This is a genomic window from Clostridium sp. SGI.024 (assembly GCF_050315195.1).
Classification (GTDB): Bacteria; Bacillota; Clostridia; order Clostridiales; family Clostridiaceae; genus Clostridium.
Window position 1 is genome coordinate 1 of record NZ_JBNPON010000020.1, and the last position, 49,528, is coordinate 49,528.

Annotated in this window: 39 protein-coding genes and 3 pseudogenes; 5 read left to right on the forward strand and 37 right to left on the reverse strand. The window is 25.7% G+C overall.

What is annotated here, in order from left to right; translation table 11 throughout:
• Positions 1-40: 40 nt before the first annotated feature.
• The 11 genes from ACQRD5_RS07670 to ACQRD5_RS07720 form a co-directional block, all read right to left on the reverse strand.
• Positions 41-586, reverse strand: coding sequence for a hypothetical protein (locus ACQRD5_RS07670; RefSeq protein WP_291627746.1), 546 nt, complete (start codon positions 584-586; stop codon positions 41-43).
• A 77-nt stretch (positions 587-663) separates the two neighbouring features.
• Positions 664-3,918: a sensor histidine kinase gene (locus tag ACQRD5_RS07675; RefSeq protein ID WP_291627748.1), complete on the reverse strand. Its 3,255-nt coding sequence runs from the start codon at positions 3,916-3,918 to the stop codon at positions 664-666.
• A 219-nt stretch (positions 3,919-4,137) separates the two neighbouring features.
• Positions 4,138-6,042, reverse strand: coding sequence for an FAD-dependent oxidoreductase (locus ACQRD5_RS07680; RefSeq protein ID WP_291627750.1), 1,905 nt, complete (start codon positions 6,040-6,042; stop codon positions 4,138-4,140).
• An 82-nt stretch (positions 6,043-6,124) separates the two neighbouring features.
• Positions 6,125-6,937 carry a MerR family transcriptional regulator gene (locus ACQRD5_RS07685; RefSeq protein ID WP_291627752.1) on the reverse strand — a complete coding sequence of 271 codons (813 nt, stop codon included), beginning with the start codon at positions 6,935-6,937 and terminating at the stop codon, positions 6,125-6,127.
• Between the two features lie 165 nt (positions 6,938-7,102).
• On the reverse strand, positions 7,103-7,873 hold the full coding sequence (locus ACQRD5_RS07690) for a CsxC family protein (RefSeq protein WP_291627754.1): 771 nt from the start codon (positions 7,871-7,873) through the stop codon (positions 7,103-7,105).
• A 186-nt stretch (positions 7,874-8,059) separates the two neighbouring features.
• Positions 8,060-8,851 carry a CsxC family protein gene (locus tag ACQRD5_RS07695; RefSeq protein ID WP_427746665.1) on the reverse strand — a complete coding sequence of 264 codons (792 nt, stop codon included), beginning with the start codon at positions 8,849-8,851 and terminating at the stop codon, positions 8,060-8,062.
• 251 nt (positions 8,852-9,102) lie between these two features.
• Entirely contained in the window at positions 9,103-10,245 is a 1,143-nt protein-coding gene (locus ACQRD5_RS07700) for a toxic anion resistance protein (protein WP_291627769.1), read from the reverse strand.
• 27 nt (positions 10,246-10,272) lie between these two features.
• Positions 10,273-11,430, reverse strand: coding sequence for a 5-bromo-4-chloroindolyl phosphate hydrolysis family protein (locus ACQRD5_RS07705; protein ID WP_320900966.1), 1,158 nt, complete (start codon positions 11,428-11,430; stop codon positions 10,273-10,275).
• Positions 11,431-11,681: 251 nt separating this feature from the next.
• Positions 11,682-14,978, reverse strand: a complete 3,297-nt coding sequence (locus tag ACQRD5_RS07710) for a ligand-binding sensor domain-containing protein (RefSeq protein ID WP_291627773.1) — start codon at positions 14,976-14,978, stop codon at positions 11,682-11,684.
• 226 nt (positions 14,979-15,204) lie between these two features.
• Positions 15,205-16,071 (reverse strand): sensor histidine kinase, encoded by an 867-nt coding sequence (locus ACQRD5_RS07715; protein WP_427746667.1) that lies wholly within the window; start codon positions 16,069-16,071, stop codon positions 15,205-15,207.
• Between the two features lie 468 nt (positions 16,072-16,539).
• Entirely contained in the window at positions 16,540-17,250 is a 711-nt protein-coding gene (locus ACQRD5_RS07720; protein WP_320900621.1) for a LytTR family DNA-binding domain-containing protein, read from the reverse strand.
• 368 nt (positions 17,251-17,618) lie between these two features.
• On the opposite strand from ACQRD5_RS07720, the gene ACQRD5_RS07725 reads away from it, so the two are divergent.
• Positions 17,619-18,329 (forward strand): hypothetical protein, encoded by a 711-nt coding sequence (locus tag ACQRD5_RS07725; RefSeq protein WP_320900623.1) that lies wholly within the window; start codon positions 17,619-17,621, stop codon positions 18,327-18,329.
• Between the two features lie 21 nt (positions 18,330-18,350).
• Complete coding sequence (locus ACQRD5_RS07730) at positions 18,351-19,106, forward strand: 3'-5' exonuclease (protein ID WP_320900625.1); 756 nt, start codon at positions 18,351-18,353, stop codon at positions 19,104-19,106.
• Positions 19,107-19,273: 167 nt separating this feature from the next.
• Here the strand turns inward: ACQRD5_RS07730 and mutT are convergent, their stop codons facing one another.
• On the reverse strand, positions 19,274-19,663 hold the full coding sequence (mutT, locus tag ACQRD5_RS07735; RefSeq protein WP_320900627.1) for an 8-oxo-dGTP diphosphatase MutT: 390 nt from the start codon (positions 19,661-19,663) through the stop codon (positions 19,274-19,276).
• A gap of 314 nt (positions 19,664-19,977) precedes the next feature.
• On the opposite strand from mutT, the gene arr reads away from it, so the two are divergent.
• Positions 19,978-20,424 carry an NAD(+)--rifampin ADP-ribosyltransferase gene (arr, locus tag ACQRD5_RS07740; protein ID WP_320900629.1) on the forward strand — a complete coding sequence of 149 codons (447 nt, stop codon included), beginning with the start codon at positions 19,978-19,980 and terminating at the stop codon, positions 20,422-20,424.
• A gap of 85 nt (positions 20,425-20,509) precedes the next feature.
• Here arr and ACQRD5_RS07745 read toward each other — a convergent pair whose 3' ends face one another.
• The 14 genes and pseudogenes from ACQRD5_RS07745 to ACQRD5_RS07810 all read right to left on the reverse strand — a co-directional run bounded on the left by ACQRD5_RS07745 (position 20,510) and on the right by ACQRD5_RS07810 (position 39,274).
• Positions 20,510-23,677 (reverse strand): DUF3427 domain-containing protein, encoded by a 3,168-nt coding sequence (locus tag ACQRD5_RS07745; protein ID WP_427746669.1) that lies wholly within the window; start codon positions 23,675-23,677, stop codon positions 20,510-20,512.
• A gap of 199 nt (positions 23,678-23,876) precedes the next feature.
• Positions 23,877-24,539 (reverse strand): hypothetical protein, encoded by a 663-nt coding sequence (locus tag ACQRD5_RS07750; RefSeq protein ID WP_320901948.1) that lies wholly within the window; start codon positions 24,537-24,539, stop codon positions 23,877-23,879.
• Positions 24,539-25,348: an ImmA/IrrE family metallo-endopeptidase gene (locus ACQRD5_RS07755; RefSeq protein ID WP_320901946.1), complete on the reverse strand. Its 810-nt coding sequence runs from the start codon at positions 25,346-25,348 to the stop codon at positions 24,539-24,541. The genes ACQRD5_RS07750 and ACQRD5_RS07755 overlap by 1 nt, the downstream gene beginning before the upstream one ends.
• On the reverse strand, positions 25,332-25,688 hold the full coding sequence (locus ACQRD5_RS07760; RefSeq protein ID WP_320901944.1) for a helix-turn-helix transcriptional regulator: 357 nt from the start codon (positions 25,686-25,688) through the stop codon (positions 25,332-25,334). Before ACQRD5_RS07760 ends, ACQRD5_RS07755 begins: the two co-directional genes overlap by 17 nt.
• Positions 25,689-25,912: 224 nt before the next feature.
• Positions 25,913-26,521: an NUMOD1 domain-containing DNA-binding protein gene (locus tag ACQRD5_RS07765; protein WP_320901942.1), complete on the reverse strand. Its 609-nt coding sequence runs from the start codon at positions 26,519-26,521 to the stop codon at positions 25,913-25,915.
• A pseudogene (locus ACQRD5_RS07770) lies at positions 26,522-26,728 on the reverse strand (ATP-binding domain-containing protein); the annotation flags it as partial.
• Positions 26,729-26,753: 25 nt separating this feature from the next.
• Positions 26,754-28,688 (reverse strand): annotated as a pseudogene (locus ACQRD5_RS07775) (UvrD-helicase domain-containing protein).
• Positions 28,689-28,812: 124 nt separating this feature from the next.
• Positions 28,813-29,532: a hypothetical protein gene (locus ACQRD5_RS07780; RefSeq protein ID WP_320901940.1), complete on the reverse strand. Its 720-nt coding sequence runs from the start codon at positions 29,530-29,532 to the stop codon at positions 28,813-28,815.
• 67 nt (positions 29,533-29,599) lie between these two features.
• Entirely contained in the window at positions 29,600-30,322 is a 723-nt protein-coding gene (locus tag ACQRD5_RS07785) for a SprT family zinc-dependent metalloprotease (RefSeq protein ID WP_320901938.1), read from the reverse strand.
• Between the two features lie 10 nt (positions 30,323-30,332).
• On the reverse strand, positions 30,333-33,431 hold the full coding sequence (locus ACQRD5_RS07790; RefSeq protein ID WP_320901936.1) for an HsdR family type I site-specific deoxyribonuclease: 3,099 nt from the start codon (positions 33,429-33,431) through the stop codon (positions 30,333-30,335).
• 164 nt (positions 33,432-33,595) lie between these two features.
• Positions 33,596-34,879, reverse strand: a complete 1,284-nt coding sequence (locus ACQRD5_RS07795; RefSeq protein ID WP_320901934.1) for a restriction endonuclease subunit S — start codon at positions 34,877-34,879, stop codon at positions 33,596-33,598.
• Positions 34,880-35,047: 168 nt separating this feature from the next.
• Positions 35,048-36,580 (reverse strand): type I restriction-modification system subunit M, encoded by a 1,533-nt coding sequence (locus ACQRD5_RS07800; protein ID WP_320901932.1) that lies wholly within the window; start codon positions 36,578-36,580, stop codon positions 35,048-35,050.
• A gap of 15 nt (positions 36,581-36,595) precedes the next feature.
• Complete coding sequence (locus ACQRD5_RS07805; protein WP_320901930.1) at positions 36,596-37,162, reverse strand: restriction endonuclease subunit S; 567 nt, start codon at positions 37,160-37,162, stop codon at positions 36,596-36,598.
• A 12-nt stretch (positions 37,163-37,174) separates the two neighbouring features.
• Entirely contained in the window at positions 37,175-39,274 is a 2,100-nt protein-coding gene (locus ACQRD5_RS07810) for a Z1 domain-containing protein (RefSeq protein ID WP_320901928.1), read from the reverse strand.
• A gap of 507 nt (positions 39,275-39,781) precedes the next feature.
• On the opposite strand from ACQRD5_RS07810, the gene ACQRD5_RS07815 reads away from it, so the two are divergent.
• Positions 39,782-40,342 (forward strand): helix-turn-helix transcriptional regulator, encoded by a 561-nt coding sequence (locus tag ACQRD5_RS07815; RefSeq protein WP_320901926.1) that lies wholly within the window; start codon positions 39,782-39,784, stop codon positions 40,340-40,342.
• Positions 40,343-40,634: 292 nt separating this feature from the next.
• On the opposite strand, the gene ACQRD5_RS07820 is transcribed toward ACQRD5_RS07815, so the two are convergent.
• The 10 genes and pseudogenes from ACQRD5_RS07820 to ACQRD5_RS07865 all read right to left on the reverse strand — a co-directional run bounded on the left by ACQRD5_RS07820 (position 40,635) and on the right by ACQRD5_RS07865 (position 47,663).
• Entirely contained in the window at positions 40,635-41,156 is a 522-nt protein-coding gene (locus ACQRD5_RS07820) for an HAD family hydrolase (RefSeq protein ID WP_320901924.1), read from the reverse strand.
• The gene (locus tag ACQRD5_RS07825) at positions 41,153-42,097 is read right to left on the reverse strand and encodes a DNA-processing protein DprA (RefSeq protein ID WP_320901922.1); all 945 of its coding nucleotides are present in this window, start codon (positions 42,095-42,097) and stop codon (positions 41,153-41,155) included. Before ACQRD5_RS07825 ends, ACQRD5_RS07820 begins: the two co-directional genes overlap by 4 nt.
• On the reverse strand, positions 42,097-42,726 hold the full coding sequence (locus ACQRD5_RS07830) for a hypothetical protein (RefSeq protein WP_320901920.1): 630 nt from the start codon (positions 42,724-42,726) through the stop codon (positions 42,097-42,099). The genes ACQRD5_RS07825 and ACQRD5_RS07830 overlap by 1 nt, the downstream gene beginning before the upstream one ends.
• A 242-nt stretch (positions 42,727-42,968) precedes the next feature.
• Positions 42,969-43,187 (reverse strand): annotated as a pseudogene (locus tag ACQRD5_RS07835) (pyridoxal-phosphate dependent enzyme); the annotation flags it as partial.
• 58 nt (positions 43,188-43,245) lie between these two features.
• Positions 43,246-43,620, reverse strand: coding sequence for a hypothetical protein (locus ACQRD5_RS07840; RefSeq protein ID WP_320899800.1), 375 nt, complete (start codon positions 43,618-43,620; stop codon positions 43,246-43,248).
• Between the two features lies 1 nt (position 43,621).
• Positions 43,622-44,542: a ParA family protein gene (locus ACQRD5_RS07845; RefSeq protein WP_320899798.1), complete on the reverse strand. Its 921-nt coding sequence runs from the start codon at positions 44,540-44,542 to the stop codon at positions 43,622-43,624.
• Between the two features lie 165 nt (positions 44,543-44,707).
• On the reverse strand, positions 44,708-45,022 hold the full coding sequence (locus tag ACQRD5_RS07850; RefSeq protein WP_320899796.1) for a nucleotide pyrophosphohydrolase: 315 nt from the start codon (positions 45,020-45,022) through the stop codon (positions 44,708-44,710).
• 91 nt (positions 45,023-45,113) lie between these two features.
• A complete protein-coding gene (locus tag ACQRD5_RS07855; RefSeq protein WP_320899794.1) occupies positions 45,114-45,659 on the reverse strand; it encodes a hypothetical protein in 546 nt (181 codons plus the stop codon).
• 43 nt (positions 45,660-45,702) lie between these two features.
• Positions 45,703-46,851 (reverse strand): flagellin lysine-N-methylase, encoded by a 1,149-nt coding sequence (gene fliB, locus ACQRD5_RS07860; protein WP_427746670.1) that lies wholly within the window; start codon positions 46,849-46,851, stop codon positions 45,703-45,705.
• 47 nt (positions 46,852-46,898) lie between these two features.
• Positions 46,899-47,663 (reverse strand): EFR1 family ferrodoxin, encoded by a 765-nt coding sequence (locus ACQRD5_RS07865; RefSeq protein WP_320902026.1) that lies wholly within the window; start codon positions 47,661-47,663, stop codon positions 46,899-46,901.
• A 227-nt stretch (positions 47,664-47,890) separates the two neighbouring features.
• On the opposite strand from ACQRD5_RS07865, the gene guaC reads away from it, so the two are divergent.
• Positions 47,891-48,874 carry a GMP reductase gene (gene guaC, locus ACQRD5_RS07870; protein ID WP_291631430.1) on the forward strand — a complete coding sequence of 328 codons (984 nt, stop codon included), beginning with the start codon at positions 47,891-47,893 and terminating at the stop codon, positions 48,872-48,874.
• An 82-nt stretch (positions 48,875-48,956) separates the two neighbouring features.
• Here guaC and ACQRD5_RS07875 read toward each other — a convergent pair whose 3' ends face one another.
• On the reverse strand, positions 48,957-49,379 hold the full coding sequence (locus ACQRD5_RS07875) for a YkvA family protein (protein ID WP_291631429.1): 423 nt from the start codon (positions 49,377-49,379) through the stop codon (positions 48,957-48,959).
• Positions 49,380-49,528: the final 149 nt, after the last annotated feature.

Below are 49,528 nucleotides of genomic sequence, written 5' to 3' on the forward strand. Positions count from 1 at the left end.
GAGGCTATTTAACAATAGCCTCCTTATTTTAATTTTCTTCTTAACAACTTAAATATCTGAACTCTATACTAGTTAAAAGTAGTGCACCAGCATAATCATTATTAGATGCTATACGAGCAACACTTAAAAGTGCAAAATCTTCTGCTCTAACAGCATCATTTAATTCAAACTCTATTACATAGTGATTATATTGAAAGTTTCCTGGTGAGTTTTCAATTGGAATATTTCTTTTATTAATAGTTCTTAGGTTAGCTATATTTACAACACCATTTGCTCTAGCAAATAATGATGAAAGCCTAATGGCAAACCTATTTCCCATTGGTGTATTTGAATTATCAGTTAATAAATGAACAAACACCTTAGTTCTTCTTGAGCTATTAGCAGCGTCTTTAGGAACATTAAAAGTAAGTGTATACTCTTCTGTATCTCCTTGAGGAAGAAGCCATCCCATTATCCTAAGAGCAGAATTAGCACTTCCAAGTGGCACTGTATCTGGTTCAGTCTCTTCAGCATCATTCATTGATCCACCATTGAATACTAATGATTTATATTCTAACTCATCTTCAAAGCAACAATCATTATACATATTAAATCATCTCCATATAAATTTCATCTTTCACTAATACATTATATGACAGACTAATAATTATGTTACTAAATGTTCTATTCTATTATATCAGGAAGTCCAACAGTAAATTTGCTACCCTTATTAGGTTCGCTTTCAAGCCTAACATATCCATTATGAAGTTCTACAATATATTTAACAAGAGTTAGCCCAATACCACTACTACTTGCCTTTTTACTGCCTGTTCCTTCAACTTGTGAAAATCTTTTAAATATAAATTCTTGATCTTCTTTTGATATTCCTATACCATTATCTTCTACAGTAATTTCAATATAATTATTAACTTCTTTAATAAAAACTATAATTTCTCCACCTTCTGGAGTAAATTTTACTGCATTGGCTAATAAATTAATAACAACTCTCTCTATTTCAGTACTATCAAAAGAAATAATTTTTTCTTCTATATAAGGATCAATTATAAGAGATATCCCTTTTTCTTCTATAAACTTCTTCATATTAAGTGCAGCTTCTTCTACTACATAAACTATATCATTATTTTCTTTATTTATTATATAATGGCCTGTCTCTATTTTTGAGGTATCTATAATATCATTTATTATTTTTAATAAGTTACCACAATTTCTATTTATAATATCCATATATTCATAAGCTTTTTCATAAGTCATAGTTTTATTATTCATCAAAGAACTTATTAATTGAACTGTTGCTGAAATAACGTTTATTGGTGTTCTTAGTTCATGAGATAAATTCACAAAAAAATTATTTTTAAATTTTTCTTTATCTATTATTTCTTTGCTTAGTCTTTTATTTTCTTCCAATTGATTATTAATTTTCTTTGTCTTTTGATCTACTAGTCTTTGTAATATCTTAACATAATTAAAAAAGTAAACAATTATTGCCGTAAGTAATATTATATATGTTAAATAAGCTAAAGGTGTTTTCCAGATAGGATTTTTAACTCTTATATTTATCCTTGTCTCTTTTGTTAAATCACCATCGGGATACCTTGCTCTTAACTTTAATATATATTTTCCTGGTTCTAATGATTTAAATGATAAACTACTTTTTGAATCTATATATATCCAATTTGAGTCAATACCCTCAAGAATATATTCATAACTTATATTATTTAACTCTTCGTAGTCTGGTAAAAAATAATCAATAGATAAGTCTTTATCATTATATTCTAAAACTAATTCCTCTCCATCATAAAGAACTTTATTTTGTCCAATAAAAATATCTCCAATTACAACTTCATTTTTATTTTTATTAAAGGTAACTATCTCATTAGGATAAAAAAATGTTACTCCATTTGTACTTCCAAATATCATAACCCCATTTTCAAGCTTCACACTTGAATTTAAATTAAACTGATATCCATATAATCCATCTGCTTTTTTGAAATTTGCAATTTTTTCCCCTTGAATATCAAACTTATTTAATCCTTTATTTGTACTTATCCAAAGGTTGTTACTATTATCAACTAAAATTGAATTAATAAAGTTATTACTTAATCCATGAACTGTAGTATAAACAGTAACCTTTTCTGTACTTAAATCAAATTTACTAAGGCCTACATTAGTTCCTATCCACAGATTTCCTAAGTCATCAAATGTCATACAATTTATATAGTTATCAATAAAAAAATTATTATTAAAAGAATCCTGTGTATATTGTTCTATAACACCATTTTCCTTATGATACTTTACTAATCCTGTGTTTACTCCACCTAACCAAATAATATTTTCGTCTTTATAATCTGGTAATATATATTTTATACCACCTGGTTTTATATTAAATTTAATTAAATCTTCATCATAATATGTTGTTTCTCCAGTATTAAAATTATAAGAATAAAAATTTGATGTTGATGCAAGCCAAATATTTTCTTCATCACTATATAAATAATTTATTTCTGAAGAATAACCATCTTCAATAAAATGATGGTCATATGTATAATCTTCTCTATCAATTGATATTATTCCCTTATTAGTTATAACTATAATCCACTTCTCATTTAACTTATATAGATTTTTAATATGTTGATTCTTTATATTTATTCCATTGTCATTATCATATATTATATATAGCAAATTACTTGTTTTTTTATCATATATATATATTCCATCATATTTTGTAGCTATCCATAAATAACTATCATCTTTTAAAATAGATACAATATTTTTGTTATTTAAATATATTTGTTCTTCTACAGAATTAAATTGATTATTCTTATTTAATATATTTATTCCTTTATCTGTTCCAATCCATATAGTCCCATTAAAATCCTCATAAAAACATGTTACAACATTACTGCTAAGAGAATTTTTAAATTTTTCATCCTTTTTTATTATATTAAGCTCAGTTTGTCCTTGATAATATTTTAATATACCCTCACTACTAGATATCCATAAATTTTTTTCACTATCTAGCAGAATAAAATTATTATTATAAAATTCGTGATCCTTTTTATTCTCATAGCTTTCTACTATTTTTTTTTCTTTAATATCATATTTTTTTATTCCATTATTATCAACCATCCATACATATACATTATCTAAATTTCTTAAATCATAAACGATAATTCCTTCCTTGGTTGATATCCATATATTCCCAGACTCATCTATCTCTAAATAATATATATATAACTTATCATTATCTATTTCTATTTGCCTATATACTATTTTAAAATCTTTATCTAAAACATTTATTCCATCTTTTGTTCCAACCCATAATTCACCATTCTTTCCTTCCTTTATACAAGTTATAGAGGAATTAGTTAATGAATTCATATCATTTTTATTACCATAAAAAGCTTCAATTTCTTGAGTTTCAATATCAATTTTTATTAATCCATTTTCAGTACCAACCCACATAATATTTTCATTATAACTACTTTTTAGTAATGAGGTGATTTTTAAATACCCTAAATTATAATTATCATTAGGAATATCCTTCATTCTTATAACATTATCTGTATCTCTGATTAAAATATTTAATCCATGATCAGTTGCTATCCATATATTACCACGAGAATCTTCTTCTATATCATAAATATATGTAGAACTTAATGAGTTTTTATCTTCAAATTTACAATTATATATTTTAATTTTTTCACCATCATATCTATTAAGACCATCTTTTGTACCTACCCACATATAACCTTTACTATCTTGAAATATGGTTGTCACATACTCATTTGAAAGGCCTTCATCAATAGATATCTTTACAAAATCTTCTTTTTTTACTATATCTGCACACACTTTTGTAGGAATTACAGTATTTATTAAAATACTTATTAATAATGTAAATATTAATAGTTTGTACCTCATATATTTCTACCTCACATTTAATATTATTTATCTTTTACATATGAATTTATATGCTAATAAATTAATAATCACTTTTAACATCTACATTATTTTACCACAAAATAAACCAAATTTATACAAAATAATACAAAAATATATTTTTTTTAAAAGAAAAAGATATATTAGTATGCAAAAACTATACTAATATATCTTCTAAATATAATAAATTTAAATAACTTATTATTTATTATTTTCCTTTATATACTTATACATATTTCTTCCTGCTAAAGTTCCTGATCCTAGTGAAAGACCAAAAGCTGAACCTTCATTATCATAATATGGTGCAGTAAACAAACTTCCAGCATCTACACCAGCAACATATAGACCTTTAATTGGTTCATTATTCTTATCTAATGCTCTTAATGAATCATCAACCTTAACTCCACCAATTGTACACCATGCACTTGGTTCATATTCAAATACATAATATGGTCCATTGTTAATTGGTGTTAAGAATGTTGGATCTTTTAAGAATTCGCTGTCATATTTTGCTTCACAATACTTATTATATTGTTCTACTGTTGAAACTAAATTATCAAGACCAAACTTTTCAGCTAATTCTTCAATTGTATCAGCTTTATAAGCCCAACCTTGGTCAATTGCTTCTTGTAATTGAGCTTTTGCTTCTGTTAATACCTTAACATGTGATTTTGATGTTGGTGCTTCATCAGATAAGTTTCTTACACCTGCAACCCAATTTTCAGGACTACCTAAAGTCTTGAATATACCTTGTTCACAAACTGAATTATAATATGCTTCATCCATTACAGCATAGTATTTTCCATATCTTAATGTAGCTTCTGCACCACTTAATGGTTCTGAAGCCATTATTTCTTCATTAAAGAATCTATTTCCTTCTGAATTAACAAGTAATCCTCCATAAATACCAAATCTTAAATTTTGATTTGAATTTACAGACCAAGTTCCTGCCTTTGAATTTGAAGCTGAAAACTCATTTGCAACTATACCCCAGTTTTTATCTTCTACTCCACCTGCTGCTAATGTCATGTTAATTCCATCACCAGTTGATAATGTGTTTCCAAGTGGGTTTATTGTAATATTACCAAATTTATTTTCAATTATTTCTTGGCCACCTAAGTATCCTCCAGTAGCTAATAATACTGCATCTGCATTTATTGTAACTTTTGTTCCATCTGCTTTTGTAGCCTTAATTCCTACTGCATTTCCATCTTTATCTAAAATAACTTCTTCTCCAGTAGTTTCTAACATTATAGTTCCACCATTAGCAGTTATTTTATCTGCTAAGAAGCCCATTCTGTCTAGGCCTTTTTCTTTTATTCCATGTCTTGCTCTAAATCCTACTCCATAAGCATCTTGTCTTAAGTATACACTTAAACCTAAATCTGCTAACATATCTATTGTTTCACCTGTAACTTCTAAAGTCTTACGAAGTAAAGCATCATTAATTGTACTATTACCAAATTCAGACATATGTTCAAATAATTCTTCCGTTGTAAGGTCCTCTCCTTCTTCTTTTTGAACCTTAGTTCCAGTAGCTATAGGACCACCTGCATTAGCTCCATTACTAACAGCAAGGCTTACCCCTTTCTCTATTACCATTACCTTAGCACCTAAGCCTGATGCACTAATTGCAGCTGTTAAACCTGCAGCACCACCACCAACTATAACTATATCTGTATCATAAGTTTCTTCCTTTTTAGAAGCTGTATCTTGTTTTTTATTATTCTTTAATGCTTCTACATCTCCATTAGCTTGTTTTACGCAATCTTCAACTGCAGAAACAATTGCATTAGTAGTTAAACTTGCACCTGATGTAGCATCTACATCTAATGTTTGTTCATCAACAATTGACTTTATAGTACGTTCAATAGCTTCATTTGAAATACCTTCTGTTTCATTACTTTCTAAAACTTCAACAGAGACTATTGAGTTTTCATCAAATATTGTTTTTATTTTCACATTACCATTTTTACCAGTACTTACTGCTGTGTATTCTCCAGGTGTAAAAGAAACCTTCTTCTTTCCTCCATCACATGATACTAATCCTAATATCATAACCATTGATAAAATAGCAGCTAGTAATTTTTTCATGCTTTTTTTCATTAAGTGTTCCCCCTAATTTGTCAAATTAATATCAATCCAAATCAGAGTATAAAGGTTGCACTAAGTGCAATGTCAATACTTTTTATTCTATTGGTATATATATAATAAATCCTTTGCTTCCATCTTCATATTTAAGTTTTACTCCATTAAAATAAATATCTCCCACAACTGTCATATTATTTTTTTCAATATATTTTAAAGCATCTTCTATAAATTCAATAAATTTATCATTTTTATTATGATTATTTGAATAGTAAACTAAGCATTTCCCCATTTTTAATACTTCTCCTTGATTACTTAAATCAATCCCCTTTTCTATTGCCACATCTAAATCCATAGATATTCCATAATCTTTTTGAATCATATCTCTATCATAAATATACGCATTTTTTATGCGACTACAATATTCTGAAATTGGTAGCATATCTACAAATTTTGAAAAAGTATCATACTCTGAAATAGTAAAATCTAGGCCTTTAGAGGCAGGTATAAACACCTTATCTTTAATATATTTAATTTCGTAATTATTTCCTCCTGATTTTACAATTTCTAAATTTTTTCTAGTATTATTTATACCTTCTAATTGCTCATTTAATTTTTTTATTTCTATTTCTATTTGATTTTTTCTTTCATTAAGCTTTTCTATAACTGAATCTACATCACTTTTTTCAATTAGTTCTAGAGAATCCTCTACACTAATACCTAAGGACCTAAAATGCTTAAATCTATTCAATACAAATGCATCAAAATGTGTAAAGCTTCTATAATTATTTGATTCTTTTTTTGGTTTCAATAATTCAATTCTTTCAAAATATCTAAGAGAACTATAGGGCAAGCCTACCATAGCACTAAATTCTTTTACTGAATATTTCCTAATATTTGACTCTTCTTTCATACTTTAGATAGCTCCTATTTTAATAAATATTTTTTAACAATTTATAAATTACCATATCTAAATTAAATATGTAAATAATTATAGTACAGTTCTAAAAGAATATTTTAAAAGCAGACCTAAAGCTCCTTTTATTAAGGCATAGGTCTGCTTTTATTATTTAATAATTTATAATGCTGTTATTCTTAATTGTTGTTTTTGCAATATCCTTATAGTTAAATTTAATACTACTTTCTCTGTAACTTTAGTAAATATTTGTTCAGTTTGTGCTGTACAATTTAAAGTTTCATTTATGTTAATATCAATTTCAATAATATCTGCTTTTACTAATTCAGCAAAAGGTTTTTCATTAAATATCTCTGTAAAAACAGAGCACTTCTCACAAAGACTATTTCCTATTACAGGATCTGTACATTCATCACACTCTTTCACTTTCTCTTTAAAAAATTCAATTTCACATGGAATTGAATTTCCAATAAAAATAGGTTCTCTAATAAAATTAATTCTTGTAGTAAAGTTAAATGGTACCTCAACTGTACAGTATCTTATATAGCCGCAATTATTTTCAGTACCATCTGATCTATAAGTTTTAGTTGCATATTCAATATTCTTTTTAATAAATCCTTCTACAAACAATATTGCATTTTCTCCACATTTATCCTCAGAAAATGGAATAATACGAGATTGAGATAAAAACACATTTTTTCTAATTCTCTTAATTTCTGATACTTCTCTATCTAATGTTATAGTTGCTTCAACAGGAATTGTAACATTTACTTCTGCAAGTACTACTGGCAACTTAACAACTACAGGCCCACATTTAATAGTATCATATGTTACAGCTGTTTGATTAGTTAATAACTGAACCTCTGAAGTAACTTTTGAAGAAGAAGTAGGCATATTCTTACAATCATTCACAATTATTTTATCGTCATTCATTATAAGGTTTCCTCCATTTTTATATAATTATAATCAATAAATCCATTACTGTATCTTATACAAATATTCCCTTTTTAGTACATCAACAACTAAAATATTAATCTTATATATTAAAAAATCCTCGATAAAACTTGTATAAAGTATTATCGAGGATATAATAATTTGATATTCTTTTTTAATTAATTCTTAGCACTCTAATTGTAATCCACCTAGTGCTGTAACATTTACTTGTTGTTTTTGTAGTACTTTTAATGTTAAATTAACTACAACTTTTTCTGTAAGTTCAGTGAAGAATTGTTCTATAGGAGCATTACAGTTTGAATATGGTCTTGTGTGAATATCAACTTCAGCAATTTCTGCTCTTACTAATTCTGTAAAAGGTTTTTCATTAAAGATTTCTATATTGAAAAAGCTTTGATCACAAACATTACGTCCAATTATTGGATCTGCGCAACTATCGCATCCTTTACGTTTATCTGTAAAGAATTGTAACTCACTTGGTCCAAAGTTTGGAGTGAAAATTGGTTGTCTAATAAAAGTAATTCTAGTTGAAAAACTAAAAGGTACTTCTACTGTACAATGTCTTATATATCCACATAAATTTGGAGTATTAGGTGTACTACAAGTTTTTGTAGCATACTCAATATTTTTTCTAATAAATCCTTCTATAAATAATATTCCAGTACCAAATTCACTATCTTGAGAAAATGGAATAATACGAGATTGAGTTAAAAATACATTTTTTCTTATTCTCTTAACTTCTATAACTTCCTTATCTAATTTTATAGCAGCTTCAACAGGAATTGTAACATTTACTTCTGCTAATACTACTGGAAGCTTAACAACTACAGGACCTGGTGCAATAACATCAGGTGTTACAGGAATTTGCTCAGTTAAAGTTTGATTTTTGCTTGTAACAGTTGCACAGCTATTTGTTCCACATAAATTATCTTTTGTACTTGTATTGTTATAATTCATAATAACATTTCCTCCATTTTATCTAATAAAGAACAATTAATTAAACCTTATATTACATAATATAAAAAATATGAATTTTTGTGCATGAATTAATAATTTTTTTCTAAAGTAATTAGCTTCCATAAAGAAATTTTTTACTCATAGATATAAGTTATAAGAGTTTGTGAATTAAAATGTTATTTTCTAAATACAAAAAACTCCTTCTATGATAAACAGTTGAATATCATAAAGGAGTAAATTTTATAACTATACTAATTCTTAAAATCTAAAAGTTTATTTTTTAATTGGTCTTCTATACTTCTTAATTCAACTTCAGCTTCTTTACGTTTTTGACGACCTTCTGTTTGTATGCGAAGTATTTCATCAAGAGTTGAAATTAATGATTCATTAGTTACCTTTAGTGTTTCTATATCAACAATTCCTCTTTCTGATTCTTTAGCAGTTTCTATAGTTGAAGTTTTTAATATTTCAGCATTTTTACGTAAAAGTTCATTTGTCATATTAGTTACTTCATTTTGAACCTTTGCTGCATTAGAAGAATGTGCAACACCTAAGGCTAAAACTATTTGACTTTTCCAAAGAGGAATAGTATTAACAATTGTTGATTGTATTTTTTCAGACATTAAAGAATCATTATTTTGAATTAAACGAATTTGAGGAGCCATTTGAAGAGAAATCATTTTCGTTAACTCTAAATCATGAATCTTCTTTTCAAATCTATTACAAAGAGCAAGGAAATCATTTACCTCTTGAGCATCTTGAGGAAGTCCACTTCTTTTCGCTTTTTCTTGTAATATAGGAAGCTCCTCTTTTTCTAATTTTTGAAGCTTCTTTTTCCCTGCTAAAATATACATAGAAAGCTCTTTAAAATAAGCTTTATTTATTTCGTACATCTTATCTAGCATTGCAATATCCTTTAAAAGCTGTATTTGATGCTTCTCAAGGTTATTACACATCTTATTAATATTATCTTCTACCTTATCATACTTTATCTTCATTTCAGAAATCTTATTTTTACCTTTTTTAAAAAATCCTAAGATACCTTTTTTATCTTCTGTATCTTCAAAATTCTTTAATTCCTGAACCACGCTAGAAAGCATATCTCCAATTTCACCCAAATCCTTAGTTCTTACATTATTTAAAGCAGTTTCTGAGAAATCTGAAATTTTCTTTTGAGCTCCTACTCCATATTGTAAAATAGAATTTGAATTTTTAATTTCTATCTTATCTACAAATTGATCTACCATTCTTTTTTCTTCTTCAGTTAAATTAATTTCATCAATTATTTCTTCGTTTTTCTCTTCTTTAACTTCTACCTTAACAACCTCTTCTTCAATTGGTTCAAAAACTAATTCAGGTTTTAAATCAATATTCTCTTTAAATTCATCACTCATTATTACTGCCTCCCTTTTACTTTAAGCTTATTTTTTAAAATCTTCTTCTGTTAATCCCTCTTGATGAAATAAAGTTTTTAAAACAGATATATCTGTTGAAATATCTAAAACAATATCTTCATATAAATCATCTAATAAATTCTCAAAAGCATTATTTATAATATCAATACTTTTTTCAATTTCAATTTTTGCATTCTTTATATTATCACCTTGAACTGTTTGTTTAGTTAATTCCTTATATGAATTAATAAGCTTTAAAGTAATCGGAAGATAATGATTTATAAATTTATTAACTTCTTGTAATTTTTTAGGATTCTTTTCAACATAATCAACTATTTGACTTGAAATTCCTTGTAGTTTATCAAGCTTAATAGCTATTTCTTCTTTATATAAATCATTTCTTACAACTTTTATTTGCTCAATATACTTTCTACCCATTTCAAGTATAGAATTTAACTCTTCTTGTTCTTCATTTATATCTTGATTAATATTTTCTTTTTTCTCTAATTCAGCTTTAGCCATTTGTTGTTTTTTTAGATTTAGATAATCATTATAAACATCATCATTTAACATAAAATAATTATTTTCATCGTCTATATGTCCTTCTATGAACATACCTAATTTAATCATTTTATTAAGGTCCTTAATTACAAAGTCTTCTTTTTCTTTAGAAAATCTAGCTAAGTCTTTAATTAAGCAATAACAATTATCATCAATGAATCTAACATACTTCTTAAAGCGTCTAACTCTTTTTCTTAAATTTATTCCTCTATATAATAGAACTAAACTTACTCCCAAAAGCAAAACCATAGTTACAAAAGCTACTAAAGTATCTGCAACCATTTTAGTAAAAAATGCCATAAATATTATAAATAGTAAGGTAAAGAATCCAAAAAATGTAGTACCTAATACTCCAAATATCATATAAACAATTCCTGATACAGTTCCTGCTGGTCTTTTATCAATATAAGTTGATATATTATTTTTAGCTTTCTTATTTATGGTACTGTAATTATTTTCCATTTTCGTATTAAATTCATTTAGTTTTGATTTAAATTCATTTATTGTATCTTCAGCTTTATAGCTAATATCTCTTTTTAAATTTACAAAATCTATAGCATTAAATGCATTTTTTACTGTAGACATAATTTGATCTTCTAAATCAGAGAAATCTTTTCTATCCATTATATTTCCTCCAGATAATTTTAATTTAGATATGTAACCACTCTATATTTATTATAATACTTCAAATTTATTATATCTTATTATTAAATCAATTACAATTTATAGAAACTATGCAAAGCTTTTTTTCTTAATTAATAATAATAAAGATATATTAATACTACTTGTACTAATATATCTTTATTCCAATTACTATAATCTATACTAAAATACACAATTTCTATATACATAATATTCTAATTATATATAACTTGTTAATCCATTAAAATATCTTTATCATTTAACGAATGAATTATCCCCTTATTAGAAAATTTCCTATCACATTCTTCTTCATATTTTTCTAATACATTAGGAAGTCCTATAGTAAAGCTACTACCTTTGTTAACTTCACTTTGAAGTTTAATATATCCACCATGAAGCTCAACTATATATTTAACAAGTGTAAGTCCAATACCACTACTAGTTGCCTTTATAGCTCCAGTACCTTCTACCTGTGAAAACCTCTTAAATATAAATTCTTGATCGCATTTTGATATTCCAATGCCTGTATCTTCTACAGTTATTTCAATATAATCTTTAACTTCCTTTATATATACTCTAATTTCTCCACCTTTTTTAGTGAACTTAACTGCATTTCCTAATAAGTTAATTATACATCTTTCTATTTCAGTTTCATCAAAGGATATTACCTTCTCTTCCATATCAGGATCAATTATAAGAGATAAACCTTTATCTTCTATATAATTACTCATATTAAGTGCAACTTCTTCAACTATATAAACAATATCATTATTCTTCTTATAAATTTTATATTTCCCAGTTTCTATCTTTGAACTATCTATAATATCATTAATTATCTTTAATAAATTTTTACAACTTTTATGCACAATCTCCATATACTCATTAATTTTTTCATGAGTAATATTTTTATTTTTATTAAGTAAATTTATTAATTGTACTGTAGATGCAATTACATTTATTGGTGTTCTAAGCTCATGAGATAAATTTACAAAATAATTATTTTTAAACTTTTCATTATTTATTAATTCTTTACTTAACTTTTTATTCTCTTCTAACTGTTTATTAAGTTTCATTGTTTTTTGATTTACTAAGTGTCGTAATATTTTAACATAATTAAATATATAAATAATAATTGCTAGTAATATTACAACATATATTATGTAAGCTAAAGGTGTTTTCCAAATAGGATTTTTTACCCTTATATTAATTTTTGTTTCTTTAGTTAATTCACCATGTCCATCTCTAGCTCTTATTTTTAAAGTATACCTTCCAGGTTCTAAAGATTTTAAATAGATTTCATTACTAGTATCAATATATATCCATCTTGAGTCAATTCCTTCAAGCATATATTCATAAGTTATATTATTTAAGCTTTCATAATTAGGTAGAAAATAATTAATGTATAAATTTTTATAATTGTAATCTAAAACAAGTTCTTTTCCATCATAGGAAACTCTATTATGCCCAACGAAAATATCTCCAATTACTACTTCATCTTTAAGCATCTTATAATCTACTATATCATTTGGATTAAAGTATGTAAGCCCTTCTGTACTACCAAATATCATTGTTCCATCTTTAAGCTTTAAACTTGAATTTAAATTAAATTGATATCCATATAAGCCATCCATTTTCGTATAGTTTACTATATTATCTTTTTTCACATCATACTTATTTAAGCCTTTATTAGTACTTATCCAAATATGATTGTTATCGTCAATTAATATTGAATTTATAAAATTATTAGTTAAACCTTCTGAAGTAGTGTAAGAAGTAAACTCTTCTGTATTTAAATTAAATTTACTAAGTCCTACATTTGTTCCTATCCATAAATTTCCTAAACCATCAAAGGTCATACAATTTATATAGTTGTTTATTAAAGAAGTTTCTTTTGAAGGATCATTTATATATCTTTCTATAACTCCTTTTTCTTTGTGAAATTTAATTAACCCAATTTCAATTCCACCTAACCAAAGAATATCTTTATCTTCATTATCTTGTAAAATGTAATTTATTACTCCTGGATTTATTCCAAGTTCCCTCAGACTTTCACTATAATAAGTTCTTTTATCTTTATCTATATTGTAAGAATAAAAATCATTTGTTGTTGCTAGCCATACTTCATTTTCATCGCTGTATAAATAATTTAGTTCTGAAGAATAATCCTCTCCGATAATTATTTTTGTATATGAATTATTTACTGTATCTAAAGCTATCATTTCTTTATTAGTTACTAAAACCATATATCTATTGTGTATTTTAAACATAGTTTTTATATATCTATCACTTAAACTAAAGCTATTTTCCTCGTATAGCCAAGTATTTAAATTACCACTATCTGCTTCATATATATATACTCCGTTGAATTTAGTAGCAATCCATATATTGTCATTATGCTGTAGTATAGATACTATATTCTGATTATCTTTACTAATATAATTAAATGTAGCTTTATCATTTAATATATTAGCTCCCTTATCTGTTCCAATCCAGATAGTTCCATTAGAATCTTCAAAAAAGCAGGTTATAACACTACTAGAAATTGAATTATTAATAGTTATATTCTTTCTATATACATTAAAGTTACCTTTATCTATTGAATACTTTATTGCACCACTACTTGTAGATAACCAAACATTATTTTTACTATCATTTAAAATAAAATTGTTATAAAAATTAACTTTATTATCTTTAAAATCATAAATAGTAGTTGCAGTATTTTCTTTTATATTATACTTTTTAACTACTTCACTATTAATTATATATAGATATTCCATTTTATCTTCTTTTATATTCGTTATAATGATACCTTGTTTAGTAGATATCCACATATTGCCTAATTCATCTTTTGATATATAGTTAATAAATAATTTATCATTTTTTTTATTATTAATTATTACAGAATTTTCATCTATTATATTTATTCCTAATTTAGTTCCCACCCACAGATTGTTATCTTCACCTTCTTCTAAACATGTTATTGCTGAACTAGTTAAGGTATTAGGATCACTTGGGTCGTTATAAAATGCTTCAATTGTTTCATCCTTTATATTAATCTTAATTAAACCATTTTCTGTACCTACCCACATAATATTTTCTTCAAAAGTACTCTTTAATAGTGATGTTATCTTTAAATTACCTAAGTTATATTTATCATCTATATCTTTCATTCTTATAATAGTATCTGTATCTCTAACTAAGAAATCTAATCCGTTATCAGTTCCTATCCAAAGGTTACCTTTGCAGTCTTCCTCTATAGCTGTTATATATGTTGAACTTAAAGTATTCTCATCTTCAACATTACAGTTATATATTTTTATTATTTCACCATCATATCTATTAAGGCCATCTTTTGTGCCTATCCACATATATCCCTTGCTATCTTGAAATATAGTTGTTACATATTCATTTGAAAGGCCATCACTAATAGATATACTTTCAAACTTAGAATCCTTTAGGATTTCTGCATATGGTTTTATAGGAATTAAAATAAATATTAAAATAAATATTATTAATCTTTTCAGTCTCATGTCATTAGCCCTCATAAAGTAAATTTACTTCGTATAAATACTTCTATATTTTTATTTTACTTTAATTATCTTAATGAAATTCATTTCTGTCGTAAAATGTATTTTTTTGTAGTCTAATTGTATTTTCAATTACTTTATTTAAAGTTTATTATAAAAAATTTTTCACAGGGTAATATTTTATAAATTTCTAGAAAATAAAAAAGATACTGCTATAAAAACAGTATCCTTAACTTATTTTCTTATCTTGTTGCATCATTACATATGTAGTAAATATATTATTTTTATGATGTCTATTAACATACCCTTTATATTTTTTTACTATGTTATCTACTTGAACTAAACCAATTCCATTCATATAACTATTCTTTGATGATATAAATTTACCATCTATTTTATTTACATAGCCACTACTAGTATTATTACTTATCTTAATAACTAATATATTTTTTTCTGATGCTATTTTTAAATTAATAAATCTATAGTCCTTAATGTTATCACAAGCTTCAATAGAATTATCAAGCAGATTACCAAGTATAGTACAGATATCTACACTAGAAACTTTTATATCTGAATTTATTTTTAAATTCAAGCTTATTTTTATATTTTTCCCTTCGGCAGCTTTAATTTTACTTACTAATATAGAATTTATTGCTATATTATCTGTATATATATTTTTATCTAACTTACTAATACTACTATCTATTTCTTCTATATATGAAATAACATCTTCTTTAGTACTTACTTGTAATAGAGCTGAAATCATACTGATGTGATTCCTAAAGTCATGTTTCCAACCAATCATTTCAGTGTACATATCTATAATTTCCTTATCATGAATTTTACGATCTAAATCCATTTTTAATATGAACTTTTCTTCCATTTCCTTTGAAAATATATTTAATATATATATTGACAATACTTGTATACTGCATAAAATAAATAAAATGGTTATAGTATCCTTATTCACTGTATTTATATTTACTATTAATGCTCTTTCTATAATGAATATTAATATATGATTAAAAAGTAATATAGCTGCAACTATATATAATGTTATATCTTTTATGTATTTTATAAAATTTATATTATTCAAAAAGGAGCATATAAGTACAAATTGAAATAATCTGATAAATAATACTACTATAACTCTTTTGTAATTAGTATATAGAAACATCTCGGAAAAGGTTATATTAAATGACATTGAAACTATAATGTATATTATAAAAGAACTTACTACCATTATAGTAATATATAAAGAAGATAAAAAAAGCTTTTCTGATACCCTGCCTTTTCTAAATAAAAGAGGATATATTGTTAATAAGCTATAATAAAAAAGCATAAATCTAATTATTTTAATTCCACTCATGTGAATAAATACTTTATTGATGTTTATTGTTGACATTGAAGCATAAAAAATAATCATTATTATTGTAAATACTTTGCTGTATTTCTTAATTTTAGGTTCCATTATTGTATTAAAAAAGTATATTATCATAATTGAACTTAGTAAGTTACTTATTCCTTCTAATACATGTAAAATTATCATAAACTATTTCAATCCTTATTCACAAATATAATTTATAAAAGTATCATTAACTTCTTTATATTTTCCTCTACTTATAGGTATTTTTACTCCATTTTCTAATAATACATTATTTTTTATTATTGATTTAATATATCTTACATTTACTATATAAGATCTATGGCATCTAATAAAATATTCACTTGGCAAAATCTTTTCTATCTCACCTATATTCTTTCTTATAGTAATTTTTTCAGTACTTGTATGAATATCTATATATGGAGAAAACATTATAAAGTACTGTATTTCATTATAATCTAATTTTATAACTTTTTTACCTGCCTCTAAAACTAGTGAAGAATCTTCTTCTTCACTGCTAATCCTATCTAATGTGCTATTTAAACAGTAATATAAATCTTTTACCTTAATAGGCTTTATTAAATATTGTAATGCACGAACTTTATAACCATGTAATGCATATTTAAAAAATCCTGTTACAAATACAATATCTATATTTTTATTTTTTTCTCTTATTATATTAGACAATTCAATTCCTGACATTTTACTTAACTTTATATCTAAAAATATAATGTCGTATTTAGCATAATCTGACCATTCAAATAAAAATGATTCTGCATTTGTAAAATTATCAATTGATATTTCAATATCTTTTTCCTTAGCCCATTTTTTAATGTAATTATTAAGTAAATTAATTTGTACAACTTGATCTTCACATATAGCTACCTTCATAATATAAGCATTCCTCCTTATACTAGATTTTTTTCTTACTACCATTAACTTTGTAATTTATTCTAAACAATTACTATTATTTTAATAATATAACTTTCTATACCAAATTGTATCTACCCAAAATTCACTAATTATTATACTAAATGTTTCTTATTTTTCAATAATATATAGAAAAATGTTTCATTCATTATAAATAACACAAAAAAGTAGCACTAAATATTATAAATTAATATTTAGTGCTACTTTTTTGTATTTTTCTTAACAATTTTGTGAAGAATGATACTGTTAATAATCTGTTAAGCTATTATAAGAGTTTTATAAAGTTTTATATCCCTTAACAAATAGGAATATTATATTCGGAGGTAGTTATGAAAAAAATAAGAATATTATTAATTTTACTCCTATCTATCTTTTTAGTATCTTGCGGTAAAGCCACCATTACTACTGAAACTACAATAGCAAATGACAGTATTTCCAAAATTAAAATCATTTTAAGTTATGATTCATTAGTTAAAGATAAATTAGGAGACAATATTATAAAGGATAAAATAAGTTCTTATTTAGTAGTTAAATCATCATATAATAACGAAACTAACCTGTATGTTGATGAATTAGTTTTATCTAGAGAGGTTATTAATTATCTATTATCAAGTAGTAAACTAAAAGACTATCTATCAATAGAAACCTATAAATCAACTTCTTTATTTAAAAACATATACACTTTTGATATAAAATTCCTTTCTGATTTATCTTCTCTTGTTGATAGTGATTTATCAGCATATTTACCATCTCCTTCAGATAGTAATTTATCTGCATACTTAAGGTATATACCATTTAGCAATAAGATTATTATACCTGGTAAAATATTATCATCAAATTCTAATAATGTAATAAATGAAGATACCTTAGAATGGACCTACACGTTAGATAAAATTAATAGTGATACAAATTTAGAATTTGAATATGAAGCTTATAGTATTTTTAGAATAATGTTATTTATTTTAATTATAATAGTTTTAATTGTTGTTATTATTTATTTAATAAAAAGAAATAAATCAACAGGTAACTCTAAAAATTAAATTCCCCATAAGGTGGTATATATGATGAAGTATATTATATTTGATTTAGAATTTAATCAAAGTTCTAATAAAGAAGATAGGATTGCTCAGTTACCCTTTGAAATAATACAAATTGGAGGGTTAAAACTTGATGAAGATTTTAAAACTATTTCAACATTTAATGAATTAGTAAAGACTACTGTTTATAAAAATATTCTTCCCTATATTCAAGATCTGACAAAGATTACTGACGAAATGGTTTCTTCTGCCAAAGAATTTACTGATATTTATTATGACTTTATGAATTTTATTGGAAAAGAAGATATAACATTTATTGTTTGGGGGATTGTAGACTTAACAGAATTATATAAAAACATTATTTACTTTAATCTCCCTACTGAAAATCTCCCTAAACATTATATAGATATTCAAGATTATGCTAGTAAACATTTTAAAGTTCCAGGTGGAAAAAGGATTGGACTAAAAAATGCACTAGATTTTCTAAATATAAATATAAGTTGTGAATTTCATAATGCTTTTAATGATGCTTACTATACAGCTGAGGTATTTAAAAAATTATATAATGATTCAATAGAGCCGAAAGTTTATACTCATACACCTATTAGAATAAAATCAGAGCCTAAAAAGATAGTTGATTATAATGCCTTAATTCTTCAAATTGAAAAAATGTATAATAAAAAATTAACCTCTGAAGAAATCAGCATGATAAAATTAGCATACAATATGGGTAAAACTAATCAATTTCTTATACATATAGAGAAAGAAACACAAAACTAAATAGATGTACTTTTGCTAGAAAAACTAGTTAAGCAAGACCACTTATTAAGAAAAACAGATAATTTTTTACTATTATTTAATAAAAAGAAAAACCTATACTAGTACATAAATTGCTAGTATAAGTTTTTCTTTATTTCCAAGTTTATATTAATAAATCATCGTAACACTTAATTAATAACTCCTAATATCTTTTCAACTACCTCAACATCTGCAGGTACCCAATCTTGTGATTGTAACTCATCTAATGAAACCCACTTTGCATCATTGTGTGCATTTAAGTTAAGAGTTCCACCACATATTTCACAAGTAAAACAATGCGTAGTTAAATGAAAACTTGTATAATCATACTCTACTGTTGTAAAATACTCTAAATTATTTATATCTAGTTCTAGTTCTTCCTTAATTTCTCTTATTAATGCCTCTTCTTTTGTTTCTCCTACTTCTATTTTTCCACCTGGAAACTCCCACATATCTTGAAATTCTCCATAGCTTCTGCGAGTTATAAATATCTTATCTTCCTTTTTTATTATAGCTGCAACTACCTCTATTGATTTCATATTTTCTACATTCCTCTTTAATTCTTCTATTTTGCATTAACACTAAACATATAAACCTGTTACTTTATTTTCTTTTATAAAAAATAAAGTAACATGATATTTAACATATATCACATCACTAAAAAAATCATAACTTACTTATATTAGTAAACTTATCTTTCCACCTTAATTATATCATGTAAAAAATATAAAATATAGACTTATGTTTCCATTTTTCCTATGATAAGATGATGTAAATATAATTAGCAAACATGACTTTTAAAAATAGTAACCTACCTATTAATTATATTATTCTAGTAAAAAGGAGAATTTATATGAGTATTGAAAACAAAACCTCTACCAAATCTAAATTAGATAAAATATTAGATAAGGGACCTTTTTATCACGGAACAAAAGCTAACCTTAAAATAGGAGATTTAATTAAAATAGGATTTTCATCTAATTATGGCAAAGGTAAAAAAGCTAATTTTGTTTATATGACAGCAACTTTGGAGGCAGCAATTTTGGGAGCAGAACTAGCAGTTGGTGATGGCAGTGAAAGAATATATATTGTTGAACCTACTGGAGAATTTGAAGATGATCCTAATTTAACTAATAAAAAGTTTCCTGGAAATCCTACACGTTCTTATCGTACATCCTTTCCACTAAAAGTAATTGGAGAAATAACTAAATGGAAGGGGCATTCACCAGAAGAACTTAAAATTATGAAGGATAATTTAAATAAACTAAAAGAACAGGGAATTGAAGCTATTAATGAGTAATTTAATTATTTATTTTATTTTTATATTGAAAAAACTCTAAGGAATTTAATTTTCACTTAGAGTTTTTTTAATATGAATTACTTTATTAAATCACTATAGATTTATTTGCTTTATTTATTAGCTTAGCAGGAATCTCTTCATGTAGCTCCCAAACAAAGCTTATTGGTTTATTTCCAATATGACTTCTATATTCACATGTTCCTAAAAAAGTAAATGGTGATGTTAGCCCATCTCTTTCCTTATATTCTCTCACAAAAAGAGCTATCTTATTGTTAGTTGACCTGTGATTAATATATCTTTGTGCAGTTGTACTTTCAACTGAAGTTCTTGATTGTGTTTGCCAATGGAAGAGCTTTTCATTTATAGCATAATCCTCATATAGTGTTGAAGGTGAAAAATCCTTATCACTTTTATTTAATGTAATAAAGAAGATATCTGTCTTCTTATCTTCAAAGTACTTAACCCCTTCTCTAAAGGATGGCTTTTTATATTCATTATAATAACCAAAGGCAGCCATTATTACATCTGTTGTATAATCACAATGTAAATCTAAAGGACATTCATAGCCTAAATCTACTTTTTTATCTACAAATTCAAGATGTTTATAATTATAAGTTAATATCTCACAAACTTCCTTCATCATAGTTTTATTATTAAATAATTTATTAATTCCTTCTTTTAAGGAAGCTAATCCTACTTTCTTAGGTACATCACTATAAAAAATATAATACAGCATATTAAGCATTAAAGCTTCTTCTTTATTAAATTCAACATTATTTATATTACTATTATTCTTTATTAAGTTAATCATAAACTCTATAAATCTTCTTGAGTTTATGAATAATATATTATATAGCTTCTTTGTTATTTCTTCTTCATTGCTATCATTAAAATCTACACTTACATCTGCTAAGACACACATTCTATAAAAGCTTCTATCTCTAGTTTTTCCATAAAAATCTACTAAAGATAAGTTATGATATTCTAAAAAGTTTTCTAAAGTTAATTCTAAAGCTGTATCATCTTTAAAAGTTCTAAGCTTATTAATTAAGTTTACTTTTGAGTTAGTTGCAGATTTTATATTTCTTAATATATATTCCTTAGCTTCCTTTTCTAATTGAATATAGCACCCCTTAGGTAAAGTTAAAAATCCATTTTCAATATAATCTTTAACAGATCTATTACTTCTTCCAATTAAAGCTCTAAACTTATCTTCAAAACTATAATTTTTATGTGCTTGACCTACAAAATCTAAAACAGTTAAACATTCTTTATCTTCATGTAATCTTAAACCTCTTCCAAGCTGTTGTAAAAATACAGTTAAGCTTTCTGTTGGCCTTAAAAATAATATTGTATTGATTTCTGGAATATCCACACCTTCATTATATAAATCTACAACAAAGATAAATTTAATTTCTTTATTTACTAATCTTTTCTTAGCTTCTGCTCTTTCCTCTTTCTTACTTTCATCAGTTAATGCTATAGAAGGAATTCCAAGTTCATTAAATCTTTTAGACATAAAATTAGCATGTTCTTTACTTACACAAAAGCCTAATCCTATAACATCATCAATATCTGTAACATATTTATATAAAGCAGTTATTATTTCTCTTACCCTTATATCATTTCCTGTATAAACATTGCTTAACTCACTTATACTATATCCTTTTCTTTGCCATTTTAAAGTTGATAAATCTACAGAATCAGATACAGCAAAATATTGAAAGGGACTTAATAGCTTTCTATCAATAGCTTCTGGTAATCTTATTTCTCCAGAAATTCTATCTTCAAAATATTTAAATATATCCTTATTGTCAGCTCTTTCTGGAGTTGCTGTTAATCCAAGTAAAACCTTAGGCTTATAATAACTTAATAATCTTTGATAAGATGGAGCTGCTGCATGATGAAATTCATCTACTATAATAAAATCATAATAATCCTCTGTAGTTATTTCACATAAATCTTTACTATTAAAACTTTGAATAGACACAAATAAATGTTCTAAACTATTTGGAACATTACCACCTACCATTAAATCACCAAAGTTATTATCCTTAAGTATTGCTCTAAAGGTATCTCTTGCTTGCTTAAGAATTTCTTCTCTGTGGACTACAAATAATAATCTATTTGGTTGCTTCTTATTTTCTTTGCAGAAATTCTTATAATCAAAAGCTGAAATTACTGTTTTACCTACTCCAGTTGCTGCAATAACAAGGTTTTTATTTTTATTAAATAATTCTCTTTCAACCTTTAACTTATCTAATATCTCCTTTTGATAAGAATAAGGTCTTATATCAAAGGAAAAGTTGAATTCTTCTTCATCACTTTTCTTTTCTTTATTTAATGATCTCTTTAATAAATTTTTATCATCTTCAGTTCCTAAATAAGATATAAATTCTCCATCATTCCAATAACTTTCAAAGGTAGCTTCAAACTTCTTTATAATATCAAAGGAATCCTGCTCTGTTATTTTTATATTCCATTCCAAACCAGAAGTTAAAGCAGCATTAGAAAGATTAGAAGAACCAATATATGCAGTAGTGAAGCCTGTATCTCTTTTAAACATATAAGCCTTTGCATGAAGCCTTGTTCTTTCTGTATCATAAGATATCTTAATTTCTGTGTTTGGTAACTTACTTAATTCATCTATTGCTTTTACATCAGTAGCTCCCATATAAGAAGTTGTAATTACTCTTAATTTTTTCCCAGCCATTGTAGCTTCTTTAAGACTATCAATTATACATCTAAGTCCACTCCACTTTATAAATGAAACTAATAAATCTATAGAATCAGAAGTTAATATCTCCTTATTTAATTCTCCAAGCATATTAGGCTCTAAGGAAGCCCCTGTAAATAAAGAACTTTGAGATAAAGGAGTTACAGGCCTTACTATCTTTTCCTTCTTTAAAGCCTTTTTATTATTAACCTTACTATATAAAGCATTAAGAATTTCTCCATTTTTATCTATTTCATACTTCTTAATATCCTCTTCATTTGACACTTCACTTAATATGTTAATAATGTTATTACAAGCTTCTATTTGCTTTAATAGCTTATCACTATCTTCTTTTTCTTTGTCTCTTATATAATTTAAAGCTTTTCTAATTACTTTAGATATATATTGAGAAAGAATTGTTTTTGCTTCTGTATTATCTATTTTGCTTTTATCTATAATATATTTTTTATTTTCTAAATCTTTAAGTTGTTCTTGTATTTCAGTATTTATTACTTGCTCATATAAACCTTGCTTCAATAAATTCACCACCAATTTTATTTATGATATTACTTTTATTTTATCATATTTGTATCATTATATATATTTTGTATCCTACTAAACTAATCTATAATAAAAATTACTTATATAAAAAACCCTAAGTAAAATATACTTAGAGTCTATAAAAATCATCAATCTCTCATTAGATTTTGAAATCATCACTGTCATACTACTATTACTAAATTTTCTTTAAGTAATCTCTTAATCCCAACATTTTGCTATTTAAATTAATATTTCTTTTATTACAATATTCAGAAATCCATTTTATATCTCTATTGGTTCCATACTTTCTACTAAATCTTTTTAAAACCTCTGATAATTTCCTCTTAAAATTCATTGGAAATTCTGTCATGCTTGATTTATTTACATCTTCAAAACTTCTATGTAATTCTTCTATAGTTATTTCAGAATTTAAAAATTTTATGAATAAAAGTTCATAAAATGCAAAAGGAATAACACCTTCTATAATCTCTTTTACAAGTGATTGGTGGGGTCCAAAATCTTTTGTATCATCAGATACAAAAGCTGCTATTCCCATTACCTTTGCTAAAGCAACAGCTTGAAGTTCACCTTGATCAAATAAATACTGATTACTTTCCTTATAATCTTCAAATAATCCTTTTATCCCCATGGAGATTAAATCTTTATTAGCAATCACCTTAACCATACCAGCTTCAATATCTTTTTTGAATTCTTCGTACACAAGTACAGATTTCCTTTTCATTTCTTTCTCAAAAAGAAAATCATATATATATAATTTTTCAAATGATGAATAGAGTAATTCCTTTTTTCCACTTTTATATAAGTGTATTACTATATCAGTATCTAAAGAAGCATCCATTATTCTAATTCCTCAAATATATCATCTAAATCGATATCTTTCTCTTTTTCACTTTCTTTTTTGAACACTTCAGCATCTATATTTAAAAGATTTAAAGCCTTTTGAAGACTAGAATAAGGTATATAGTCATTATTATAATTACTTGTAACATATTCTAAATATTGTGCAGGAACACTAATAACTTCTGAAGCTATTAATAGTTTTTCATCTGCATTTAACATTTTGAATAAAGCTTTTGATTTTAAGATATTTTTCTCATTAAATAAACTATACATATGACTATCTGTTATAAATAATAAATCTTTTAATCTTTTAACTACTGCATTATAACTAACGTTGAATTCTATTTGAATTCTTACTACATCTAAAGCATTTAACTCATCTTTTTCTTTTTTAAGTTCATACTTTATATACTCTTCTAATTTATTTTCAGGCATTAAAAAACAGTTTGCAAAATAAAATGCTCTCTCTTCACAAATATCTTCCTTTGATTCATATGATTCCAAATCTATTTTAAGTTCTTGGTTTAAATCCTCAAAATCAAAAATTATATGTCCAAGTTCATGTGCAATAGTAAATATCTCTCTTGCAAGTATCTCAGATGAATTAGAGACTATTACTTTTTTTCCTTCATAAACTGTGGAAAATCCTAAAATAACATCTTTCCCAAAAGGATATCTTATATGGTGTATTCCCTTTTGTTCAATCAAACTAAAAATATCCTTAACTCCATAAGTCTGTACATTATTCTCTTGTCTTATTTCCATAGCTTTTTTTTCTATATCACGCTTATTAATCCTCAAGGCCATCACGCATCCTCATTTGATAATAAAGTTTTTCATGTGAATGAAAAACTTTTAATATTTCTTCAATTTTCGAAACTGATTCTGCTACTTCTACAGAATTGTTTTTTTCTCTAAACAATGTAGTTAAACCTTTTTTTTCTTCTTCTATGCTTGTTATATCATAAGTAGAAACACCCAGTATCTTTGCAATGTCTTTTATCATAACAAATGAAATATCAATTTGTCCGTTCTCTAACCTAGAATACCTCTGTCTAGTAGTATCTAAGGCTTCTGCCATTTGCTCCTGACTTATTTTACGCATCATTCTAAGCTCTTTTATTCTAACACCCAATGCATAACTCATCAAAACCACTCCTTTGTATTAAATATATAACATTAAAATATAAAAATCAATCTATATAGTTATAAATATGCTCCATTTAATAAATTTTATACTTTATTCTAAAAATTTTTATATATTTAAAAACATTCAGATCTTATTTGTAAATTTATATATTTATTCTGTTAAGGAAAGGTAGATCTTCTCTTTTCCAATACATCATTAATAAAGTTTATATTTTTTCTTGTTTATTTCTTTGAATCTTTCTTTATACAATCTTTTATTTTAGATGTAAAACTACCAAATGATCCTAAATTTAATTTTAGCAACAATGCAACAATGGTTTTAGTACTTACTCCAAGATCATCTGCTAAATCCTTACAACTTATAAAGTTAGGTATTTCACTTATATTTTTAAATATATATTCATATACCTCTAATTGTTTTCCTGTAATTCTTGTTTTTTTACTTTCTATATCTTTAATTAGCTTTTCTAAATGACTTACATTAGATTTGCTTTCTAATGTTGCACTAACTTCATCTAAAGTTTTTCTATCTTCATTTACATTATTTTTTTCTGGTATTAAAAAAATTCCTTCTTCTTCAAAAAGCTTATTTATATCTTCTAATCCATCTAACTTCTTCATAAACTCAGTTAACTTAGATATACTTTCTATTGAATTTACATAATTTATATACTCTTTAGGTAACTCCCCAAAACCATCAGTTAAAGTTGTTATTATTATACTCTTTATTTTCTCATTCATATCATTAGTGAATAATTTAAACTTACTATCCCATAAACTATTGTTAATACTTGTTATAAAACTATCTCTACTTTCAGTATAAATCTCCAATTCATGTAATGCTCTAGTTGCTGCAATATAAAGTAATCTTCTATCTTCTTCATTATTTTCATATTCATTAGCATTAACAATAATAACATAATCGAATTCTAAACCTTTACTTAATCTAGCTGATAAAATATTTATCCCTTTGTCATATTTACAATATTCATTATCTATTAAATTAATAGGCTTATCATTTACTAATTCAGATAATTCATTATAGTATTCTCTAGAGGAAACTTCATTTTTTTAATATTACTGCTATATTTTTATCTTTATCTATTTTACTATTAATATTATTTGCTATAGCTTTAATTGTACTTTGCTTGTCCATGTTAAGATAAACCTTAGGCTTTTCTGTTTCCCTATTGAAAGCAACTGGTATGGATTCCTTACTAATAAAATATTTTTCTAAAATTGCATTAGCATATTTAGTAATTGACTTAGAATTTCTAAAACTCTTATTAAGACAATAACTTTCAAAGTATGTGTATTTCTTAAACATTTCATTAATTTCATCTAATGATACAGTGCTTTTGTTAAAATTAATTCTTTGATTGAAATCCCCTACTAAAGTAAATGATCTAGTTAATCCCTCTATAACAGCTATCTCTATATAACTTAAATCTTGACACTCGTCTATTACTATATGTCTATACTTATTTTTATTTTCATTTAGTTTATAATATAAATATGTTATAGGTATATAATCTAAATCGTTTAAAGAATTTTCTAAAATATCACTTATAATAATATCTATATCACTTTTATTAATAATATCTCTCCCTAGAGTATTAAGTAAATCCCTATTCTTTAATAAATTTTCATATGCATTCACTACATCTATATTACCTATATTATTTATATATCCATTGATAATAGCAGAGCATTGCTTTCTTAACCGCTTAATTCTTATTTATTGTTCTTGTCTCGTTAATTTTAATACTTCATTATATATTACTGGACTTTTATTGTACTTTTGTAATATTTCCATATTAGACTTATATCTTTTTTCTATTATTTTAATATATTCTTCTACCTTTTCTTTTAAATACTTTTCTAAGTGTTCTTTAAATCTTTTAACTCTATCATTTAATTTATAAATTTCATATTGTTTGCACCAAATAGAATTTATATCATTACTACTTATCAATTCAAAGTTATCTATTACTATATCATCTTTTGGAATAAAATTATCTTCTATATGTTTAACGTAATTATCTAAAACTAATTTAAATGACTTACTTGTTTTAATTTGTGAAGCTTTTCTACTTCTTTCATTAGTTATGATATTTTTATTTTCTATTTTTCTTTCTAAAACCACTTCTGCAAATTCTTTAAATGTAAACTGCTTTACATTAAAATCACTTCCCAATTCTGTTAATATATTAGAAGTATATCCTTGAAATATCTTATTAGGGGAAATAACTAGCAATTCCTCTTCCTGTAATTTGTAATTATAAGCTAAGTATGCTAATCTATGAAACGCTACAGAACTCTTACCGCTTCCAGCGCATCCTTGTACTATTATATTTTTTTCTATTGGTAGCCTAATTATTTTATTTTGATCTTTTTGAACTGTTTCAATAATTACACCTAATTTTTCAGTTTTACTATGTTCTATTTTATCCTTAACAAATTTTTCTTCATCTTCTTCAGTAATATTAGTATAGCTGTAAACGTCTTTAATCTTACTTTTAACAATTGTTATTTTTCTTTTTGTTTTAATATCCCCATCTAAAAAAATTTCTTTTCCTGATTTTTCAGCAATATATTTATGCTTATATTCACCACTATTATAAGCTTCATATACATCAGCAATTGGAGCAGCCCAACTATATATTATTGGTTCTCCATTAATATCTATACCTTTTCTTCCTATATAAACGATTTCTTTTTCGTTATCTTTTTTATATTCAATATCTAATCTACCGAAATAGGGCTCATCTATTGAGCTCATTAATTTTTCTTTATCTTTTAATGCTTTATTATATTTATTTTGATCTACTTTTTGATAAGTATTTATATCCTGTAATAAATATTCTTTAATTACTTTATCATTATTATTGATTTCATTCTTCATTAGTGAAAGTTTACTATCTAATATTTTACTTTCCTCTTCTATTAATTTCTTTTTTATATCCACCCTAACCCCAATACTCCTTTCTAACACCATTATATATAATATTATACACTATTCCTTTACTTAATGCTGTCTATACCTATTTTACTTACATATAAATATAAAAATTACTTCAAAAGCTAAATCTAATAGTCCTTGAAGTAATACTTTTATATTTTTAATGTAAATCTGAATAATCTGCTTTTAAAAATATTTTATAATCACTCAAACTTATATTATATTTGTTTAACATCTTAATTAACAGATTTCTAATTCTATTGGCACTAAGATTCGTTTCAATATAAATATTAGCATCTTCTATACCTCTAGCTACAATCATAGTTGGTAATTTCACTCTAGAAAAATAAATTCTCTTTTTCCCATTCATTTTAGGATTATCCACAAAACTTCTAATTATATCTGGATCCTTTTTAGCTAAATAATTTATTGTTTTTATTAATGCACTTTTCCAGTCCTTTACCTCTATCCTATTTCCCTCAATTTTAATAGCACATGGTCTTTTATGAGTTAAATCTTCATATAGATTATGTTCTACTTCTGTATCTACCAAATAATCACTATAATTAGGAGTCCCTCTTTCATTAATTTCTTCTGTATCATCAATAATATTTGCTGCTATACTTTTTTCATCAATTAATGAATCTAATTCTATTATTGCTTCTTGAATTTTATTAGAAATTGAGTTTAATTCTTCACTACTCAAACTTAATTCAGAAGCTCTTTTATAATTTTTATTTTTATATGATGAAATTACTCTATCGCCAATCTTATCTATAGCACTATCTATTGAAGCTGATAATAAGTCCATAGCTTCTCTTATATCACTAATAGAATTTGGAACTTCTTTTGCTAAAAACTCAAATGCTTTTAAATCCATAGTTTACCCCATCCCCTTATTAGTATTTGCTTTACCTTATCAATAACTTACACTAAATAAATAATTATTATAATATCATTATTATCTCTTCATCTAATATTTTTTTTCGTTCCTTCCAATCAGGCATTAATGTAAATAAAAAATCATAAAACTCATTATTATGTTCTTTATAAATCATATGGACCAATTCATGAAGTATTACATATTTAATGCAGTATTTAGGTGCTTTTATTAAATCTCTATTAAGTATTATAGTATTTTTTTGAGGTATGCATGATCCCCATCTAGTTTTCATTTTTCTAGTTTTTATCTTAACTTGTGGAACATTATATTTACTTATTATTGGGTAAATTTCATTATATAGTCTATTAAATATATATTTGCTTTTTGTATCAAACCAATTATTCAACAACTCTTCTTTCCTTTTATAATTACTCTTATCTTTTACATATAAATAAATATAACCTCTCAAATACTTAACATATTCCTCTTTAGATTCCACTACTCTTAATCTATATTGTTTTCCTAAATACTTAATGCTTTCTCCACTAACTAACTCTTTTTCTTGTTTTTCCTTAACTTCATGAGCCTTAAAATATTTGACTTGTTTAATTATCCAGCTTGCTTTTCTTGATATGAAACCTTCAATAAATTCCAAAGGTACTTCTTTTTTGGCTGTTACAACCACATCCCCATTAACCCTGATATTTAAATTTACATTCTTTACTTTTTTTCTCTCTACTTTAAACTTTATTATATCTTCACCATAGGCTACTTCGTATGTGTTCATTCTTAATCACCTAATACCTTTTTAATGCAATAGTTTTAACTCTTTCAATTATTTTATCAATATCATCGAAAGGTATTTCAATTCCAGTTCTATTAGTATATTCATATAAAATATCATCTATTTCTTGAGCTATTTTATTATGAACATCTATATTGTCATGCCAATCAACTTTGCTATTTTCTTTTATTACATCATCTATTTCAACAGATAAAGTTGCTAAATCATCTGAAGCTCCATATTCGATACCACTCTCTTTAATTACTTCATTCACTACTCCATAGAAAGCTTGTGCATTTTCATTATATTTTATTGTATCTGGATAGTTAGTATCATCCTTCTTTTCCCTATACTTTTTCATTATATCTTCCATATTACTTAAGTAATCAGCTTCTGATATTCTTTTATTCTTATAGTCTTCTAAAACTTTCTCAATTCTTTCAGAAAACTTTTTATAGTAAACAGGATTTTCTTCCCATTTCTCACTAATGCTTTTTCCAAGTCTTGTTCTAATAGTATCAGCTTTTGACCTCTTATTATCTATTCTTTTTACTTCCTCATCAAAAGCCTTCTCATCTAAAATATCTACTGGCTTAGTAATTCTCATCATACCTTCTGCAGCTATATAATTATCTATAAGTTTTTGCATTCTAGCTTCATATTCTTTATGGTCAATAGTATCTGAGTATCTTCTTTTTACTGACTCTCTTAACTTTTGATAAAATTTAAATATTTTTTTATGATTGTCTATTTCCTCTTTACCTAAAGAGTTATATATTTTTTCTGATTCTAATGCTATAGATAAGTTTCTTCCATAATTACTTAAAATATCATAAAACTCTTCTCTTAATTTATCATCAGCTAGGAATACTTCAAATTCTTCCATATCATCTTTGTTTTTTATACTAATAAAGAAGCTTACAAGTTCACTATAGTATTGTCTTAAATTACCTATTATCACGATAACATCATGTATAGCTCCTTTTAAATCTTTTCCTTCAAAATTTTCAAGACCTGAGCCACTATACATCTCCATAGCATCATCTAGTTTTTTTATCAATCCTCTATAATCAATAATATATCCATAATCTTTTCCTTCATATAGTCGATTAACTCTAGCTATAGCTTGAAGTAATGTATGTTCTTTCATTTCCTTATCAATATAAAGAATAGCTGCTCTTGGAGCATCAAAACCTGTTAGTAATTTATCTACAACTATTAATATATCTATATCACCATGTATAAATTCTTCTTTTAATGTCTCTTCATAGCTTACAGGATCTCCATATTTTTTCATCATTTCATTCCAGAAGTTAATTATTATATCATCAACTGGTCCATCTATAGAATCATGTCCTTCTCTCCTATCTGGTGGTGACATTACTACTCCAACATTTAAATCATTAAGGTCTTCAAAAGCTCTTAAATATTTAATTGCTTCTGTTCTACTATTAGTAGCAAGCATAGCTGTAAAAGGCGAATCTTGACTTTTATAGTTATTCATAAAATGCTCATTTATATCAAAAGCTATTAGACTTATTCTTTGATCACTTGATGCAACTTTCTCAAATTGGCTCCACTTTTTCATTACTATATCTTTTTGAGTATCATTTAAATTTCTTGTAATAATATCAAGTTGTAAATCAATAGCCTTCTTATTAACAGTTTGTTCTACCATTTTCCCTTCATATAAAAGTGGTACAATAGCTTTATCATCAACACCATCAGCTATAGTGTATTTATGAATTAACTTGTTTCCAAATTTCTTCACAGTACTTTTTTGCTTTTTCATAAGTGGCGTACCTGTAAATCCCAAATAGCAAGCATTAGGAAATACATTTTTCATTTTTATGTTTAATTCTTTATACTGACTTCTATGTGATTCATCTACAAGAACAAAAATATCTCTAGTTTCAAGTTTAGTTCCTTTGTTTGAAGCTGTATCAAATTTATGAACCAACGTTGTTATTATATCTGCTTCATCATCTTCTATTAACTTTATTAAGTGATTACCTGTTGCTGCTTTTATTGCTTTTAATCTTGTATGATTAAATGTTCTATTTATTTGCTTGTCTAAATCTACTCTATCTGTAACAACTATAACCTTAGGATTTAATTTACTAAGTTCACTTAAAATATATTTAGCAACCATAACCATAGTTAATGATTTTCCTGAACCTTGTGTATGCCAAATAACCCCTGACTGTCTATTTCCGAATTGATCTTTTTCTTCTATGGTCTTCATTATTTCTTTTACAGCAAAATATTGTTGATATCTGCATATCTTCTTTACGTCTTTATCAAATAAAATAAAATACTTAATTAACTCTATTACTCTTTGAGGATTGAATAATGATATAATATTTTTATCTTGGTTAGTAGGTATCCTTCCAATTACAGCTTTACTTAGTTCTTCTTCTATCCAAGCATTATCTTGTTCCTTCCAAACACTCCAGAACTTTTTAGGCGTACTACATGTAGCATATTTAGTTTCATTTTTATTAGTAGCCATAACTATTTGTATAAACTTGAATAACTGTGGAATATATTCTTTCTTTTGATTTCTAATCATTTGGCTAATGCCTTGTTCAATTGAAATAGAACAACTCTTACATTCAATTACACCAAAAGGAATTCCATTAATAAATAAAACTAAATCCGGTCTAGCAGTATTTTTCCCATCTTCACTTTCAACAGTAAATTCTTCTACAACATAGAAATCATTATTCTCTATATTATGCCAATCAATAAAATTAATAGTAAAACTTCGCTTAGTTCCATCCTCTAAAGTTTCCGGGTAACTTCTTCCTAAAAGCAGTGTGTTAAATATTTTTTCATTTGTCTTAACTAATCCATCAATTAATAATTCATCTAAATCATTTATTGCAGAATTAATATTCTTTTCACTAAACTTGTACTTTTTCCCTTTATAATCAAATGAGTTTAATTCATTTAACTTAGCTTTTAGTATTGATTTTAACAATACATTATAAAGATTACCTCTTAAGCTCTCTGCATACTTAGAATCTATATTTATATAACCTAGCTTTTCTAAAACTTCTATTGCAGGTTTTTGACTTATATTAATTTCATCAAACTTCTTATTATCCATATCTTCTCCCCATAAGTAAGAATCCAAACTTTGGTTTGGTTATTCTAACTTACTTCTCATAAAATGAGAAGTTTCCTTTAAATTATTTCCTATATATTAAATTTAAAATCTATCTATAAAAGTTAAAACAGATAATATTGATATTATTAATTGTTTTAACTTAGTTAGTCACATTTAACTCTAACTATTCCTGTTAATAGTAACTGCATAAGACCCTTCTTCTGTTCTTTTAATAGTTTAATTTCTTTTTTTAATAAATTTATTTCTCTAGAACTTACATCTAATATTTTTCCTATTTCTTTCTGCTCTTCAATAGTTGGCAATTTTACTTTAGTTGATAATAATCCCTTCAAATCTAGATTTCTTCTTACAACACTCGCCCCTTGCTCAGAATTTAAGCTATATAAATTCATCATATAAGTACTTTTAACAAAATATTTCATAAAACTTACATCAATAAATTCTTCATTTAAATAAAACACCTTACATGCTGGAGACACTATTCCAACTTCATAATTATCAAGAATATCAATGCTTCCCATCCATAAATTCATAGTACTAAATACTAAATTATTTTTTCTTACTACCTTATATCCAATATTATCCTCACTTGCAATTTGTCTATTAAAGTATTCACTTTGAAGAAAAACACCATCTTTAGTTACTGATAATATATCATACTGATTATTTATAGTACTTCGTTCTTTGGATTCCTCAATTAATTTATCTAGTCTAACCTTATTCCATTCTTCATTAAATCCCTTTAATCTAACTTTCCCTGTTAATAATCTTTCTAGCATACCTTTTTTTTGCTTTTTCTTTTCTTGTAGAAGTTTTTCTTTTAATTCTATAGCTTTATCCCAACACTCTATTACCAATAAAATTTCTTTTTGCTCATTTATCGGAGGTAAACTTAATTGCAACTTTTTTAAACTTTCTAAGTCAATTCCTTTAACTGTTGATCCACCCCCTGCATACTCTATTTGCTCCGCTTTTGACTTATACCAGTACATCAAGTACTTTACATCCAACATATTTTCATTTGGATAGATAGCTTTTAAATCTTGATTTATAGCCATAGGAACTGTATTGATAAATCCCCTTCCCAACCCCATTCTCGTAGATATAATGAATTTATCTCTATCAATTAACTTCGCACTACTATTACTTATAGCCTCCTCAGTAATATACTCTATAGTATCACTTTTATAGTTTAAATCTTTTAAATCTTTAACAGTTGCCCATGGTATATTACCTGTATAATAATCAGCAAATTCTCTTGATGGAGTTCCTCCACCAACAATTTTATTTACTACTTCACCTAATTTTACATAACTCCAATCACTTGGAAAAATATCTTTCTTGTATTTATTATATCCTTTAGGTTTACTCCCTGTTTTTATAAGTTTTATCTTCTCTATAATCTCAATATTCATCATCATCACCATCTTTCTTTATTCTTCTCTTTTTATCTATGTTACTTTAGCACTCTTTTCTCACGTTAATAAATCCTTTATCATTGTTCACCTTAGTTCTTCTATTGTTTTCTTAAAATTACTGTATTAACTAATTTCCTTGTTGCATTGCTGTATCTCTGACATACACACCTCCAAATATTAATTTAATCCTAACTCTTCTAAGTATCTTGCCATTTGCTTTTCAACTTCCTCAAGTTCTGCTTTAATATTTAATATATTTTTTGATACAGCATCCATATCAACCATTTCTTCTTCTTCAAATGTATCAACATATCTTGGAATGTTTAAATTGTAATCATTATCTTTAACCTCTTCAATAGAGGCTACATAACTATACTTATCTACAGTTTCATAATTATCATAAACGCTTTCAATTTCTTTTAAATCTTCTTCTCTTAATTTATTTTGATTCTTACCTTTTTCATAATGCCCTTCTCCTGAAGCATCAATAAATAATATATCATTTCTAGTTCTATTCTTTTTAAATATTAATATTACAGCTGGTATTCCTGTTCCATAGAATAAGTTTTCTGGTAGTCCTATTACTGCATCAAGTAAATTTAAATCTATTATTTGTTTTCTTATTTTACCTTCACTAGCACCTCTAAATAATACTCCATGTGGTAGAACAACACCCATTCTGCCTTCTTCAGCTAAGGAATATAACATATGTTGAATAAATGCAAAATCACCTTTACTTGATGGTGGTACTCCCCATTCAAATCTTCTATATGGATCTAAAGCACTTTCCATTTTAAATTTTTTGTCATCTGCTTCTGCTCCTGCAAATCCCATAGCCCATTTATCTAAGGAGAATGGAGGATTAGCTACAACAACTTGAAACTTCATTAACTTTCCGTCTTCTAAATGAAGTGGATTAGCTAATGTATCACCATTTTCAATCTTCGCATCATCTATACCATGTAAGAACATATTCATCTTACAAAGAGCTTGTGTTTGACCATTTCTCTCTTGACCATAAATTTGTACTTTTCCACTTGTAACTTTCTTAGAAGCTCTAATTAAAAGAGAACCAGATCCACATGTTGGATCGTAAATTCTATCATTTTCTTGTGGTTTAACTAATCTTGAAAGTAATTCTGAAACCATTGAAGGAGTAAAGAACTCTCCCCCCTTCTTACCAGCATCAGATGCAAATTGAGCTATCATATATTCATAAGCATCACCAATAACATCATTTCCATCTAACATACTTGGTCTTAAGTCTAAATTTTTAAAATCATTTAAAAGTGTTTTTAATATTGCATTTCTATCAGCTTCTCTTCCTAAAATAACTTCTGAATTAAAATCTATGTTTCTAAAAACTCCTCTTAGCTTTGATTTGTTAGTTTCTTCAATATGTTCTAGAGCTTTATTAATTATTTCTCCTATATTATTTAAATTTCTTTCTTCATATAAATAATCAAAAGTTGATTTTTCATCTAATATAAATCTTTCTCTGCTTAAAGCTCTTTTAATTCTTTCTTCATTGCCATTATATTTTTCTGAGTATTCTTCATAATGTTCTTTATATACATCACTTAAATACTTAATGAATAACATAACTAATATATAATCTTTATATAAAGATGAGTCTATTTTCCCTCTAAATGTATCAGCCGCCCTCCATAGAGTTGCATTAATTTGTTCTTGTGTAGTTTTTGATATCATGATATTCCTCCAAATTTATTCAAACATTTTTTTCATAATTGCTTTATGGAATTTTTCCTTTTCTTTCATTAATTCCATTAATAATTTCTTTTCTTTTATAACCAATGAATTCATCTTAATAATATTTTTTTGTTTTTCTATTGTAAATTTAGGTATATTTATATCTTTAAAGGTACTAGTTTTCACCATAGGAATTGCACTTCCTATGGTATCTGCCGCAAGTTGCCTTTTACATTTTTCACTATTTAAAAATATAGCTATAAATTCAGTTAATATGTTATCACTCTTATTTCTAATAATGGCAAACAATGATGGAATGACCATATTCTCTAATTCCTTTGTAATATATACTGCTGTATTAGGAGAACTTAATCTTATAATAACATCCCCTTCTTTAGTTAAATATTGCTCGTTAATTCTATCTTCACTTATAAAATCATCTAAATAATCGTCCTCTATATATCCATTTTCATTAAAGCTTTTTAACGTAAGGAGTTCATATCCGAACCCCTCATTACCTGAAGCTTTTTTTCTTGCTAATACTAATCCTGTACTAACATCTGCAATTTTATCTAACCTCAAATTATCACCTCTCTACTTCATATATTCAGCTGCATATACTGTAGGATTTATTTCTTTAGGTGTTACTAAAATTGGCCACCAAAATGGAGTTCCACTCCATCCATTTTCTTTCTTACCTGTATTTTTTACTAATATTATAGCTGGATCTTTTATAGCTAATTTTTTTGCTGGTCTACCATCTGTAATACCATTATCCGGAGCATTCATTATTCTTCCTGCAATAGGTGTTTCCTTCTTAGCTTCTTTTCCTTCTCTTACAACTAAATGCACATCTCCATGAGATAGATAATTAATTAGAGATACCATAGCTTCTCTATTAACAGTATAATTATTATCTAAATCAATTGTATCATATATTAAATTTACTATTTCACATGCTACTCCCTTACTTACAGTAAATTCAGATTGCTTTTTATGTTGAGGATTTTCTCTTAAAATAATCTTATCTATTTTATTAACTATTGATGAAATTTTACTTTTGCTCTTCGGAGTAAATCCTATTGGTAACATTCTTTTATGTTCTTTCAATATTTGAGTTTTACTTACCATTATTTTATTCGGTGAACATGGTATAATCTTACCCATTTCATCACGTCTAATAAATATAACTCCATCACTATTTCTTCTTTCTTCAAAATCTTTTCTTAACGCTGAATCGAATTCATTTATCTTGGCCATTTGATTATATAACTTTTCAGTAGTATATAATCTCGTTACAGCTAAATCTTTTGGCTTCCTATATCCGAACATTCTTGCATGCTGAAGTACTGTATCTTGTTGCATTTTTTGTGGTCTCCTACCATAAACAAATCCTATAAGATTTGCTATAGTTATACCTCTATCAAGTATCTGCCCGCCCACAAAAATATTAAGTGGAGTTCTTAACTCCAATTGACCTCTTTCATCAAGCATATCTTTCACTTCATTCTCTGAATTTACCACTGAAATATTTATTCTTTCAGTTATTGCAATGTGTACTTCTCTAATTAAAGTATCTATGTCAACAGTATTGAACTTATATGCCTTAATACTTTCATTTAACTCTTCATAAGATTCTATTATTAGCTTATCTAATGTTTCTTTATCGTTCTCTATTAATTCTTGAAGCTTTTCAACAAGCCTAAAAATAATATCAGCTTGTCTTGTATGAGAGCTTGTTGCTATCTCTGTATGAATAATTAAGCTATACCTATTTCCTTCATCAAATTCATCTCCCCCATTTTGAATTAATCTTATCGTTCCACCTACAATAAAATTAATAATAGCCTTTCTAATTCCACTAACTTTTTTATCAGTTAATATATTTTCATCCTTAAATACTCTTCCATCACTCTTTTTCAATATTTCAAATTCTTTTTCTGCTATTTCATAATATAAATATTTCGCTAAAGGATTTTCATCATGATTAAAATAATAATCTCCACCTATATATCCATCCCCTGATGGCACTAAAACAGTATGAGCAGGCTTTATAGGGCAAATATCTTCCCCTAACTGAAAAGTTTCAGGTTGTAAATATAAAGAATATGGTGTTGCTGTTACTTGAATAAATCTACATTCATCTAATGTTCCTCTTATTTCATTAATATCAGCTGCTATTCTTCTAATATCAAAAACTTCATTTTTCTTTTCAAAACCAACACTTGCAAAATCAGCCTCATCATCAATTATCATGCATTTTTTATTACTTTTTAAAGGATAATCTTCAATAAAATTTTTAAATCTTATAAGATTATTCTTCTCTTTTTTCACTATAATAATCATTTTTTGCTTTAATTCAAATGGCTGAAGATTTGTAGGTAAAGACATAATATCATATATTCTTACTCTTTCTCCTTTAAACTCATATTTCATTCTTGCTAATGTTTGTTGTGATAATGCATTAGTTCCTTTAGTTAGGACAATTGCTAAATCATATCCATTATCAAAACCTAAGGCAATTGTTCCTATAAATGTTTTTGTCTTACCACTTTGAATTTTTCCTAACATCATTAAAGGTTCTTTTTTTAACCCTTCAAGTACTTCTATACTTTCCTCAATACATCTTTTTTGTTCCTCAGTATATTCACCCGCATCTAATCTTTTCTTATAAAATTGTCCTTCTAAATTCATATCCCCCCCATTTATTTTGTACTAATAAACAAATAACTTATAGGTATATATTACCATTTTAAATTTCCCTTGTCAATATTTTTTTGTACTAGATTATAAATAATATATGTCTATTGGTATAAAAAGGACTTCTAATTTAATAGAAATCCTTATATATATTCTGATTACACATTATATTCACTTTAATTTTCTTTTGATTTATTAATTTTTATTCTCTAAATATCTCATGTTTACTCTTAGATATTATCTTAGTAGTATAACTTTATAATATACTTCACCCTTATATATTTTCTCATTATTAATATATAATATTTTTAATTAACTTCTATATATTCTTATCTTTTAAAAACAAGTCTCTTAATAATAATTATACACTTATAGATAACTATATATTTTTATATTATTAATTATGTTTGTTAATAATCTAAATTTCTATAGACAAATTTGTCTATAGAATATCTTTATTATATATCTGTATAATATTTTTGAAGGAGAGTGCTCAAAGATATGAAAGAAATAGGTAATAGATTGAAAAAACTTAGAAATGAAAAAAACTTATCACAAGATGAATTAGCAACAAATATTGGATGCTCTAGCCAAGCAATATATAGGTATGAGAATAATCGTAGTCTAATCAATACTACAACTCTAATAGATTTAGCATTATATTTTAATGTAACTACCGATTATTTGCTAGGTCTAAGTAACAGTAAAAATACTGTTGATTCTGAAGATAATAAATCTTATTTGTACAATATAATATTAGGTTCAAAATGCAACTCACCTCTTGTAGATAAATCTTACTATTGGATATCTAAAGATTCAGATACCATAGGTGGACAAACTTCTTGGGCAGGCTTTACTGCTGATGGAAAGGAAATAAGAAAACTTCGCGAAGTTATTCCTGATAAGTCTATTAAACTATGTTCTTCAGTTTATGGTAGACCTATGGTAATAAATACAAAAGAAGAAGCTATTGCTTTTAGTATTATAGGTGGTCATGCAATAATTGAATCGTCTATATGCAAAGAACATTTACCTGAATTTCTTGAACCTTTTACAGTTTAATTTAAACATATTAGTTAATATTTCTATACAATTGAACGAAGATATATAAATATGCTTAAATTCCCAAAATATTTTATATTAATTTTTTACCAAAATAGGATAGGCTTTTAAAGCCTATCCTATAAATATTTTAAAATAATTTATATTATCTATATATAGAATTTCCTATTATCTAATAAAATTAACTACCATAATTTTTTTATAATAGAAGTAACACTATAACAAATATTGTAACTAGATATCTTATTTCACTTAAACTTATTATATTTTTTATTTACTGCATTTAATAATATTATACTTTAATAACATTTAATTGTAATTGCTTTAATTCTCTAATTAATCTTAAATTATCTTCATAAATAATTAATTGCTCTAGCTTACAATCATGCAATTCACAAATTTTCTCAATATCATTCTTCAAATTTATTTTACTACTAAAAACTATATACTTAAATAACCTGGTAATATTATAATATTTCAAAATTGATCTTACTCTAGTCTCATCTGCACTCGTCCATAATATACAATCATTTTTATTTAGAGATTTAAGTATTCCTATTAATAAATCATTTAACTTTGTCATTTGTATATTATTAATAAAATACTCTTTTTTTAGATCTGCTATTCTATTTTTTTGAACATTACTAATATTAGGGTATTTTTCAAACACAATCTCCCTTGTAACTCTTTTATAATTATCTATAGGAGGTAAACCCATATATTTTAATGCATAATTATATGACTCATTATTTAATAAATCTGTATATATAAGAGTGTTATCTAAATCAAATACATATTTTTTATTCATCATCATAAAAGTTTTAACTGTTGATTTTTACAGAAATTATCTAAAATCAAATTATTATTCTTTAAAGACTTAATATTAATTATCGAACTAGCCTGTAAAATTTTCACATCACATGTTCCCTTATTCAAAAGTAAATCCTTATTTAAAGAAAACTTTTTATTGTTCTCATCTGTTTTACTATTATAAATAACATATCTGTCTATTTCATATTTTTTAGCAGCCTCCATTGCATGTCGTGACCCACTATCTCCTTCCCCTTTTCTATAACTAGCTATTAATATAATTGCTTTAGAAAACATAGCTTGCAATCTATCTCTTTCGATAAATCTATTAACTGCTTCAAATCTACTTTTCGGTTCTTTGTAGTATTCAGAAATTAATAATCCACCCTTTTTTACTATATCTTCTGCAAGTTTTTTATTTTCTGCAGGATATATTTTACTTATTGGTGATGGTAAAATTGCTATTGTTTTCCCGTTCATTTCTAAGCAAGATTTATGTGCAATTGAATCACATCCAGCTGCTAATCCACTTACTATAATCAAATCATTTTCTGTAAGTTTATTAACTACATCTAATTCTCTTTTTGCTATTTTTTCATCAGGATCGGTTAAACCTATTACTGCAACATTTTTATTCAGATCATTTAGTAATTTTATATTTCCCTTATAAAACAATAGATATGGCTTATCTCCATTATTTTTAACTTTTTTATTAATTACTGGAAATTGTTTATCATATACTGAAATTATACCTTCTTCAGTATCATCTGAATCTGTTAATTTAAGTTTTATTTTTTCTAAAATCTCTAAGAAATCGCTTCTTTTTGATATTTCTTTTTCAAACTTATCTACAGTATCAAATTCCTTCCAGAATTGTGCATTGCTCTTTATAATTCCATACTCTTTTGCTGCAAGTACTTTTATTGCTATATCTGTATATTTCATTAAATCCTCCTTGTATATCCAATTGAATAATAAATAACATTTCTTGCTCCATTATCAAATAATGCTTGTATACAATCCTCATCTATATTAACATTTTTTGTATATATATCATCAATAAGTATAATATCCATTGCTTCTATTCTACTTTTTTCAATGCTACAAGTATCAATAGTTATTCCCTTATAAGGTTCCTTGCCATCATTTTCAATTATTCCGTCTCTCGAAGCCTTAGATAAATGAGTTGTATAAGTATTTTTTATTCTGATAATGTAATTTGTACCATCAATTACTCCATTTATTTTGTTAGCTGCAATACTGACAGCATTCTTAAAATACAGTTGTTTATCATAATATGAATTTAATACTTTTGCTCTAGGAACACAAATACATACACATTTATATAAATTATTTTCTTGAATTATGCAGGGTATATCTTGCATTAAAATTCTTATAACCATATCCCTTGCGTTTATTAAATTAGTTATATTTTCGCTATTAAAAGTGTTTTTTAAAACGTTTATAAAATTAGGATTATCTTTTTGTTTGTACCCAGTATATACTTGATGAAAGTATCCTAGTGTATCTTTTTTTGTTAAAAAATAATTTTTTTTAATTATAAATCTCTCCATTTTTCTCCCTCGTATTTCTCAATAATATATTCTCCTAAACCCACTTTATAATATTTCAAAATTTGTAATATTATTCTAATTTATTATATCATCAAAATTAAATATCTTTAACAAAAATTTTTATTTATACTAATATATACAAATTTATTTTTTTACTAAAATCAAATAAAAGGCATATTAAAAATATACCTTTATTCTAATATTCATTTTAAACATTCTTTTTTTTCTTAATTCCAACTTAGTTAGTATATATTTTTACTAAAATACCTATCCCCTCTATCAAGTAAAATAGTGATTATATTACCTCTGTCTATTTTCTCTGCTAATTTTATTGCTGCTAAAGCTGCTCCAGATGAGCTTCCTACTAGAAGTCCTTCCTTTAGTGCTATTAGCTTTACCATATCGTATGCTCCTTTATCTGAAACCTTTATAACATCATCTACTAATTCCATATACATTGTATTTGCAAGTAGGATACTTAGTATCCCACTAATACCCCCGGGCATAATATCTTATAATTTAATATTGTAATATATCTATTTTCATCTTAGTTCCAATTGTTCCTTCTACAATTCTATCTATAATTTCACTTTTCTTATTTCTACTCTTAATGTATACATTCCCTTGCTTAGCTATTTTCTTTAAATCTATTACGTTAAATTTATTTAAATATTCTAATGCCTCATCTTTATTTGAATATGAATATATCTTATTTATTACTTCTTCTACCTTTTCTTCTGTGTTATTTATCTTCTTTCCTTTTAGCTTTTTTTCTTTATCTATTAAAGTTATTTTCTTTTCTCCTTTAATTAATGAATTTATATCTTCGTCTTTAAGTCTTAATATAAAATCAAAAGCTAACTTATTTACTAAAAGTATCTCCTTCTTATTCATATCATTTTACCTCTCTTAAAAACTCATTTTTAAACTCTTCAAAATCAATATCTATACAAGATTTCTTTTTATTAATGCTATTTAAAACAAAAGGAATTGAAATGCTATTATCTATTTCATTATCGTTGCTTCTAATACTACTATTGAAGGCTTTAACTCCTTTAATTTTCTTAACCTCTTGTAGATACTGATAATGCAAACTCTTAGGTTTACCATTTATTATCTTAACCATAGTTGGTAGCAATCCTAAATTTTTAACATCCATTTTATTAAAATCTCTAAGATCAAACTCATCTATTCCTTTTGAAACTTCATCTCTTAACTTTTCAATATGCTCATATAGTGTAGGTGCACCTACTGTAGATAGATAATCTAACTTTGTTGGTATCAAATAATAATCTGAAGCATAAATTGCATTTTGTGTTATTAGATCAAAACTTGGTTGACAATCTAATAATACAAAATCATACTCCCCATCAATAGTCATTATTTCATTCTTTAATCTTGATATGCAATTTAATCGATTCCTCGTAAGATTTCTTCTCCAAGGACCTTTTATAGTACGAGCTAAATCTATCTGTATCTCATATAAATCAGTACTAGATGGAAGTAATCCTATAGCTTGTCCTCCATTTTTTACAATAATATTATTAGCCTTTAAATCTTTAGTAATATAATTCTTTATGGTATCTTTATTATTATTATTAATTAATGTATTAAAGAAAGTTTTTATGGTTTTATCTTTTTTATAAGCTTTTTTCCAAACCTCAACATCTATATAAGAAAATGTTAAACTAGCTTGTGGATCTAAATCTACTAATAGCACTTTATATCCTTCTAAAGCTAATAAAGCACCTAAATTAGATACAACCGTACTCTTACCCACTCCTCCTTTGTAATTTACAATAGAAATAACTTTCAAAATAAATTCCCCTTTTACATACTTACTTTCTATATATACTATTGTAATTTTTAATTAATCCATAAACTATTTGAATAACTCATTTTAAATTTACTTAAAAAACAAACTAGCAACTATTTTAAACTAGTTGCTAGCTTATCTTTTATTATAATCTCATATCATCTTTTAAAGTTCTGTGTACTTTTTACTTGTTCCCTTAGCTTTTTCCACTGGGTATTTCTTTTCATTCTTATCCATTTTATTATTAATTATATCTTCTATATTAACACCTAGAGAATCCACCATATGTAAGCAGTAAACCATAACATCTGCCAGTTCATCACATACCTCTTCTTTATCATAATTATCATCCCAAAGGAAATGCTCTAACAATTCCCCTGACTCAATGCTTATTGCCTTAGCTAAATTAGCTGGTGTATGAAATTGGTCCCATTCTCTATCTTCTCTAAATTTTCTTATCCTACTTTTTAATGCTTCCATTATATGTTCTCCCTTATGCCCTTGTATTTCTTTGTAACCTCAACTCATTATGTAACCATTACTAGATTTTTCGAATATTTATATATATTTTTTATACTATAATATGGCTCCATGCTATTCCTGCTTTTATTTTTCTTACTTGCGAATCGCTTATATTGAAAATTTCTCCTATTTCTACGGATGTCATTCCAGTATGTATAGCTAAATATTTTATTTCTTTAGCTTCTTCTTCAGTTAGTTTTACCCTATTATGCTTCTCACCTTTTTTACATTCAGATAGATGCTTTTTATGTTCTTCACTAAAGCCCATTACATTTCTTTGATAATTTAAAGTTGGTTTGAGTTTTTCTATATATTCCTTTGATTTTTCTCTTAAATTCATTTTTTCTCCAACTTCTAATATATCTATATTTATACCCGCATCTCCTATGGCATCATATGCATTTTGTAACTTTTTATTAGCACCTTTTCTATTTTCAAGTTGAATTAATATTGTTGTAAAAGCACCTACTATTGAATTACCATATGTTATAAATGAATCATTTCCTAGATTAATTTTAATTATTCCACTTGAATTAAGTAAATCTATATTCTTATAATCATCTAAATTATTTATATATTCTTTATAACTTCTCATTCCATCCCTCTTATCCTTATATAGTATATTAAAATTATTTCTATTAGATTAAAAATAAAGAAGAAATATAATGAAAATCTAATATCTCATCTTCAAAGATATCTAATAAGAATTCTAGTACTGCTTCAGAATTATTACCTATAATTCTTGAAAAAATTACAATATAGTCTTTTAGATCTTCAATGCTAATTTCTTTATTTTCATTAATACAGTAATTTAATAATACAGCATGTCTTATAAATAAATACTCCAGTATAATTATTTCCAAGGAAATAATCATCTCTTCTAAATCATCACTAACACAGCTACTTAAAACCTTTGATACAATGCAGTTTTCCATTAAAGGATCATATTCTTTAAATAAATCCTTAACTTCTCTCCAAGACTTAAAAATACTTTCTATATTGTTTTCTTCTGCAAATTTATAAATATCTGTTAAAGCCTCCTTAAAAAGAGCAACACTTCTGTAATTTTCTATTATATCTATAAATAATGAATTTATTTCTTTTAAAGATTTTACCTTATCTTTATTATTATATTCTCTAAATTCATTTAATTTTTCTTTTATATATTTTTTAGATTTATAATTCTCTAAAAGCTCTATTAAGTCTTCATAATCTAAATCATCACTATTAAGAATATTAAAAAGTATATTGTAAGAAAGAATAAGCTTATTTTCTAAAGTTATATCTTCCTTTTGAAGTATATTAACTAAAGCTTCTCTTATTTGTAATGAACCTAAATCTTCAATATAAGATAAAGCTTCATTAGACTCTATATAAATCTTTTCCTTCATTTTGCTAATTATATTAACCACTTCAGGACATGAGCATGATAAAGTCATCTCTTTTACATCTTCAAAATTATTTTCTATTCTAGGAAAGCTTTTACAAGTTGAAGATAAATATTCTTCACCATGATTTATAACTATATTGCATAAGCCTTCTTCACTTAATAAAGGACATACTCCCTTTGTTTCTTTTTTTATTAAGTAACTATTTTCTCCATTACTTTTTATAAATCTTACATTATCTAAAAGATAATTCAGTTCACTCTTTTCTTTCCACTTGTTGTAGGTGTTAGTATCTACATTTATATCCCAGCCCTTACAACAGGTGAATTTGCATTTATCTGCTATACACTTAAATTTATCATATTCTTTTATCTTTAAAATATTATCTATTTTCTTCATATAATAACTCCAACTTTCTCTTTAGTTTTAGTATAGTTCCTTTAGCTTTAGTCATTAGATACTAGCTCTTTAACTTCAATAAATGGATTTCTATATCTATTTTTCTTTAAAGTTGAATTACCAATATTTATAGCTTCCTTAGGACATATATTTATACATGCCATACAGTCTGTACAATTTCCTAACCATGTTGGCTTATTATTTATCATTTTAATATTATCTACCGGGCAAATTATTTTACACATTTCACAGACTATACATTTATCATTAACATTAAATCCTTTATCTTTATTCTTGAATAAGTTTTTCCATCCATTATATATTAATTTCTTACTAGCCTTATAATCCACAGTCTTTATTTCTTGATTTTTAATACTGTTAATAAAATTATCTATTATACCTTCATTTAACTTTATAGCTTTAAGCGCTCTTTCCTTTGTTGGATTTTTCCCTGCCCTTGTATAATTTGAAATATATTTTACACATAAGTAATTACTAAGACTACCCTTATCCCCTAAGACTTCATTAATGTGAGGAAAACTTATTTTAGCTTTTCCCCCTCCAGTAACTCCTACTGCAAAAATATATGATTTTTCCTTTATATGTAATTTAGATATAAAATCTTCTACTACTATAGGTAATGAGCCACAATGTATTGGATATACAAAGCCTATTAGATTATCTTCTACATTAAAATCCTCTTCTTTTAAAGCCTTTGGTATAGAGATTAACTCACAATTTTCTACTGATTCTTTGATTTTTTTAGCTACATATAATGAATTCCCTGTGGATGTAAAATAATAAATTCTCATTTTGCCTCTCCCTTTATCTATTTACTATAATTTTAATTTTAAATGAAATATATAAATTTGCAATTAAGTTATATATAAAAGGTAATACATATTATTCTTTTCTTTCGGATAATCAAGAAAAAACACTTCATATCTTTTGACATATCCATTAAATATATGTATAATATAGCTTGTTTACGAACTATAAATTTATATTTATAAAAATAATTCGTATAAAAGAGGTAAAAATGGATAAAGTATTTGATTATGAAGATATACAATTAATACCAGGAAAATGTATAGTAAACAGTCGTTCTGAATGTGATACATCTATAACTTTTGGAGGGAGAACCTTCAAGTTACCTGTAGTTCCTGCAAATATGCAAACTATTATAGATGAAAAAATTGCAACTTATCTAGCTGAAAATGGATACTTTTATATAATGCACCGTTTCAAGCCAGAGCAAAGAATAGCTTTTATTAAAGATATGAAAGAGAGAAACTTATATTCTTCTATAAGTGTTGGAGTTAAAGAGGAAGAATATGCCTTTATTGAAGAATTAAAAGCAGAAAATCTTTCTCCTGAATATATAACAATTGATATTGCACATGGACATTCTAATGCAGTTATTAATATGATTAAGCACATTAAAAAGCATTTACCAGAAAGTTTTGTTATTGCAGGAAATGTTGGAACACCTGAAGCAGTAAAGGAGCTTGAAACTGCTGGTGCAGATGCTACAAAGGTAGGAATTGGTCCTGGAAAAGTATGTATCACTAAAATTAAGACAGGCTTTGGTACAGGTGGTTGGCAATTAGCTGCTCTTCGTTGGTGTGCAAGAGCTGCAACTAAACCAATTATTGCAGATGGAGGTATTCGTACTCATGGAGATATAGCTAAATCAATTAGATTTGGTGCTTCTATGGTTATGATAGGTTCACTATTTGCTGGACATGAAGAATCCCCTGGGGAAACTATTGAAAAAGACGGAAAGATTTATAAGGAATACTTTGGTTCTGCTTCTGAATTCCAAAAGGGTGAAAGAAGAAATGTTGAAGGTAAGAAAATGTTTGTAGACTATAAAGGTTCTTTAAAAGATACCTTAATTGAAATGCAACAAGACCTTCAATCATCTATTTCTTATGCAGGTGGTAAAAAGTTAGAGGCAATAAGAACTGTTGATTATGTAGTTGTTAAAAATTCAATTTTTAATGGTGATAAAGTATATTAAAATTACTTAGTCAAAAAAATCTACTGCTAATTTAAATATTAACAGTAGATTTTTTTTATATTACATTTAATATTATTATAATTTAATTTTTATTATAATTTATCTTATTATCAACTTTTTCAAATTCATCATTTCCTATATTACCAAATAATTGTTTTGTCTTCTTTTTAGCCTTTTCTTTAGTTTCATCTGTTAGATATATTGCAACAACTCCTAATGCAAGCATTATTGTAGCTAAATCATCACTATAACCTGCTACTGGTACTGCATCTAAAATTAAATCTAATGGTGTTATAAAATATCCTAAGGCTCCTACTATAGTTACCTTAGCTTTAGCTGGAACATTGGGATCCTTTAAAGAATAAAACAATAGTAATACTGCATATACAACTGATGCTCCTGCCTTAGAAAAATTCTTTTTTATCTTGTCCACTAATTTCTTTTCTGTATATTCTTCTTTATATTTATCTTCAACTAGCATTTCTTCATATGCTTTATTATTCATACTAATTCCTCTTTTCTTTTTAGTATCTACAATACATAATAAAAAATGTATTTATTTTACTCATATCATTCCTTAATATATATTGCAAGATTATTAAGAGTTTTAAGTTTTCTTAAGATATTAAGATTAGTTTTTATAATTATATCCAT

Excerpts from the sequence above, each read along its gene's own strand:
- ACQRD5_RS07670 (WP_291627746.1), bottom strand. The coding sequence starts at position 586 with ATGTATAATGATTGTTGCTTTGAAGATGAGTTAGAATATAAATCATTA.
- ACQRD5_RS07675 (WP_291627748.1), bottom strand. The coding sequence starts at position 3,918 with ATGAGGTACAAACTATTAATATTTACATTATTAATAAGTATTTTAATA.
- ACQRD5_RS07680 (WP_291627750.1), bottom strand. The coding sequence starts at position 6,042 with ATGAAAAAAAGCATGAAAAAATTACTAGCTGCTATTTTATCAATGGTT.
- ACQRD5_RS07685 (WP_291627752.1), bottom strand. The coding sequence starts at position 6,937 with ATGAAAGAAGAGTCAAATATTAGGAAATATTCAGTAAAAGAATTTAGT.
- ACQRD5_RS07690 (WP_291627754.1), bottom strand. The coding sequence starts at position 7,873 with ATGAATGACGATAAAATAATTGTGAATGATTGTAAGAATATGCCTACT.
- ACQRD5_RS07695 (WP_427746665.1), bottom strand. The coding sequence starts at position 8,851 with ATGAATTATAACAATACAAGTACAAAAGATAATTTATGTGGAACAAAT.
- ACQRD5_RS07700 (WP_291627769.1), bottom strand. The coding sequence starts at position 10,245 with ATGAGTGATGAATTTAAAGAGAATATTGATTTAAAACCTGAATTAGTT.
- ACQRD5_RS07705 (WP_320900966.1), bottom strand. The coding sequence starts at position 11,430 with ATGGATAGAAAAGATTTCTCTGATTTAGAAGATCAAATTATGTCTACA.
- ACQRD5_RS07710 (WP_291627773.1), bottom strand. The coding sequence starts at position 14,978 with ATGAGACTGAAAAGATTAATAATATTTATTTTAATATTTATTTTAATT.
- ACQRD5_RS07720 (WP_320900621.1), bottom strand. The coding sequence starts at position 17,250 with ATGAAGGTAGCTATATGTGAAGATCAAGTTGTACAAATTAATTTACTT.
- ACQRD5_RS07725 (WP_320900623.1), top strand. The coding sequence starts at position 17,619 with ATGAAAAAAATAAGAATATTATTAATTTTACTCCTATCTATCTTTTTA.
- ACQRD5_RS07730 (WP_320900625.1), top strand. The coding sequence starts at position 18,351 with ATGATGAAGTATATTATATTTGATTTAGAATTTAATCAAAGTTCTAAT.
- mutT (WP_320900627.1), bottom strand. The coding sequence starts at position 19,663 with ATGAAATCAATAGAGGTAGTTGCAGCTATAATAAAAAAGGAAGATAAG.
- arr (WP_320900629.1), top strand. The coding sequence starts at position 19,978 with ATGAGTATTGAAAACAAAACCTCTACCAAATCTAAATTAGATAAAATA.
- ACQRD5_RS07750 (WP_320901948.1), bottom strand. The coding sequence starts at position 24,539 with ATGGATGCTTCTTTAGATACTGATATAGTAATACACTTATATAAAAGT.
- ACQRD5_RS07755 (WP_320901946.1), bottom strand. The coding sequence starts at position 25,348 with ATGGCCTTGAGGATTAATAAGCGTGATATAGAAAAAAAAGCTATGGAA.
- ACQRD5_RS07760 (WP_320901944.1), bottom strand. The coding sequence starts at position 25,688 with ATGAGTTATGCATTGGGTGTTAGAATAAAAGAGCTTAGAATGATGCGT.
- ACQRD5_RS07780 (WP_320901940.1), bottom strand. The coding sequence starts at position 29,532 with ATGGATTTAAAAGCATTTGAGTTTTTAGCAAAAGAAGTTCCAAATTCT.
- ACQRD5_RS07785 (WP_320901938.1), bottom strand. The coding sequence starts at position 30,322 with ATGAACACATACGAAGTAGCCTATGGTGAAGATATAATAAAGTTTAAA.
- ACQRD5_RS07790 (WP_320901936.1), bottom strand. The coding sequence starts at position 33,431 with ATGGATAATAAGAAGTTTGATGAAATTAATATAAGTCAAAAACCTGCA.
- ACQRD5_RS07795 (WP_320901934.1), bottom strand. The coding sequence starts at position 34,879 with ATGGTGATGATGATGAATATTGAGATTATAGAGAAGATAAAACTTATA.
- ACQRD5_RS07800 (WP_320901932.1), bottom strand. The coding sequence starts at position 36,580 with ATGATATCAAAAACTACACAAGAACAAATTAATGCAACTCTATGGAGG.
- ACQRD5_RS07810 (WP_320901928.1), bottom strand. The coding sequence starts at position 39,274 with ATGAATTTAGAAGGACAATTTTATAAGAAAAGATTAGATGCGGGTGAA.
- ACQRD5_RS07815 (WP_320901926.1), top strand. The coding sequence starts at position 39,782 with ATGAAAGAAATAGGTAATAGATTGAAAAAACTTAGAAATGAAAAAAAC.
- ACQRD5_RS07820 (WP_320901924.1), bottom strand. The coding sequence starts at position 41,156 with ATGATGATGAATAAAAAATATGTATTTGATTTAGATAACACTCTTATA.
- ACQRD5_RS07825 (WP_320901922.1), bottom strand. The coding sequence starts at position 42,097 with ATGAAATATACAGATATAGCAATAAAAGTACTTGCAGCAAAAGAGTAT.
- ACQRD5_RS07830 (WP_320901920.1), bottom strand. The coding sequence starts at position 42,726 with ATGGAGAGATTTATAATTAAAAAAAATTATTTTTTAACAAAAAAAGAT.
- ACQRD5_RS07840 (WP_320899800.1), bottom strand. The coding sequence starts at position 43,620 with ATGAATAAGAAGGAGATACTTTTAGTAAATAAGTTAGCTTTTGATTTT.
- ACQRD5_RS07850 (WP_320899796.1), bottom strand. The coding sequence starts at position 45,022 with ATGGAAGCATTAAAAAGTAGGATAAGAAAATTTAGAGAAGATAGAGAA.
- ACQRD5_RS07855 (WP_320899794.1), bottom strand. The coding sequence starts at position 45,659 with ATGAGAAGTTATAAAGAATATATAAATAATTTAGATGATTATAAGAAT.
- fliB (WP_427746670.1), bottom strand. The coding sequence starts at position 46,851 with ATGAAGAAAATAGATAATATTTTAAAGATAAAAGAATATGATAAATTT.
- ACQRD5_RS07865 (WP_320902026.1), bottom strand. The coding sequence starts at position 47,663 with ATGAGAATTTATTATTTTACATCCACAGGGAATTCATTATATGTAGCT.
- guaC (WP_291631430.1), top strand. The coding sequence starts at position 47,891 with ATGGATAAAGTATTTGATTATGAAGATATACAATTAATACCAGGAAAA.
- ACQRD5_RS07875 (WP_291631429.1), bottom strand. The coding sequence starts at position 49,379 with ATGAATAATAAAGCATATGAAGAAATGCTAGTTGAAGATAAATATAAA.